Source organism: Solirubrobacter phytolaccae (assembly GCF_027587195.1).
Lineage (GTDB): Bacteria > Actinomycetota > Thermoleophilia > Solirubrobacterales > Solirubrobacteraceae > Solirubrobacter > Solirubrobacter phytolaccae.
Window position 1 is genome coordinate 1 of sequence record NZ_JAPDDP010000072.1, and the last position, 40,871, is coordinate 40,871.

31 protein-coding genes, 3 rRNA genes and 1 pseudogene are annotated in these 40,871 nt (G+C 68.6%); 11 read left to right on the top strand and 24 right to left on the bottom strand.

What is annotated here, in order from left to right:
* Positions 1 to 644 (top strand): annotated as a pseudogene (locus tag OJ997_RS28375) (hypothetical protein); the annotation flags it as partial.
* Here OJ997_RS28375 and OJ997_RS28380 read toward each other — a convergent pair.
* Together OJ997_RS28380 and OJ997_RS28385 are read right to left on the bottom strand one after the other, a co-directional pair.
* Entirely contained in the window at positions 619 to 3,894 is a 3,276-nt protein-coding gene (locus tag OJ997_RS28380; protein ID WP_270028700.1) for a glycosyl hydrolase, read from the bottom strand. The pseudogene OJ997_RS28375 and the gene OJ997_RS28380 sit on opposite strands and share 26 nt — an antisense overlap.
* A gap of 66 nt (positions 3,895 to 3,960) precedes the next feature.
* Complete coding sequence (locus tag OJ997_RS28385; RefSeq protein ID WP_270028701.1) at positions 3,961 to 4,890, bottom strand: tRNA nucleotidyltransferase/poly(A) polymerase family protein; 930 nt, start codon at positions 4,888 to 4,890, stop codon at positions 3,961 to 3,963.
* A gap of 44 nt (positions 4,891 to 4,934) precedes the next feature.
* On the opposite strand from OJ997_RS28385, the gene OJ997_RS28390 reads away from it, so the two are divergent.
* Positions 4,935 to 6,236, top strand: coding sequence for an outer membrane protein assembly factor BamB family protein (locus OJ997_RS28390; protein WP_270028702.1), 1,302 nt, complete (start codon positions 4,935 to 4,937; stop codon positions 6,234 to 6,236).
* Here OJ997_RS28390 and hisF read toward each other — a convergent pair.
* Entirely contained in the window at positions 6,220 to 6,996 is a 777-nt protein-coding gene (gene hisF / locus OJ997_RS28395) for an imidazole glycerol phosphate synthase subunit HisF (RefSeq protein ID WP_270028703.1), read from the bottom strand. The two genes, OJ997_RS28390 and hisF, sit on opposite strands and share 17 nt — an antisense overlap.
* Before the next feature lie 5 nt (positions 6,997 to 7,001).
* Here hisF and OJ997_RS28400 point away from each other — a divergent pair, with 5 nt between their 5' ends.
* Complete coding sequence (locus OJ997_RS28400) at positions 7,002 to 7,283, top strand: hypothetical protein (protein WP_270028704.1); 282 nt, start codon at positions 7,002 to 7,004, stop codon at positions 7,281 to 7,283.
* Between the two features lie 438 nt (positions 7,284 to 7,721).
* On the opposite strand, the gene hisA is transcribed toward OJ997_RS28400, so the two are convergent.
* Genes hisA through murA form a run of 7 tightly spaced genes read right to left on the bottom strand, consistent with a single transcriptional unit; the run spans position 7,722 to position 13,618 of the window.
* The gene (gene hisA, locus OJ997_RS28405; RefSeq protein ID WP_270028706.1) at positions 7,722 to 8,450 is read right to left on the bottom strand and encodes a 1-(5-phosphoribosyl)-5-[(5-phosphoribosylamino)methylideneamino]imidazole-4-carboxamide isomerase; all 729 of its coding nucleotides are present in this window, start codon (positions 8,448 to 8,450) and stop codon (positions 7,722 to 7,724) included.
* The gene (gene hisH / locus OJ997_RS28410; protein ID WP_270028707.1) at positions 8,447 to 9,052 is read right to left on the bottom strand and encodes an imidazole glycerol phosphate synthase subunit HisH; all 606 of its coding nucleotides are present in this window, start codon (positions 9,050 to 9,052) and stop codon (positions 8,447 to 8,449) included. The genes hisA and hisH overlap by 4 nt, the downstream gene beginning before the upstream one ends.
* Complete coding sequence (gene hisB, locus OJ997_RS28415) at positions 9,049 to 9,651, bottom strand: imidazoleglycerol-phosphate dehydratase HisB (RefSeq protein WP_270028709.1); 603 nt, start codon at positions 9,649 to 9,651, stop codon at positions 9,049 to 9,051. The genes hisH and hisB overlap by 4 nt, the downstream gene beginning before the upstream one ends.
* Positions 9,648 to 10,748 (bottom strand): histidinol dehydrogenase, encoded by a 1,101-nt coding sequence (locus tag OJ997_RS28420; RefSeq protein ID WP_270028711.1) that lies wholly within the window; start codon positions 10,746 to 10,748, stop codon positions 9,648 to 9,650. Before OJ997_RS28420 ends, hisB begins: the two co-directional genes overlap by 4 nt.
* Positions 10,749 to 10,794: 46 nt before the next feature.
* Entirely contained in the window at positions 10,795 to 11,412 is a 618-nt protein-coding gene (gene hisG / locus OJ997_RS28425; RefSeq protein ID WP_270028712.1) for an ATP phosphoribosyltransferase, read from the bottom strand.
* Positions 11,409 to 12,329: an ATP phosphoribosyltransferase regulatory subunit gene (locus tag OJ997_RS28430; protein WP_270028714.1), complete on the bottom strand. Its 921-nt coding sequence runs from the start codon at positions 12,327 to 12,329 to the stop codon at positions 11,409 to 11,411. The genes hisG and OJ997_RS28430 overlap by 4 nt, the downstream gene beginning before the upstream one ends.
* Entirely contained in the window at positions 12,326 to 13,618 is a 1,293-nt protein-coding gene (murA, locus tag OJ997_RS28435) for a UDP-N-acetylglucosamine 1-carboxyvinyltransferase (RefSeq protein ID WP_270028715.1), read from the bottom strand. The genes OJ997_RS28430 and murA overlap by 4 nt, the downstream gene beginning before the upstream one ends.
* Positions 13,619 to 13,646: 28 nt before the next feature.
* Between murA and OJ997_RS28440 the strand changes: the two genes are divergently transcribed.
* The 4 genes from OJ997_RS28440 to OJ997_RS28455 all read left to right on the top strand — a co-directional run bounded on the left by OJ997_RS28440 (position 13,647) and on the right by OJ997_RS28455 (position 16,591).
* Positions 13,647 to 14,234 carry an HDIG domain-containing metalloprotein gene (locus tag OJ997_RS28440; RefSeq protein WP_270028716.1) on the top strand — a complete coding sequence of 196 codons (588 nt, stop codon included), beginning with the start codon at positions 13,647 to 13,649 and terminating at the stop codon, positions 14,232 to 14,234.
* Positions 14,235 to 14,596: 362 nt separating this feature from the next.
* Complete coding sequence (locus OJ997_RS28445) at positions 14,597 to 15,688, top strand: isocitrate/isopropylmalate family dehydrogenase (RefSeq protein ID WP_270028717.1); 1,092 nt, start codon at positions 14,597 to 14,599, stop codon at positions 15,686 to 15,688.
* Positions 15,689 to 15,726: 38 nt separating this feature from the next.
* Positions 15,727 to 16,182 (top strand): T3SS (YopN, CesT) and YbjN peptide-binding chaperone 1, encoded by a 456-nt coding sequence (locus OJ997_RS28450; RefSeq protein ID WP_270028718.1) that lies wholly within the window; start codon positions 15,727 to 15,729, stop codon positions 16,180 to 16,182.
* Between the two features lie 148 nt (positions 16,183 to 16,330).
* Positions 16,331 to 16,591, top strand: a complete 261-nt coding sequence (locus OJ997_RS28455) for a hypothetical protein (RefSeq protein WP_270028719.1) — start codon at positions 16,331 to 16,333, stop codon at positions 16,589 to 16,591.
* Between the two features lie 373 nt (positions 16,592 to 16,964).
* On the opposite strand, the gene OJ997_RS28460 is transcribed toward OJ997_RS28455, so the two are convergent.
* Positions 16,965 to 18,731 (bottom strand): hypothetical protein, encoded by a 1,767-nt coding sequence (locus OJ997_RS28460; RefSeq protein ID WP_270028720.1) that lies wholly within the window; start codon positions 18,729 to 18,731, stop codon positions 16,965 to 16,967.
* A 258-nt stretch (positions 18,732 to 18,989) separates the two neighbouring features.
* Between OJ997_RS28460 and OJ997_RS28465 the strand changes: the two genes are divergently transcribed.
* Positions 18,990 to 21,374, top strand: a complete 2,385-nt coding sequence (locus OJ997_RS28465; RefSeq protein ID WP_270028721.1) for an alpha/beta hydrolase — start codon at positions 18,990 to 18,992, stop codon at positions 21,372 to 21,374.
* 60 nt (positions 21,375 to 21,434) lie between these two features.
* On the opposite strand, the gene OJ997_RS28470 is transcribed toward OJ997_RS28465, so the two are convergent.
* The 4 genes from OJ997_RS28470 to OJ997_RS28485 form a co-directional block, all read right to left on the bottom strand.
* Positions 21,435 to 21,929, bottom strand: coding sequence for a GNAT family N-acetyltransferase (locus tag OJ997_RS28470; RefSeq protein WP_270028722.1), 495 nt, complete (start codon positions 21,927 to 21,929; stop codon positions 21,435 to 21,437).
* 86 nt (positions 21,930 to 22,015) lie between these two features.
* Positions 22,016 to 22,132 (bottom strand): 5S ribosomal RNA (gene rrf, locus OJ997_RS28475).
* A gap of 77 nt (positions 22,133 to 22,209) precedes the next feature.
* Positions 22,210 to 25,196 (bottom strand): 23S ribosomal RNA (locus OJ997_RS28480).
* Positions 25,197 to 25,463: 267 nt separating this feature from the next.
* Positions 25,464 to 27,011 (bottom strand): 16S ribosomal RNA (locus OJ997_RS28485).
* Together the 16S, 23S and 5S rRNA genes form the textbook arrangement of a ribosomal RNA operon.
* 900 nt (positions 27,012 to 27,911) lie before the next feature.
* Between OJ997_RS28485 and OJ997_RS28490 the strand changes: the two genes are divergently transcribed.
* Positions 27,912 to 30,338, top strand: coding sequence for a transglycosylase domain-containing protein (locus tag OJ997_RS28490; protein ID WP_270028724.1), 2,427 nt, complete (start codon positions 27,912 to 27,914; stop codon positions 30,336 to 30,338).
* Here OJ997_RS28490 and OJ997_RS28495 read toward each other — a convergent pair.
* Both OJ997_RS28495 and argH read right to left on the bottom strand, forming a co-directional pair.
* On the bottom strand, positions 30,335 to 30,919 hold the full coding sequence (locus OJ997_RS28495) for a DNA-3-methyladenine glycosylase (protein WP_372517944.1): 585 nt from the start codon (positions 30,917 to 30,919) through the stop codon (positions 30,335 to 30,337). The two genes, OJ997_RS28490 and OJ997_RS28495, sit on opposite strands and share 4 nt — an antisense overlap.
* A gap of 53 nt (positions 30,920 to 30,972) precedes the next feature.
* The gene (gene argH / locus OJ997_RS28500; RefSeq protein ID WP_270028727.1) at positions 30,973 to 32,340 is read right to left on the bottom strand and encodes an argininosuccinate lyase; all 1,368 of its coding nucleotides are present in this window, start codon (positions 32,338 to 32,340) and stop codon (positions 30,973 to 30,975) included.
* A 21-nt stretch (positions 32,341 to 32,361) separates the two neighbouring features.
* On the opposite strand from argH, the gene OJ997_RS28505 reads away from it, so the two are divergent.
* Positions 32,362 to 32,982: a GNAT family N-acetyltransferase gene (locus OJ997_RS28505; RefSeq protein WP_270028729.1), complete on the top strand. Its 621-nt coding sequence runs from the start codon at positions 32,362 to 32,364 to the stop codon at positions 32,980 to 32,982.
* Here OJ997_RS28505 and OJ997_RS28510 read toward each other — a convergent pair.
* From OJ997_RS28510 to OJ997_RS28540, 7 genes are read right to left on the bottom strand one after another with little or no spacing between them, the layout of a single operon-like run.
* Complete coding sequence (locus tag OJ997_RS28510) at positions 32,938 to 34,056, bottom strand: DegT/DnrJ/EryC1/StrS family aminotransferase (RefSeq protein ID WP_270028730.1); 1,119 nt, start codon at positions 34,054 to 34,056, stop codon at positions 32,938 to 32,940. The two genes, OJ997_RS28505 and OJ997_RS28510, sit on opposite strands and share 45 nt — an antisense overlap.
* A complete protein-coding gene (cimA, locus tag OJ997_RS28515) occupies positions 34,053 to 35,612 on the bottom strand; it encodes a citramalate synthase (RefSeq protein WP_270028732.1) in 1,560 nt (519 codons plus the stop codon). The genes OJ997_RS28510 and cimA overlap by 4 nt, the downstream gene beginning before the upstream one ends.
* Positions 35,613 to 35,614: 2 nt before the next feature.
* The gene (locus OJ997_RS28520; RefSeq protein ID WP_270028733.1) at positions 35,615 to 36,541 is read right to left on the bottom strand and encodes a branched-chain amino acid transaminase; all 927 of its coding nucleotides are present in this window, start codon (positions 36,539 to 36,541) and stop codon (positions 35,615 to 35,617) included.
* A gap of 1 nt (position 36,542) precedes the next feature.
* A complete protein-coding gene (leuB, locus tag OJ997_RS28525; protein WP_270028734.1) occupies positions 36,543 to 37,568 on the bottom strand; it encodes a 3-isopropylmalate dehydrogenase in 1,026 nt (341 codons plus the stop codon).
* Positions 37,569 to 37,581: 13 nt separating this feature from the next.
* A complete protein-coding gene (gene leuD, locus OJ997_RS28530; protein ID WP_270028736.1) occupies positions 37,582 to 38,142 on the bottom strand; it encodes a 3-isopropylmalate dehydratase small subunit in 561 nt (186 codons plus the stop codon).
* 3 nt (positions 38,143 to 38,145) lie between these two features.
* On the bottom strand, positions 38,146 to 39,516 hold the full coding sequence (leuC, locus tag OJ997_RS28535) for a 3-isopropylmalate dehydratase large subunit (RefSeq protein ID WP_270028737.1): 1,371 nt from the start codon (positions 39,514 to 39,516) through the stop codon (positions 38,146 to 38,148).
* Entirely contained in the window at positions 39,513 to 40,097 is a 585-nt protein-coding gene (locus tag OJ997_RS28540; protein ID WP_270028738.1) for a helix-turn-helix domain-containing protein, read from the bottom strand. The genes leuC and OJ997_RS28540 overlap by 4 nt, the downstream gene beginning before the upstream one ends.
* A 359-nt stretch (positions 40,098 to 40,456) precedes the next feature.
* Here OJ997_RS28540 and OJ997_RS28545 point away from each other — a divergent pair, with 359 nt between their 5' ends.
* Positions 40,457 to 40,858, top strand: coding sequence for a patatin-like phospholipase family protein (locus OJ997_RS28545; protein ID WP_270028739.1), 402 nt, complete (start codon positions 40,457 to 40,459; stop codon positions 40,856 to 40,858).
* The last annotated feature ends 13 nt before the right edge of the window (positions 40,859 to 40,871 follow it).

Consider the following 40,871-nt stretch of genomic DNA (forward strand, 5'->3'; position numbering starts at 1 on the left):
CTGGGCGTCCGCGCACTCCCTCCGCCGCGCCGGCCCCGCCCCCGCCGGCCACCCACGCCGCACCGGCCCCCCGCGCCGCGCGGCGCGCGTCCCCGTTCTCCGCCGGGCTTCTCACCCTCCTCGTCGCCGAGCTCTGCCTGGGCGTCTCGGCGGGCGCGATCGACGTCGCCGCGCCCGCTCTCGCCGACGGGTCACCCGGGCTCGCGGCGCTGGCGCTGTCCGCGATGGCCGTCGGCAGCATCTTCGGCTCGCTGTGGGGCGGCCAGTCGTCGATCGCCGCGGACCGGCGGTTCGTCGCGGGCGTGGCGGGCATGGCCGTCGCGCTCGCGGCCTGCGCGTTCGTGACGTCTTCCTACGCGCTGGCCGGCGTCCTGCTGTTCGCGGGCGTCGGGTACGGCGTGTTCAACGTGGGCGTGTTCGAGCTGCTGGACGTCGTGGTGCCGTCGCAGCGGGCGGTCGAGGCGCTCACGTGGCTCACCACGGCGGGCTCGCTCGGCATGGCGGCCGGCGCGGCGGTCGCGGGGCAGCTCGCCCACGACGACCCGCGCGACGCTCTGATCCTCGTGGCCGTGGCGACGGCGCCCGGAGCGATCTTCGCCTTCGGGCGCCGTCAGACGCTCACGGCGTCGTCGTCGACAGCGTGAACGTCACCGTCGTCGCGTAGCTGCCGGTGCGCAGCGGCTCGGTGCGGCCGATCCGCTGTCGGAAGCCGACGTCGACCGTGTCGTTGCTGACCGGACCGGCGTAGGTCTTCGGCACGCCGAGGACCTCGAGCGGCTGGGCGAGGCTGAACGCCCCGTTCTTCAGCCGGCCGGGATCGGAGACGGTCAGCGCCGCGTCGCCCGCGGTCGACGTCACGGTCGCCTGCGTGGACGCGTCGTACGTCTTGTCGATCCCCGGGGTGAACGCCCCGAAGCTCGCCGGCCCGCTGAGGGAGAGCGCCAGCGTCGCCGGGACGGAGCCGCCGACCGTCCCGCCGGCCTCCGTCTGCGCGTACACCGCCGCCTCGCCGTAGGGCACGAGCCGCGCCGGGCCGACGAGGCCGTAGTTCTGCCGCGTGTTGCTCTTGAACGCGACGTCGACGACGCGCAGGCGGTTGTTGAGCGTCGTCGCCACCTCGACCTTGATCGTGTTCTGGCCCTTGATCAGGTACGGGCCGGCGTCGAGCGTGGTGTTCAGCTGGTCGGACGGCGGCAACGCGCGGCCGTTGATCCACACGCGGTAGGTGTCGAACACCTCGCCGAGCTCCAGGTAGGCGGGAGCGCCATCCCACTCGAACGTCGTCGTGTAGGTGCCGAGACCGGAGACGTCAGCCAGCTCGGGGATCGCCGGCCACGCCTTCAGGCCGTCGAGCTGCAGCGTGTGCGGGACGTGGGCGGTCGTGGTCGGGGTCGTGCCGGGGATCCAGTCGTCGACGTCGAGCGACCACTGCGTGAGCGGCTTCGGCGCGGCGACGGCACCGATCGTGGTCGCGACCGCGCGGCCGTCGTCCAACGTCGTCGTGTACGTGCCGGGCGTCGTGTCGCGGATCACGACGTTCTTCCCGTCGGCGCGGACGAGGTCGGCGTCGCTCGCGGTCGCGTGGACCGGCAGCTTCGCCAGGTCCTTGCCGAGCACGAGGATCGTCGTCTGCCCCGCCTTGAGGTCGATCCGCGTCTTCAGCCGCCCGTTGACCACGCTGTAGTTGGCGACCGGCTTGAGCGTGCCGGTCCAGGCGTCGGCCACGTACGGCACGGCGCTGGGGTCGGTCATCGCGAACGTCGCGTCGAAGCTCGCCGCGGCCGTCGCGTGCGTGTTGGCGAGGAAGTAGTAGTCCTTCGCCCCATCCACGCGGTGGGCGGTCTGAACCGGCTGCACCGAGCCGTACTCGACGTCGCGCTGGACGTTGAGCGCCGCCAGCGCGACCGGGATGCCGGCCCGGTCGGCGACGTTGCGGACGGTCGGCTGCCCGAGCAGGTCGACGACCGCGGCCTTCACCGCGTCCACCTCGCCCGGCTTGGCCAGGCCGCTGACCGTCGGCGCGCTCCAGTTGCCGACCAGCACGATCGGCAGCCCCGCCTTCGCCCACGCGACGAGCTTGGTCGCGGTGCTCGCGCGCAGCCAGATGCCGCGGCTGAACGCGACGTCGCCCTCGATCACGAGCGTCTTGAAGTTCGGCCCGTCCGGCGCGAGGCGACCGTTCCGCACGCTCGCGGTCGGCAGGTCCAGCAGCGACTCGGAGATCGTCTCGTTCGTCCAGCCGATCTGCGTGCCGCCGTCCTTGAGCACCTGCGCGGCCTCACGCGTGTCGGGCGTGAAGAACGGCGCGCCGTAGCCCGCGGCCACGTACCCGGTCTGGGCGAGCACGGCCGCGTCGAGCTGGTTGCGGCCGGTCTGCATCACCTCCTGGTTGCGAGCGAAGTACGCGCTCACATCGCTCACGTGCTTCCAGGTCGGCTGGCGCGGGCCCCACGACTCGCCGTAGCCGGAAGCGCCGTTGTACGGGCTGAACGCGGCGAACCCGGGCCAGCGCGCGGCGGGCGCGGTCAGGTAGCTGAAGCCGTGGAAGACGTTCTGGTTGACGCCCGCCGCGAACATCGGGGCGAGCTTGCGCAGCGTCTGGTCCCACGTGGTCGCGTAGGCGCCGCCGGCGGTCGCGCCCGCCTCGTTGGACAGGATCGTGTTGCCGGCCATGTCGCGTGCGCCGGCCTGGCGCCGGTAGTCGTCGAGGTTCTTGAAGCCGAGCGACTCGCCTTCGGGGATGTCCACGAGCGCGCTCGCCTGCATCGCGTCCGTCTGCAGGCCGTACGGCTGGACGCGCAGCTTCAGGCCGAGCGCGTTCGCCCACGCCTTCAGCGGCTTGACGTGGTTGTCGTTGTAGAGGTTGGTGAGGACCAGGTTGATGTCGCGGCGGACGCGGCCGTTGGTGTCGCTGTCGTAGTTGAAGATCGTCTTCTCGTCCTGCTTGACGATCAGCGGCAGGTACGGGATGAGGCTGTAGCCGAGCTGGGCCTCGAAGGCGTCGGCGAACTCGGGCGTCCAGATCGTCGCGTCGGTCTCGATCTCCAGCGAGTCCTCGAAGAAAGCGCCGCCCGCGTCCTTGATCAGGCTGCGAATCGTCGGCGTGAGGATGTGCCCGTCCCAGAAGTCGGTGATCGCGGCGGTGCCGGCCTTGCTGAAGTGGTCGACGACGTAGGAGTCCGGCGTCGTGTGGTTGCTGCCCTCGGGCTTCTGGCCGGAGCCGCGCTCCCAGTAGGCGATCAGGAGCCAGTTGCCGCTGTCGGGCGGCGTGAACGTGACGTTCTCGCCGTCGGGCGTGAGGTTCACCAGCGACGCCTTGTCGAGCGTGTAGGCGGTGCTCGGCGGGTTGCCGGCGGTCGCGATCTTCAGCGCCTGCACGTACCGGAGCTGCTTCGTGGTCACCCCCGAGGCCGGCGCGATCACCGGCGCCGGGGCCGGGCCGCTGAACGTCTGGCCGCCGGTGATCGTCGCGCGCCCGTACGCGAGCTCCTTGATCGCGGAGCCGCTGTCCGGCGTGATGGACGGGACCGCGGACGGCCAACTCGGCCCGGACGCGAAGTCCATCGTCATCCCGCGGGCCTTGGCGCGCTCCAGCGCGACCTGCATCGCGTCGACCCAGGCCTGCGTGCCCCAGCCGTGGCCGGCGGGGTCGAGGCCGGTGGACGTCGAGTGGTGCACGTCGGAGATCTCGGCGCCGCCGAACCCGGCGTCGGCCATCTGGTCGACCTCGTTGGCGATCTCGGCGTTGTCGACGAGCGCGTTCGGCCACCACCAGCGGAACTTCGGCTGCACCTCACGGGGTGGATTGGCGAAGTCCGACGGGAAGTCCGCCGCCTGCGCGGGCATCGCGACGCCCAGGGACACGCCGACCACCAACAAAGCCAATCTCCGCACCGGTCTCTCCTCCGTGTTGGGAGGGAGAGAATATGTGCGTTTTACGGCCTAGTCAACCTAAAACGATCATGAGAGCGCAGCATCGAGCTGTGAGGCGCGGTCGGGCGCACGGCCCTCGAGCAGCGCGACCGTCGCCTTTTCCAGCCCCTGGCCGATCTGCGCGCCCGTCAGCCCGCGTTCGATCAGGTCGCGGCCGTTGATCTCCAGGGCGAGCCCGCTCACGTGGTCCCGCCAACGCCGCGCGCCTTCGTTGCCCGCCGCGACGAGCAGGTCGATCGTCTCGGGGCGCTCACGGCGCAACAGGCGCCACAGGTCCGCGTCCGGGACGTCTGTACGGGTGTGGAGCTTCGTGGCGGCGGTGATCTCGGGCACGTCCGACAGCGGGCCGTACGTCGGCAGCAGGTGCGGCGCCTCGCCGAGGATGAGCCGGACCTCGCGGTTCACGCGGTCCTGGCTGACGGTCTTGAGGAGGTCGAGGTCGAACAGCGCCGCCGTGCGTGGGTCGGCCGCGAAGCCGAACCGCTCGGCGTAGCGGACCAGCCGCAGCATGCGGGTCGGATCGTCGATGAACGAGCGGTCGTGCAGCACCCGCAGGACGCCGGCCTCGAGATCCTCCCGCGCATTGGGATAGGCGACCTCGCGCCCGTCGAGGCTGCGCGCGATGGCGTTGACGGTGAAGTCGCGGCGGCCGAGGTCCTGCTCGATCGTCGCGCCGAGCTGCACGGTCGGCAGCGCGCCGGGGTGCGCGTACGTCTCGGTGCGAGCGGACGTGAGGTCGAAGCTGTCCGCTTCCGTGCGGATCGTGGCCGTGCCGAAGCGCTCGTGGACGGTCAGCTCGCCGCCGAGGCGCTCGGCGGCGCGGCGCGCCACCGCGATGGCGTCACCTTCGACCACGAAGTCCAGCTCCTTCGGCGTCCGGCCGAGGAGCTCGTCCCGCACCGCGCCGCCGACCAGGTAGACCTGCGGCTCGTCTCTCAGCGCCTCGAACGCGTCCATGGCCCACATGTTCCGTTAAGTGGCCCGACTACCCTGCTTCGCCGATGACGGCCAGGAAGAAGTGGATCCTGGGGGCCGCCACCCTCGTGCTGCTCGTGCTCGTCGCCGGCGGCGCGGTGTTCGCGCTCACGCGACCCCCTGAGGACGTGAACAACGCGGACGTCGCGTTCGAGGAGGAGCCGACGGTCACCGCCGTGCCCACGGCGATCCCGACCGAGCCCCCAGCCGAGTCCAAGAAGGTCGACCCGCTGCGCAACTTCATCTGGGCGGGCTACGGCTACTCCAAGGACCGGCGCCGCTTCCTGCCCGCGTCGAAGCTGCTGCGCCCGCCGTTCCGGCGCGTGTGGACCTACCCGGGCTCGATCCTCATGGAGTTCTCGCCCGCGATGGCCGAGGGCAAGCTGTTCCTGCTGCGCAACAACGGCGCGCTGCATGCGGTCGACAAGCGCACGGGCAAGGCCGTCTGGAAGAAGAAGATCGGCGTGCTGGCCGCCTCCACTCCCGCCTACGGGAACGGTCGGATCTTCGCGACCGTGCTCTCGCGCGGGAAGGGCAAGGCGGGCGCGGTCTTCGCGCTGGACGCCAAGACCGGCAAGATCCTCTGGAAGCGGCTCCTGCCGTCGCGCTCGGAGTCCTCGCCCGTGTTCGACGGCGACCGCATCTACTTCGGCTCCGAGAACGGGACGATCTACAACCTGCGCGCCGGCGACGGCGCCGTCCGCTGGACGTTCAAGGCCTCCGGTGCCGTCAAGGCCGGGCTCGCGCTGGCCAACGGCAAGCTCTTCTTCGGCGACTACAAGGGCCGCGTGTACGCGCTCCGGCAGCCCGACGGCAAGCAGGTCTGGTCCTCCACGACGCGCGGCGCGCGCTTCGGCCTCGGCTCCGGGCAGTTCTACTCGACGCCCGCCGTCGCCTACGGCCGCGTCTACGTCGGGAACACCGACGGCCGCATGTACTCGTTCTCGTCCTCGAACGGCAAGCTCGCGTGGACGAAGGGCACGGGCTCCTACGTGTACTCCTCGCCCGCGGTCGCGCAGGTGCCGGGTGGCAAGCCGACCGTCTTCTTCGGGTCCTACGACGGCTACTTCTACGCCGTCGACGCGCGCAACGGCAAGCAGCTCTGGCGCCACAAGGACGGCGGGAAGATCAGCGGCGCGCCGACCGTGGTCGGCGACATCGTCTACTACTCCAACTGGGGCAAGAAGACGACCACCGGCCTCGGCGTGCGGACCGGCAAGAAGGTCTTCTCGATGGGCCGCGGCGCGTTCAACCCCGTGATCAGCGACGGCCGGACGATCTTCCTGACCGGCTACTCGTCGCTGTACGCCCTCAGGCCAAAGGGTTAGCGGCGATCGGCCGGGTCTCGAACCCGGCCTTGCGCAGCGCGTCCTTGACCTCGGGGATCGTGTGGCTGCCGTAGTGGAAGATCGACGCGCACAGCACGGCGTCCGCCCCGACCGTCAGCGCTTCGACCAGGTCCTGCGGGTGCCCCGCCCCACCTGAGGCGATCACGGGCACGTCCACCACGTTCGCGACCCGGTTCGTGAGCCGGAGCTCGTAGCCGTCGTTGGTGCCGTCGCGGTCCATCGAGGTCAGCAGGATCTCCCCCGCGCCGCGCTCCACACCTTCCCGCGCCCACTCGAGCGCGTCCTTGCCGGTCGGCGTGCGCCCGCCGGCCACGTACGCCTCGTACGACCCGTCTGGCCGCCGCTTGGCGTCGATCGCCAGCACCACGCACTGCGCGCCGAACACCTGCGCGAGCTCGTCGATCAGCTCCGGCCGCGCCAGCGCCGCCGAGTTGATCGCCACCTTGTCCGCGCCCGCCCCCAGCACGTCGTGCGCGTCCTGCACCTGCCGCACCCCGCCGCCGATCGTGAACGGCACGAACACCTGGTCCGCGGCGCGCCGCGCCAGCTCGACCACGGTCGCCCGCTTGTCGCTCGTCGCGGTGATGTCCAGGAAGATCAGCTCGTCGGCGCCCTGCGCGTCGTAGTGCGCGGCCAGCTCCACCGGGTCCCCGGCGTCGCGGATGTCGATGAACTTCGTGCCCTTCACGACACGGCCGTTGTCCACGTCCATGCAGGGGATCACACGCTTGTAGTGCACGCCATATGACCCTAGCCGCCGTTGACGGTGCGTTCCCGCCCGGCGTAGCCTCGACGCGTGCCGTCGGGGTGATCAACCTCCTGCTGTACGAGCTCGAAGCGCCCGAGGCCGTCGGCGTCGGCCTGGTCGTCCTCGTCCTGGGCAGCGTCCTCTGGTCCTTCCTGACCTACGAGCGCGCCGACGCCCTCCGGGGCCTGTTCCCGACCGAGCGGTCATGGCCGTCCGACGGCGACGACCACGGCAGCGGGGACGGCGACGGAGGCGACGCGGGAGGCGGCGGCGAGTAGGAATCGGGCCGCGCGCCACGAACCGCCCCGCGATGGATCACGAGCGGGTGGGAAAGCGTCGTGTTCTCGCTGCCGCGAACCCGATGTAGCGGACACCGTCCATCGCCGCGCGCCTCGAGCGCCTCGAACGAGCGCCAACGCGCCAACACGGTGAACAGGGCTAAAGGTTCTGGCCCGGCCTGCCGATAACAGGATCAGACCGCCCGCCGAGGCGGTCTTTCTCGTTCTAAGGGGCGGCTAACCCGCTCGTAAGACCTTGCGTGGCGGCGTCACCGAAGCGGACCGGCGGGGTCTTGTTTGACATGACCAGATACGAGCTCAAGCAAGTGCAAGCCATCGCCCTCGACGTCGAGCCGGACGAGCGGGGGAACGTCTCCGTGATCGTGCGTCTTGAAGACGAGCGCTCGACCGCGCTCGCCTTCAACGCCAACTGAGACGCTACTTGCCGTCGAGGGCGGCCTGGCCCTCGGCGACAGTGAACTTCTTCTCGTACAGGGACTTGCCCGCGATCACGCCGGACAGGTTGACCTGGCGGAGCTCGGCGAGCGCGCGGAGGTCGTCCAGCGTGCCGATGCCGCCCGAGTAGATGAAGCGGCCGCGGACGGCGTCGGCGACGGTCTTCACGCTCTCCAGGTCGGGGCCGGTGAGCTTGCCGTCGCGGGAGACGTCGGTGTAGATGAAGGAGCGGACGCCGCGGCTCGTCAGGCGCTGGATGGCGTCGACGACGGGCAGCGAGGTGGTCTGGGTCCAGCCCTCGGTGGCGATCATGCCGTCCTTGACGTCCACGGCGATCATGATCCGCGGGCCGTACTGGGCGACGACGTCGTCGAGGAAGTCGATGTCGCGGAAGGCGGCGGTGCCGATGACGGCGCGCTCGGCGCCGGCGCGCAAGGCGTCGCGGACGTTGTCGACCGTGCGCAGGCCGCCGCCGTACTGGATCGGGATGCCGGTCTCGGCCACGATCCGGCGCAGGTGGTCCAGGGACTTCGGGGCGCCGGAGCGGGCGCCGTCGAGGTCCACGACGTGCAGGTAGCGAGCACCGGCCGCGACCCACGACTTGCCGGCTTCGACCGGGTCGTCGTGGTAGGTCGTGGAGTCCTCGAACTTGCCTTCGACCAGGCGGACGGCCTGGCCTTCCATGATGTCGATCGCCGGATAGAGGATCATGCGACCGGCACTGCGGCCAGCGCCGCGAAGTTCTTGAGCATCTTCAAACCGTCGATCGAGGACTTCTCGGGATGGAACTGGGCGGCCATGACGTTGTCGCGCTCGACGACGCTCACGAACCGCTCGCCGTACTCGCTCACGCCGACGACGTCACCGTCATCGGCGGGGCGGCAGGCGAAGGAATGCACGTGGTAGAAGGCCGCGGCGTCGCCGAGCCCTTCCGTCAACGCGGACTCACGACCGAAGCGCACGAGGTTCCAGCCGATGTGCGGCAGCCGCGGCGACTCGAGGCGCGTCACGGTCCCGGGCAGGATCCCCAGGCCGGCGGCGCCCTCGTGCTCGGTGGAGGACTCGAACAGCAGCTGCATGCCGAGGCAGATCCCCAGCAGCGGCACGCCGGCGGCGGCGCGCTCGATCAGCTGCTCGCCCAACCCGGTCCGCTCGATGCTCCGCATCGCCTCCGGGAAGGCACCCACGCCCGGCAGGATGATGGCCGAAGCGTCCCGCACGTCGCTCGTGATGACCGAGGCAGCACCCACGTGCGCCAGGGCCTTCTCGACGCTGCGCCGGTTGCCCATGCCGTAGTCGGCGATCGCGATCATGAGGTCAACGTCCCCTTGGTCGACGGCACGCCGGGCTCGTCCGGATCGATCGCGACGGCGGCGCGCAGCGCCCGCGCGAACGCCTTGAAGCACGCCTCGATCATGTGGTGGGCGTTCGTGCCCGCCTGCAGCTCGATGTGCAGCGTGAGCCGCGCGGCGGAAGCCACAGCGCGGAAGAACTCCTCGGCCTCTTCGTAGTCGAAGCCGTTGATCGACCCGCTCGGCAGGCGATCGAAGCCGGTCACCAACGTGTATGGGCGCCCCGAGATGTCCACGGAGCACTCCGCGCGCGCCTCGTCCATCGGCACGACCGCGTGCCCATAGCGGTAGATCCCCGCACGGTCGCCCAGTGCGCGATCCAGCGCCTGCCCGAACACGATCCCCGTGTCCTCGACCGTGTGGTGCGCGCCCGTATGCAAGTCGCCGGCGACCTTCACGTCGAGCTCCAGCCGCCCGTGGCGGGCGAGGAGGTCGAGCATGTGGTCGAAGAACCCGACGCCGGTGGAACGGGTGCCCTCGCCGTGCCCGCTCAGGGACAGCGAAAGCGAGACGTCCGTCTCACCGGTCTTGCGATCGATGGCAGCGCTTCGAGTACTCACGGGCGGGAATTCTGACGCAACCGCATCGAGGCGGCATGGGCCTCGAACGCCTCGGCCTCCGCGATCGGCACGCCGGCGGCCGCCAGCGACGCCGCCGCGGAGCCCACGCGCACCTCCGCCATCCGCCGCCGGAAGTGGCGCACGTTCAGGCCCGAGGCGAAGCGCGCGGCGCCCTCGGTCGGCAGAACGTGGTTCGAACCCACCACGTAGTCGCCGAACGCGGTGCCGGATTCCGAGCCGACGAACAGGCAGCCAGCGGAGCGAATCCGCGGCGCCAAGGCCTCAGCCGCCTCCCCCGCGAGCTGCAGATGCTCGGGCGCGAGGACCTCCACGAACGCCAGCGCGTCATCCATCGACTCCACGAAGACGCCGTGCTGCGCGTCCAGCGCGTCCAAGATCGTCTGATCGTCCGACACCGCCACCGTCAAGGAACCCTCGCCGTGCTCGGCCTGCCCCGCCAGGTCGGCGCGCAACGCCTCCATGTCGGCGCCGTCGGTGGCGATCACGGTCAGGTCCGAAGGCCCCGCGAAGCCGTCGATGCCGACCACGCCGGACACCTGCCGCTTGGCCTCCTGCACCCACAGCGAGCCGGGCCCGACGATCACGTCCACGCGCGGGATCGAGTCCGTGCCGTACGCCAGCGCCGCGACCGCCTGCGCGCCCGTCACGGCGAAGTAGCCGTCGGCGCCGCACAGCTCCGCCGCGCCGACCATCACCGGATGCGGCGCGCCGACCACGTAGACCTCGTCCACGCCCGCGGCCTGCGCCGTCACGACGCCCATCACGACCGTGGACGGATACGGATTTCGACCACCGGGGGCGTACACCGCCGCGCGCCGCACCGGCACCTCACGCAGCTTGATGCTCTGCCCCTCGGGGAACTTGACCTCGCGGTCGCGGTCGAGGCCGGACGTGGCCACGGCGCCGACGTTGCGGATCGCGACCTCCAAACCGGCCCGCACGTCGTCCGGGAGCGAACCCGGTCCCGGCGCGAACGGCGGACGCGCCCCGCTGCCGAACTGCGACTCGAAGTGCTCAACCGCCGCGTCGCCCTCCGCCCGCACCGCGGCGATGATCTTCGCGACGTCCTCAGCCACGGACGCGCCCGGAGGCACCGATGCGCGGATGCGAGCGGCGAGCACCTCAGGCCCCACGCAGCTTCTCCACCACCGCGTCGATCTCCGCCGCCTTCACCCGGTACGACACCGGGTTGGCGATGAGCCGCGCGGTCGCGACCGAGATCTCCTCGCGGATCACGAGCCCGTTCTCGCGCAGGGTCGTGCCCGTCGCGGTCAGATCGACGATGCCGTGGACCATGCCGGTGAGCGGTGCGAGCTCGACGGAGCCCTTGACCTCGACGATCTCGACCTGGCGCCCCGTCTTCTCGAAGTAGGCCGAAGCCATGTTCGGGTACTTGGTGGCGATCCGCATGCTGCCCAGGCGGCGCAGCGCCTCGGCCGCGGGGTCCTCCCCGTCGACCGTCGCGAACACCATCCGGCAGCGGCCGAACCCGAGGTCGAGCAGCTCGTAGACGTCGCGCTCGGGATGCTCGGCGAGCACGTCCTTGCCCGTGATGCCGATGTCCGCGGCGCCCGACTCCACGTAGGTCGGGACGTCGGACGGGCGCATCGTGATCAGGCCGGACTCCTCGAACAGGAGCTTGCGGTCGTTCGAGCGCACCTCGGCCGTGTCGATCCCGAGCACGTCGAGCAGGTCGAGCGCCTCGCGCATCAGCGCGCCGCGCGGGACAGCGATCCTCATCGTCCCTCTCCCAATGCCGCGGCGTGGACGCGTTCGACGTCCAACGCCCAGCCGCAGGCCGGCAGAGAGCGCCCGAAGCGGCCGAGAAGGTCGTCGTAGCGCCCGCCGCCACCCAGCGGCGCGCCGAAGGCGGCGTCGTAGACCTCGAACACCGGGCCCGTGTAGTAGCCGAGCGTCCGGACCAGGCCGAGGTCGAAGATCACGCGGTCGGCGACGTCCGGCGTGAGCAGCTCGAACACCTCGCGCAGCGGCTCGCCCTCGGGCACGATCTCCACCCCGCCGCGGGCTCGCGCGACGTCGAGGAGCGCCGCGGCGCCGACACCGGAGAGCTCGCGCTCGAGCCCGACCATGTCGCCGGAGCCCAGCTCGCGCAGGATCGCGGCGCGCGCGCCCTCGGGCACGCCCTCGCGCTCCAGCACGCGCCCGAACAGGGACGCGTCGCCGAGGCCGACCTTGTAGGACTTCAGCCCGGCGGCGTCCAGCGCGGCGCACAGGACGGTGACCGCCTCGGCGGTACCGCTCGGCCCCGGCGCACCCACGAGCTCGATCCCGGCCTGCAGGATCTCGCGCGACTGCAGCCGGTGCTGGCGCACGGCCCGGTAGGCGTGCGCGACGTACGAGAAGCGCAGCGGGATCGGCGCGCTGGGGTAGCGGGTGGCCACCACGCGCGCGATCGGGATCGTCATGTCCGAGCGCAGGACGAGCACGTTGCCGTGCTCGTCGAACAGCCGGTAGGCGGGGTCCGCGGCCGCGGAGTCACCGCGCGTGAGCACGGCCTCGTACTCCAGCGCGGGGGTCGAGACCTCGCCGTACTCGAAGCGGTCGAAGACCTCGCGCATGGCGTCGGTGATGACGCGCAACTCGCGAAGCTCGTCCGGGAGCACATCCCGGGTGCCGCTCGGAATCGGGTGGATCACGTCACCGGCACGCGCTCGATGTTCGCGCCGAGCGCACGGAGGCGCTCGTCGATCCGCTCGTAGCCGCGATCGATGTCGCGCACGTTGTGGATCTCGCTCGTGCCCTGGGCGCAGACGGCGGCGATCAGCATCGCCATGCCGGCGCGGATGTCCGGGGACGAGACGCGGGCGCCGCGCAGCTGCCGCGGGCCGATCACGATCGCCCGGTGCGGGTCGCAGATCGTGATCTCCGCGCCCATCGAGATCAGCTTGTCCACGAAGAACAGGCGGTTCTCGAACATCTTCTCGAAGATCAGGACGCTGCCCTCGGCCTGGGTGGCCAGGGCGACGGCGATCGACGTGAGGTCGGCCGGGAACGCGGGCCACGGGCCGTCTTCGATCTTGGACTGGTAGTTGCCGGCGTCGCGCTGGACGACCAGCTTCTGGTTGCCCGGGATGTGGCAGGTGCCGTCCTCGCGCATCTCGGACTCCAGCCCGAGGCGCCGGAACGCCAGCCGGACCATGCGCAGGTCGTCGGCGACGCAGCCCGTGATGTCCAGCTCACCGCCGGTCACGCCCGCGAGGGCCATGAACGAGCCGATCTCGATGTGGTCGGGCGAGACGGCGTGGTCGCAGCCGCCGAGCTTGGCGACGCCGTGCACGGTCATCACGTTCGAGCCGATGCCCTCGATCGCGGCGCCCATCTTGTTGAGCATGCGCGCGACGTCCTGCACGTGCGGCTCGCACGCGGCGTTGCGGATGATCGTGGTGCCGGCGACGCCCGCGGCGGCCATCAGCGCGTTCTCCGTACCCATCACGGACGGCTCGTCCATGAAGAAGTCACAGGGCGTGAGGCCGCTGTCGGGGGCGGTGATGACGATGTCCTTCCCGTGCTCGACCGTGGCGCCGAGCGCCCGGAAGGCATCGAGATGCGGATCCAGCCGGCGACGGCCGATCACGTCCCCACCGGGCGGCGGCATCGTCGCGCTCCCGAAGCGCGCGAGCAACGGGCCCGCGGCCAGGAAGGACGCACGAATGCGCTCCGCCAAGTCGGCGTCCACGTGCGTCTTGCTCACGTTGGCCGCGTTCATCTTGACCGTGTTGAGGTCGATCCGCTCGACGGTCACGCCGAGGTCCACGAGCAGCTCCAGCAGCGCCTCTGTATCGCGGATCGCGGGAACGTTACGTAGCGTGACGTCCTCGTCCGTGAGCAGGGCGCAGGCCAGCAGCGGCAGCGCGGCGTTCTTGTTGCCTGCGGGGGTGACGGTGCCAGACAGCGGCACCCCGCCTTCGATGACGAACTTCTCCATGGGGGCGGCGGCTAGGCTACCGAGTCCCATGACCCTGCCCATGACGCGCGACGAAGCCTGGACGCTGTTCTGCGAGTGGACGGAGTCCGAGAGCCTGCGCCGTCACGTGCTTGCGGTCGAGGCCTGCATGCGCGCGTACGCGCGCAAGTTCGGCGAGGACGAGGAGCGCTGGGGCATCGTCGGCATGCTCCACGACCTCGACTACGAGCGCTATCCGGACCTCCACACCGGCCACCCCCGCTACGCGCTCGCCGAGCTCGAGCGGTTGGGCTTCCCGGAGGACATGGTCCGCGCGGTCGCCTCCCATGCGGATTACTTGGAAGTCTCGCGAGACACGCCGATGGAGAAGACCCTCTTCGCCGTCGACGAGCTCTCCGGCTTCGTGATGGCCTGCGCCTACGTGCGCCCCGCCGGCATCAACGGCATGACGCCCAAGTCGGTCAAGAAGAAGATGAAGACGCCGGCGTTCGCCGCCGCCGTGGACCGCGAGGGCATGCGCGAGGGCGCCGAGCTCCTCGGCATCGACTTCGACGAGCACCTGGAGTTCGTGATCGCGGCGCTAGAGCCGCACGCGGACGAGCTGGGCCTGGCCGGCACGCCGGCCGAGAACGGCTAACGGCGAGCCGATTCGCGGGGGTGTGTCCCGAAACCGTCCTCACAGGACGGTTTGGGGACACACCCCCAAACGAACACCCCTGCGGAGGGGGTGTGTCCGGAAACGTTCGCTGAGCGGAACTTCCGGGACACACCCCCCGCCCCGCACGATCGCGCTTGGTCCTTCGTGATCGAATCGCGGTGAACGCCTGAGCGTTCACTCAGTGAGGGGAACCCTCCTCACCCGCACACAGCGCGCCGGCCGCGTCGGGTCAAGCGGCTCACCGCGAAGCGCGAGTTGCTTGACGCGGCGCCCGACGGTGTGCTCAGCCGTTGACGTTCCCGTAGCGGCACGCGCACGCGATCGGGCTAACCTGCGAGCCAATGCTGAAGATCATCGTCCTCGAGGGCGACGAGACGGGCCAAGAGCTGCTCGAGCAGTCGGTCCGCGTCCTTGACGCCGAGCTGCTCGGGCTCGAGCTGGAGCTGGTCCGCTACGACCTGTCGCTCGAGAAGCGGCGCGAGACGAACAACGAGATCGTCCATGAGGCCGCCCGCGCGATGCGTGAAGCGGGCTTCGGCCTGAAGGCCGCGACGATCACGCCGGAGGGCCGCAACGACGTCGGCTCCCCCAACCGGATCCTCCGCGAGGAGGTCGACGGCAAGGTGATCGTGCGCACCGGGCGGCGGATTCCCGGCGTCGTCGGGCCCGTGTCGGGCGTCTACCACCCCATCTCCGTCGTGCGCATGGCCGTCGACGACGCCTATGGCGCCAAGCAGTGGCGCGAGGGCGAAGACGACGAAGAGTCCGCGTTCATGACGATGAAGATCTCGCGCTCGACCTGCCGCGCGGTCTCCGAGTACTCGTTCATGTTCGCCGAGCGGATCGGCGCGAAGGTCTACGGCGGGCCCAAGTGGACCGTCTCCCCGACCTACGACGGGCTCCTGAAGGAGGAGATGGACGCCGCGGCGGCCAAGTACCCGGACGTCGTCTACCAGCCGGTGCTGATCGACGCCCTGTACGCCGGCCTCATCTCGGGCGCCGCGGACTCACCGCTCGTGATCCCCGCGCTGAATCGAGACGGTGACTGCTTGAGCGACCTCGTGATGCCGATGTTCGGCTCGATCGCGGGCGCCGAGTCGGTGCTCCTGGGCTTCGACGCCGACTACAACGTCGAGGTCGCGATGGCCGAGGCGCCGCACGGCACCGCGCCGTCGCTGTACGGCAAGAACCTCGCGAACCCGATGGCGATGCTGCTGGCCTGCGGCTCCGTGCTCTCCTACGCGGCCGCGAAGGGCCACGACGGCGCCGACCGCGCCTCGCGCGCCGTCTACGAGTCCGTGCTGGAGGCCACCGCCTCCGGGGTCAAGACGATCGACCTGGGCGGCCACGCGACGACGTCGGAGTTCACCGACGACGTGCTGGAGCGGATCAAGACCAAGATGGAGGTCTGGTCCTCGCTCGGCTCGAGGTGACGTCTTCCCACCCGCTCCATCCGGCATGATTGGGGCGGGTGGACGTCGAGGCGAGCATCGAGCAGGTGGCGGGGATCCTCGTGCGCGAGGGACTCCGCTACCACGTGTCCGGCGACGGGCGCACCTACCGGCTGCGGTTCGACTCCGCCGCCGTCTTCATCGACTTCCGTGAGTGGCAGGACGACTCCGTCGTCATCATCGTCCACTCCCCGATCCTCCAGGACATCGATCCCGGCAGCCCGGGCGCGGCGCAGGCCCTGAACCTGCTCAACGACCTCAACCGGAGCTTCTTCTTCGTGAAGTTCACGTTCCGGGACGGCGTGCTGATCGCCCGCTACGACCTCCTCGGCGAGTCGCTCCAGACGGGCGAGCTGGTCAACGCGGTCTACGAGATCGCGGGCGCTGCCGACCGCCTGGACGACGAGCTCGCGGGCGCTCTCGGCGGCAAGCCGTACGAGGCCAAGCTCAACGAGTGGTCCCAGAACGGCGACTGAAATCGCCGTCTGCAAGATCGCTTGCAGCATGGGAACCTCTGTTCGGCTCTAGACCGCGGAATCCGCATTTTCCGGGATGACCATCCCGCACGTTGGGCTTTTTTCCGTCCGACCGGATCCGTAGCCTTGCGAACACATGTTCCCTTCGATGACCGAACAGCGCGCGAACAAGCGCTCGCTCCGAGCACTGGTGCGCGGGGCCATGGATACGGCCCTGGAGCTCGTCACGCTGGGCGAGGCCAATACGTCGGCAAAGACCACGCCGCCGTCCGCCCCCACCGTCGTGCACCCGCATCGCCGCACGCTGGATCATCGTCGTAACCGCCGGAAGCGCCAAGGCATGGTGCCGCCCCGGCCACAGGTGTGCACGTCACCGGTTCATCGCCCGGTGGCTGAACGCAGCGCCTGACACCTCCGCGCCCGCCGGCGATCTGGTCTGGGAGGACTGATCGTTCCGGCCGGGCCGCGGATGGAACATTCCGTGTCCCCAAAGAAATTTGCGAAAAGGGCTAAAGGTCTCGGGGAGACCTGCCGATAGAAGGGGTAACGCGGGTGACGGGCGGGCTTTGCCGATCCTTTGCCGAGCCTTTTCTCGTGCTGCCGAAGATGCGCGGCATGAAGAACATCAAGATCGTCCTCACCGCTGCAGTCCTCACCGTCCCGGTGCTCCTCCCGACCATCGCCGAGGCCCGCGCCACCTGGACCTAGTCCGAAACGGGCACGCAACGCAGAGAAGGCCGCCCGATGGGCGGCCTTCTGCGTTTAAGCGCGCTGCGCGACGGCTACGGGTTCAGCGTCGACAGCGTGTAGGTCAGCGTCTTGGTGTAGGTGCCGGTGCGGAGCGCGTCGGTCTTGGTGATCGGCTGCTTGAACTCGACCGTCACCTTGTCGCTGGTGACGGGCGCGCCGTACGTGAGCAGCGTGAGCGCGGCGCCGGAGACCGTGCCGAACGGGCTGCCGGTGTTCGCGGCGTTGGTCGCGCGGGCGCTGAGCGGCTGCGGGAGCGTGAACGCCCCGTTCACCAGGTGCCCGGGCGCCGTCGGGCTCGGGTCGACCACGGTGAGGGTCGCGTCGCCGGCCGTGGAGGTCACGGTGGCCTCGGTGGTGGCCGTGTAGTCCTTGTCGATGCCCGGCGTGAAGGCGCCGAACGTCGGCGGCGTGCCGAGGGTGAGCGCGAGCGTCGCCGGCACGGTGCCGGTGACCGGCGCGGTCGTGGAGGTCGTGACCACGGGCACGTCGAGCTCGGTCGAGACGATGCTCGTCTGGCCGGAGGAGTCCGTGATCGTCGCGGTCAGCACGACGCGCTTGCCGATGTCCCCGTACGCGGGCCGGTACTCGAACTCGTACGGCACGGTGCTCTTGCTCGCGACCGGCACGCCGTTCGCGCTCAACGCGACCGACTTCACGCCGAAGTCGTCGGCGGCGACCACGACCGGGTAGATCGTCTCGTCCCAGGCCACCTTGGTCGGGCCGTACGGGTCCACGATCGCGCCGGTCGGCGGGGCGTCGACGGTGACCGCGGGCACGCTGAGCGGCGCGGGCGCCTCCGACAGCGTCGTGCCGAGCTCGACCGGGCCGGTCGTCGTGGACGTCCCCCAGAAGTTCCCGCCCACGAGCGCGGCGGTGCTGCCCGTGTTCGTCAAGCCGCCGAGCAGGCTCGAGCCGGTTGCGCTGAACGCGCGCACGACCGGGTTGCTCGGGTCAGGGCCGGTCTCGGCGTCGGTGAGGACGACCTGGCCGGTGATCTCGCTGCCGCTGATCGTGCCGCGCTGGCCGTACGTGTAGCCGACCGAGCCCGCGATCCGCGAGCCGACGACGTTGCCGTAGGCCTTGATGCCGGAGCGCGTCGTGGTCGTGGCCGCGCCGTCGGCGCCGCGGGCGTCGTCGAACAACACGGTGCCGTTGACGAGGCTCTTCTCGATCGTGACCTCGCGGCGGATGCCGGCTTCGGCGCCCTGCAGCGAGTTGGTCATCACCAGGCCGTAGCTGTACGGCCCGCCGTCGGACTTGATCGTGCCGATGCGGCTGTTGGCGATGCGCCCGCTCGTGTTGAAGAACGCGACCGCGGCCTCGGCGTAGGCGTCCGGCGACTCGATCGTTACGCCGGAGAGATCCAGGAAGTTCTCGTTGTCGTCGGACGAGCCGCCGGACTGGCGCGAGATCGTGACGACGTTGCCGCCGCCGTCGCGCAGGTACGGGGCGGTGCCGGCGAGCGAGGCCCCGAGCGCCGCGGCGGGCCGGATCGTCACCTTGTTCGCCCCGGCGCCCTTGATCGTCAGCGGCTTCGTGATCGTGAGGCCGTTGCGAGAGCCCGTCTGGCTCGGCGAGTTGTTGCCCGAAGCCGGCACGGACTGCTCGTAGTAGGTGCCGGCGCAGATCACGACGGTGTCCCACGGCGCCGCCTGATTGACCGCCGACTGGATCGAGGTGAAGGCGGCGTTCGGGCAATCGGCCTTGTCGTCGTCGACCGTCCAGGTCGACGCGTAGGCGCTGGTCGGGGCGAGCGCCGCGATGATCGCGGCGGCCACCACGGCAGAGACTCGGTTCATGTGAACAGTGGGACCTTTGTCGTGAGGGAGTTGGCCGCGCAGCCGTCAGTGGCGCGCAGATGCAGCGGCCGCAATCTACGTGGACCACCGGGCCGGTTGTTATGTGAAATCGGTCGGTCGTTGCCTGGTCACCTTTCTACCGATGGTCCACACACTGACACCCGGGCTGGAACGTACGATCTCGCCGCTTCGCCGCGTACGGCACGTCGTTGTCGTGCGAGCACGGATGCACTCATGAATCGACCGCACGGAGAACTGGTGACCCCTGCCCTGAAGGCCCTCGCGCTTGCGCTCTTCTTGGCGGTGCTCGCGCCGGCGACATCGCTGGCCGCACCGCCCGACCCCATGGATCGCGGCCCGTATACGCCCGTGACGCTCGACCCGCTGAAGATCGGCACCGTCGATCTGCAGGAGCCGAACGCCGCCGGTGGTGGCCTCACGGGCGGCGCGGCCGCGGCGACCGTGCAGCTGCGCGGCTCGATCTACTACCCGGGCAACCGCGCGACGGGCTCGCCGGTCATCGTGCTCGTGCACGGCAACCACTCGAGCTGCGACAGCGGCTCGGCACCGAACTGCACCGCGTTCAAGCGCAACGACCGCGGCTACGCGTACCTGGGTGAGAACCTCGCGAGCTGGGGCTACACGGTCGCGTCGATCGACCAGGACCAGCTCATGTACTACCAGGACGGCACCGCGCGCGGCATGCACCAGCGCCGGATCATCATCGCCGCCATGCTCGACAAGCTGTGGGACGCGAACACCGCGCCGATCCCCGCCGGCGACAACGCCAACATCGGCGGCGCGCTGGTCGGCAAGCTCGACTTCTCGCGCGTGGGCCTGATGGGTCACTCCCGCGGCGGCGACGCGGTCTCCAGCTTCATCGACTACAACCGCACGCGCCCCGCGCCGGGCCGCAAGTACAACCTGCGCGGCGTGATCGCGCTCGCGCCGGTCGACTATGAGCGCCGTGCGCCGTACGGCGTGCCGTTTATGACGATGTTCGGCTATTGCGAGGGCGACGTGACGAACCTGCAGGGCGCGCGTCTGTTCGAGCGCAGCCAGTACATCGTCGACGGCGACCCGTTCCCGCGCATCCAGGTGTCGATGCTCGGCGTCAACCACAACTGGTTCAACTCGGTCTGGTTCGCCGACGGCGACGACGCGACCGGCACCGACACCGCCTGTGGCACGTCGCAGCCGAACAACATCCGCTTGAGCGGCGGCACCTACAACGCGCAGACGCGCGGCTCCGGCGATCCGGCGCTGATGGGTGACCAGGAGAAGGCCGGCCTGGCGCTCATGAGCTCGTTCTTCCGCCGCTACGTCGGCGGCGACGCAGCCTTCGACCCGTACATGACGGGTGAGCTCGGCGAGGACGGCGTCTCGCCCCAGATCCCGGTCACGGCCTGCCCGACGTCGACGGCCGGCACGCGGATCCCGTGCGTCGAGCGCAACCTGGTCAGCTACTTCGCCGAGCCCGCCGCCCGCCGCGACGTGCTCCGGCCGGAGACGGACAACCCGCTCACCGTCAGCGCGCTCGGCACCGCCATCACCGGCAGCGGGTTCGCGAACCCGTACATCGCGAGCGGCGGCGTGAGCCCCCTGCCCGCGACGACCGCGGGCGGCTTCGACTGGTGCAACCCGGAGCCGATCTACTTCACGCCTTCCTCGCTCGGCTTCAGCGGCCTCCCGACCGCGACGAAGGGCTGCCCGCTGCCCGCCGCGAGCGCGCTCGGCGGCCAGAGCGGCACGCGTGAGAACGCCCCGGTCAACCACTCCTACGGCATGCAGCTCGCGCTGGCGTGGGAGCAGAAGGCCTCGATCAGCACCCGGGTTCCGGCGGCATCGGGCGACGTCACCGGCTTCAAGACGCTCACCATGGGCGCGGGGGTCAACTTCTTCGACCCGCGCAACCCGCCCCGCTCCGGGGACGCGATCTGGAACCCGACGCTGACGACCCAGGACTTCGAGATCGTCCTCGTCGACAAGGCCGGCACGAGGGGCACCGTCTCGGCCGGCTCGCCGCGTTACGGCAACGCGCTGCACCAGACCACGGGCTCCACCACCGCCCGCACGCACATCGTGCTCAACGCGATCCGCGTGCCGCTGGGCGACTTCAAGGCCCAGGGCGTCGATCTCACGAGCATCCGCAAGGTCGAGCTGATCTTCGGCGAGAACGGCAAGCCGCCGACGGGTTCGATCCAGCTGTCTGACGTGCGCTTCCAGGAAGCGGTCGGGGGCTCGGCCGTCTACACCGACAAGCTCGCTGACGTGCCGCCGACGACCGCTCCGGTCCCGGCGCCGGAGGCCAAGACCGTCGTCACCGCCGCGGCGCCGGCCGCCACCGTCCTCGAGACGGGTGCCGCGACGACCGTTGCGCCCGCGACCGAAGCGACGAAGGCAGCGACCTGCGCGGTCACGCTGACCTCGGCGAAGGTCAAGGCGCGCATCCTCGCGCTCAAGGGCGCCACGGGCTGCGGGTCCTCGCTCCGGGTCACGATCGCGCGCGTCGGCAAGGCCAGCACGAGCAAGGCCGTGCGCGCCACGGTGAAGGGCCAGCGCTGGACGGCGAGCGCGAAGCTCGCCGCCGGCCGCTACAAGGTCACCGTGGCTGGGGCGAGCAAGCTCGTGACCGTGCGGTAGCCCTGCGGCACATACTGCGGTCCTAATGAAGGGGCGGCCATCTGGCCGCCCCTTCGTCGTTTAACGGCGGCGCTGCTCGTAGATGACGAGCTCGCCGGGCCCCTCCGGGTCTGGGGCACGCTCCGCGGGCGTCATCCCCAGCCGCTCAGCGACGGCGATCGACGCCACGTTGCCCGGGTCGATCACAGCGATGACCCGACGGACGGCGAGGTGCTCGAGCGCCGCGTCCACGGCCGCACGCCCGGCCTCGGTCGCATAGCCCTTCCCCCAGGCCGACGGATGCAGTCGCCAGCCGACCTCGACCTCGTGCACGTAAGCCGGGAAGTAGATCGGATGGCCGACGCCGACGAACCCGACGAGCGTTCCGGCAGCCTCAACCGCCCAGAAGCCGAAGCCGAACTGGTCCCAGTGTTGGGCGAACCGCTCGGACTGCTCGCGGGACGCCGCTTCGCTGTACGGGACGCCGGCATTGAGGAAGGTCATGACCTCGGGCTCGGCGTTCACGGCCGTCAGCGCCGCCGTGTGGGCCAGCGCATCCCAACGGTGCAGGACCAAACGCTGCGTGATGACTCGCGCGGGATAGGCCATAGAACGACAAAGAGCCGCCTCAAAGGGCGGCTCTAGCGTACTGCTTATTTAAGAACTGGCGGCGACCTACTCTCCCAGGCCCTTTCAGGCCAAGTACCATCGGCGCTACGGGGCTTGACTGCTCTGTTCGGAATGGGAAGAGGTATTTCCCCCGCGCAATGGCCACCAGAAATTTGTCAAGACCTCGCCTCAAGCGGGCCTTCAAAGCTGCACAATCCTGCCAACGACGGGCATCACGGAAAATATATCCGTCAAGCCCTCGATCCATTAGTACCGGTCTCCTACGAGCGTTACCGCTCTTCCAGATCCGGCCTATCAACCTGGTGGTCTACCAGGGATCTTACCCTCTCAAGGAGGTGGGAGAATTCATCTCGAGGTCAGCTTCCCGCTTAGATGCCTTCAGCGGTTATCTGGTCCGCACGTAGCTAACCTGCGGTGCCCTTGGCAGGACAACAGATACACCAGAGGTGCGTTCATCCCGGTCCTCTCGTACTAGGGACGAATCCTCTCAATTCTCCAACGCCCACGGCAGATAGGGACCGAACTGTCTCACGACGTTCTGAACCCAGCTCGCGTACCGCTTTAATGGGCGAACAGCCCAACCCTTGGGACCTACTACAGCCCCAGGATGCGACGAGCCGACATCGAGGTGCCAAACCGAGTCGTCGATGTGGACTCTTGGACTCGATAAGCCTGTTATCCCCGGAGTACCTTTTATCCGTTGAGCGACAGCACTTCCACTTGCTACTGCCGGATCACTAAAGCCTGCTTTCGCACCTGCTCGACCTGTCGGTCTCACAGTCAAGCTCCCTTACTGCTTTTGCACTCTACGTACGATTTCCAACCGTACTGAGGGAACCTTTGCGCGCCTCCGTTACATTTTGGGAGGCGACCGCCCCAGTCAAACTACCCGCCTGGCACTGTTCACTGCCCGGATAACGGCGCAGTGTTAGAAGCACAATACATCAAGGGAGGTATCTCAAGGTTGTCTCCACACCAGCCGCAGCCGATGCTTCAAAGACTCCCTCCTATCCTGAGCGAGATGCACCGCACTCCAATACCAGGTTGTAGTAAAGGTTCACGGGGTCTTTCCGTCTAGCCGCGGGTACTCGGCATCTTCACCGAGACTGCAATTTCACCGAGCCCATCGTTGAGACAGCGTTCAACTCGTTACGCCATTCGTGCAGGTCGGAACTTACCCGACAAGGAATTTCGCTACCTTAGGACGGTTATAGTTACCGCCGCCGTTTACCGGGGCTTAGTTTCAGTGCTTCGGCTTGCGCCTAACACCTCCACGTAACCTTCCGGCACCGGGCAGGCGTCAGCCCCTATACGTCGTCTTACGACTTAGCAGAGACCTGTGTTTTTGGTAAACAGTCGGTTGAACCTATTCACTGCGGCCCTCTCAGGCTCCACGCGTAAAGCGCTTCACCTTACTAGGGCGCTCCTTATCCCGAAGTTACGGAGCGATTTTGCCGAGTTCCTTAACGATGGTTATCTCGATCACCTTAGTATTCTCTACTTTCCCACCTGTGTCGGTTTTGGTACGGGCACGTGCAATCTCCCTAGAGGCTTTTCTCGGAGGCATGGCGTCCGGGACTCGCCGGCTTAGAGCCAGCTGTCATCGCACCTCAGGTTATGGAGCTCCGCATTTATCATGAGCTCCCCCTACATGCTTGACCCAGGACTACCGTCGCCTGGGTTCCCATAGCCTTCCCCGTCCCCCCATCGGTCAAATGATTGCGACGTGGTACAGGAATATCAACCTGTTGTCCATCGACTACGCCTTTCGGCCTCGCCTTAGGTCCCGACTAACCCTAAGCAGACGAACTTTACTTAGGAATCCTTAGGAAATCGGTGGAGGAGATTCTCACTCCTCTTTCGTTACTCATGCCGGCATTCTCACTTCCCATGGCTCCACGGCTGGGTTCCCCCGCCGCTTCACTGCCATGGGAACGCTCTCCTACCGCTCGACTTACGTCGAACCCGAAGCTTCGGTGTCTAGCTTGAGCCCCGTTACATTATCCGCGCCCGGACACTTGACCAGTGAGCTGTTACGCACTCTTTCAAGGATGGCTGCCTCTAAGCCAACCTCCTGGTTGTCTATGCACCCGGACATCGTTTGCCACTTAGCTAGAACTTAGGGACCTTAGCTGTCGGTCTGGGCTGTTTCCCTCTTGACGCTGAAGTTTATCCCCCAGCAACTGACTCCCGGAGTAGCCGTGACGGTCTTCGGAGTTTGCCTGATTTCGGTAAGCTGGTGGGCCCCCTAGACCAAACAGTGCTCTACGGCCGCCACGGAATTGATCCGAGGCTATACCTAAATATATTTCGGAGAGAACCAGATATCTCTGAGCTTGATTAGCCTTTCACTCCGACCCACAGGTCATCCGCCCAGTTTTCAACCTAGGTCGGTTCGGTCCTCCACGCGGTCTTACCCGCGCTTCAACCTGCCCATGGGTAGCTCGCTCAGTTTCGGGTCTACCGCCTACGACTAAATCGCCCTATTCGGACTCGCTTTCGCTTCGGCTCCGCTCATCGCTTAACCTTGCCGCAGACGAGTAACTCGCCGGCTCGTTATGCAAAAAGCACGCCGTCACAGAACAAGTCTGCTCCGACCGCTTGTAGGCACGCGGTTTCAGGTACTATTTCACTCCCCTTCCGGGGTACTTTTCACCTTTCCCTCACGGTACTTGTCCGCTATCGGTCACCAGGGAGTACTTAGCCTTGGAGGGTGGTCCCCCCAGATTCAGTCCGCGTTTCACGGGTGCGGACCTACTCAGGTACCTCATCGGGAGATCAGATCGATTTCGCTTACGGGACGATTGCCCTCTGTGGTGCGCGGTTCCACGCGCTTCAGCTATCGACTGATTTGGTAACTCCCGCCGAGACACGCACGTCTCGGACAAAGGCCCTACAACCCCGAACTGGCAACGCGTGCGCGCTTACACCAGCCCGGTTTGGGCTATTCCCCTTTCGCTCGCCACTACTCGGGGAGTCTCGGTTGATTTCCTTTCCTCCGGGTACTGAGATGTTTCAGTTCCCCGGCTTGCCCCCATCCCGCCTATATATTCAGCGGGTGGTAACGCCGTACTAACAGCGTTGGGTTTCCCCATTCGGAGATCCGCGGGTCACTGGCTATTCAGCGCCTCACCGCGGCTTATCGCAGCCGTTCACGTCCTTCATCGACTCCTGGTGCCAAGGCATCCACCACGTGCCCTTCCTATCTTGACGGTGATCCGCAATTACTTGCGTAATTGCAGGTGATACCCGTTCACACCGCCGTTGAAGGCGGTGTTTCGTTGGCATGATTGTGCAGTTTTCAAGGTCCGCTTCGAGGCGTCGCCCGGATTGGGCAAGACGGTCTCTCAAAACTCAACAGCATGCCCGTACTTGATGTACGAGCCAGGTCCGGTCGACGTTAGGTACCGAGTCAAACTCGAGGTGGACGGAATGCCCACCTGGTTGTCGCCGGCGCTCCAAGTCCTGGAGCTTCCCTAGAAAGGAGGTGATCCAGCCGCACCTTCCGGTACGGCTACCTTGTTACGACTTCACCCCAGTCACGAGCCCCACCTTCGACGGCTCCCTCCCACAAGGGGTTAGGCCACCGGCTTCGGGTGTTGCTTGCTTCCATGGTGTGACGGGCGGTGTGTACAAGGCCCGGGAACGTATTCACCGCGGCAATGCTGATCCGCGATTACTAGCAACTCCGCCTTCATGTAGGCGGGTTTCAGCCTACAATCCGAACCGAGACGCGCTTTAAGGGATTCGCTCCACCTCACGGTATCGCAGCCCTCTGTACGCGCCAATGTAGCACGTGTGTAGCCCTGGACATAAGGGGCATGATGACTTGACGTCATCCCCACCTTCCTCCGGTTTGTCACCGGCAGTCTCGCATGAGTCCCCAACTAAATGCTGGCAACATGCGACGGGGGTTGCGCTCGTTGCGGGACTTAACCCAACATCTCACGACACGAGCTGACGACAGCCATGCACCACCTGTGATCCTGCCCCGAAGGGAAGCCCTGTTTCCAGGGAGGTCAGGAACATGTCAAGCCCAGGTAAGGTTCTTCGCGTTGCGTCGAATTAAACCACATGCTCCGCTGCTTGTGCGGGCCCCCGTCAATTCCTTTGAGTTTTAGCCTTGCGGCCGTACTCCCCAGGCGGGGCACTTAATGCGTTAGCTTCGGCACGGAGGGAGTCGACACCCCCCACACCTAGTGCCCATCGTTTACAGCGTGGACTACCAGGGTATCTAATCCTGTTTGCTCCCCACGCTTTCGCGTCTCAGCGTCAGTAACGTCCCAGCGAGCTGCCTTCGCAATTGGTGTTCCTCCTGATATCTGCGCATTTCACCGCTACACCAGGAATTCCACTCGCCTCTTCCGTACTCAAGCCCGACAGTATCCACCGGCATCCGAGGGTTGAGCCCCCGACTTTCACAGCGGACTTACCGGACCGCCTACACGCGCTTTACGCCCAATGATTCCGGACAACGCTTGCCCCCTACGTATTACCGCGGCTGCTGGCACGTAGTTAGCCGGGGCTTCTTCTGAAGGTACCGTCACTCCACAGCGCTATTAACACTGGAAGCTTCGTCCCAACTGAAAGGGGTTTACAACCCGAAGGCCTTCTTCCCCCACGCGGCGTTGCTGCGTCACGCTTTCGCGCATTGCGCAAGATTCCCCACTGCTGCCTCCCGTAGGAGTCTGGGCCGTGTCTCAGTCCCAGTGTGGCTGATCGTCCTCTCAGACCAGCTACCCATCGCAGCCTTGGTGAGCCGTTACCTCACCAACAAGCTAATGGGCCGCGGGCCCATCCCAATGCGAAGGCCGAAGCTATCTTTGCTGAACTCCCTTACGAGAGTGCAGAACATCCGGTATTAGCCCGAGTTTCCTCGGGTTGTCCCGGTCATTGGGGTAGGTTACCCACGTGTTACTCACCCGTTCGCGGCTCTGCCACGGACCGAAGTCCGCTTCGTCGCTCCACTTGCATGTGTTAAGCACGCCGCCAGCGTTCGTCCTGAGCCAGGATCAAACTCTCCGTGAAGAATCACAAAGAGCGTCTTTCGCTACTCGAGAGCCGACCAGTACACATGAGGCCGGCTGAGCGATTGACAGGGTTACTGCTCAGTACTGCTGGTACTACTTTCCTACTTGATTCCTTATTCCGTCCACCTTGTGGTTACAAGGCGTCGGAGTAACGAAACCTGGACACATTCGACGGCTAAGGAAGCCATCGATGTGCATGCTGTTGAGTTTTCAAAGACCGCTGCGCCTCGCGTCTGGCGGGGTTTCCGCCGTGTGCTGCGCTATGTTGGAGCCTAGCAGCTCCGTGTCCGGCGCCTCTCGGCTCCAGGCCCTGAAGCTTAGCGCTCCCGGCCCAGTGCCTCGTTGGCCCCGGGCCGAGAAGCTTAGCGCGTCTCGCCCGGCGCCTTTCGGCTCCGGCCCTATGAAGCTTAGCGCTTCAGAGGGGCAGTGGAGTTTAGCGTACCCGCCTCCCGGACCACAGTCCTGTCGGCCGGAGGGCGTTGCTTCACCCCGCTGCGGCGCAGAAGAGTAGCAGCGGCTCTCCGGCCTACAAGGGGTCTCCGAAGAAATTTTCCACGGACCCCATTCCGAGCTCCTCCCAGCCCCCTCCACGTCGGTCTGCGCCCCCACGTGTGCGCGCCCCCGCGTATGCGCGTGCGCCGCGCGGGCCGCCCGCCCCGCACCCGCCGGTGCCCGCCACGCCTCTCTCCCCCTCTCCCTCAAGTGCGTGCCGCTCCCCGCCGATCTACCCGGGAACCGCGTCTGAGTTCGGCCTGAGCGCTGGGCTCCGAAGGCGGACGGTTCCGTCCGTCCCGATGCTAGAGTCGAACGACCTGGCCGGGCTTGGTCCGCCCGCCACCCGCCTCGGCACGATCCGTGGCAGAGTCCCCGTCCTAGGTCGGGGACCGCGCACCCTGTCATGAGCGATCACGAGCGAACCACCACCATCCCCGGCGAGGCAGACGGCCTCAACGGGAGCGGCTCGGTGGTTGACTTCCCGCGCGAGCGCGCGCGTGCGCGTAGCGGGAGTCGTGGACGGATCCGCCTCTGGCCCCGCCGCAGGCGGAAGAAGCGCTTCAAGGTCCGCAAGCTGCGGGTGCTGATCGTCCTGTTCTTCCTGGGCATCCTCGCGGCGATCTCGACCGCGTTCGGCATGTTCATGGCGCTCGCCGCGGACCTCCCGCAGCTCGAGCCGCTCGACGCGCCGGCCCAGCCTTCGGTCCTCCTCGACAAGCGTGGCGAGCAGATCGGGACGCTCACGGGCAACGACCGGCGCATCTACCTGTCGGAGAAGCAGATCGCGCCCGCGATGAAGCAGGCGATGGTCGCGATCGAGGACCGCCGCTTCTGGACCAACTCCGGCGTCGACGTCCGCGGCATCCTGCGCGCCGCCTTCCAGAACACGACCGAGGGCCGTGCGGTCCAGGGCGCGTCGACCATCCCACAGCAGTACGTGAAGATCCAGCTCGCCGCCGAGAACGAGCGCACCGTGTTCCAGAAGCTGCGCGAGGCGGCGCTCGCCTACCAGCTCACCCGCCGGTGGTCGAAGGACCGGATCCTCCGCAACTACCTGAACACGATCTACTTCGGCAACGGCGCCTACGGCGTCGAATCCGCCGCGCGCACGTACTTCGCCTACAACCACGACGAGTGCGAGCCGAACTGCGCGGCCGTGCTGCTGCCGCACGAGGCCGCGCTGATCGCGGGCATCGTCGCCTCGCCGAGCGCGTACGACCCGGTCCAGCACCCGGTCGCCGCGCAGAAGCGCCGCGACCTCGTGCTCCTGCGCATGTACGAGCTCGGCAACATCCCGCGCGACGTGTACGAGGACGGCAAGCGCCAGCCGATCCCGACGCGCTTCGACCTGACCTTCCCCAGGGAGGACACGGAGTTCCCGTACTTCACGTCCTGGGTCAAGCAGCAGGTCGTCGACCAGCTCGGCGGCGGCCAGCAGGGCGCGGCCAAGGCCTTCGACGGCGGTCTGCGGGTCACGACGACGATCGACTCCAAGCTCCAGCGCGCCGCCGAGAAGGCGATCAAGGACTGGCTTCCCAACGAGGACGGGCCCCGCGCCTCCCTGGTCGCCATCTCCAACAAGGACGGCATGGTCCGGGCGATGGTCGGTGGCGACCGGTACGAGGAGAAGCCGTTCAACCTCGCGACCCAGGGCCAGCGCCAGCCGGGCTCGGCCTTCAAGCCGTTCGTGCTCGCCGAGGCGCTGGACCGTGGCATCAGCCCCGGTTCCACCTGGGAGTCCAAGAAGCTGACTTACATCCTCAAGGGTGGTGAGCGCTTCACTGTCAACAATTACGACGACGCGTACTCGGGTGTGACCACGCTCGCGAACGCCACCACCTTCTCCGACAACGCCGTCTTCGTGCAGGTGGCCAAGAAGGTGGGGATGAAGAAGGTCGCCCGGCTCGCGCGCGACATGGGCGTTCGCACCCCGGTGTCCACGAACCTGGCGAGCGCGCTCGGTGGCCTGAACCGCGGCGTGACCCCGCTCGATATGGCGCACGCGTACGAGACCTTCGCCACGGGCGGTCTGCTCGTCACCGGCACGCTGTCGCCGGGCCAGAGCGACAAGCGCCTTCCCGTCCCGGGCCCGGTCGGCATCGAGCGGATCGAGCAGGGCAAGGGCAAGAAGGCCAAGATCGTCAAGAACGAGAACGGCAAGCGGATGGTCAACAAGCGCGAGCGCACGCGCGTGCTCAAGCCCCACGTCGCTTCTCAGGTCTCGCAGATCCTCCAGACCGTCGTCAAGAACGGCACGGCCGAGCGTGCGCAGATCCCGGGCGTGATGGTCGCCGGCAAGACCGGCACCACCGAGGCCTACGGCGACGCCTGGTTCGTCGGCTGGACCAAGGAGTACACGGTCGCCGTCTGGGTCGGCTACCCGGACAAGTTCAAGCCCATGGAGACCGAGTTCCAGGGCGAGCCGGTCGCCGGCGGCACGTTCCCGACCGGCATCTGGAAGACCTTCATGATGTCGCTGCTCAAGGTCGACCCGCTGCCCAAGGCCGACGGCGGCGACGGCCGCGCGAAGCCCACCCCGACGCCCAGTGGCGTCGTCCCCGGCACCGCGACTCCGCCGCCGGCCACGTCCACGCCGCCCCCGTCGTCAACCGACGGCACGGGCGGTGGCACCGAGGCGCCGCCGGAGAACAACACGCCGCCGACGAACGAAGAGCCGCCGCCGACGACCGAGGAACCGCCGCCGACAACGCAGGAACCCGCGCCGACGGCACCGCCGACGGACGGCGGAACCGGTGGAACGGGCGGCGCCGGCGGCACCGCGCCGCAGACTGGCGGTGCCGGGACGACCGGCACCACTGGCACCGGCTAGCGCAGCGACGCGCGAAAGCCCGGCGGCCAGGGCCGCGACACCTCGCGGAACCCCAGGGCGCAGAAGCGCCACGGCAGCTCGGCCGCCTTGGTGATGCCGATGCGCGGTCCGGTCACGTACTCGAGCGGTTCGCCGTGGCGAATGACGATCGGGCCGTCCACCAGCGACGTGTCGTTCTCCGTCAAGCCGATGCCCATCGCCTGGGTGAGCTTGCCCGGGCCGTTGGTGAGCTCACCCGCGCCGCGGCGCTCACGCATCGCCGCCAGCCCTTCCAGCGGCTCCAGCGCGCGGATGAGCACCGCCGCGCCGACGTCCTCGGGCTCGCACACGGCGTTCAAGAGCGCGTGGATCCCGTAGGAGCGGTACACGTAGGCCGTGCCCGGCGCGCCATAGAGCACCGAGGTCCGCGCCGTCAACCCCACATAGGCGTGGCAGGCCGGCTCGGTGTGGTGATAGGCCTCGGTCTCCACGATCCGGCCGGCGCAGCCCTCGAACTCGACGATGCAGCCGAGCAGGGCCGGTGCCACCTCGAGCACCGGCCGGTCGTAGAAATCAGCGTCTAGGGAGATCCGCGAAGCGATCTCCCCAGCCGAGGTCGACTGCCCCGGCGAAGCCGGCGGCGTCGACGAAGCGCCTAGGTCGTCTGATCCAGCGCCGCTTTGGCGTGCGCCAGCTGCTCGCGCACGCGGGCGAGCGACGTCCCGCCCTCGCTCTCCTTGGACTCCAGCCACGTCCCTTGGGATAGCACCGCGTAGAAGTCGTCGTCGAGCACGTCGGAGTGCTCGGCGAGCTCCTCGCGCGTCAGCTGGGAGAGCACGCGGCCCGATTCGACCGCCGTGCGCACCAGCCCGGCGACGATGCCGTGCGACTGGCGGAAGGGGACGCCGCGCTTGACGAGCATGTCCGCGACGTCCACGGCGGCGAGCATCTCGTCCGTCGCGGCGGCGGCCAGGCGCTCGCGCTTGAACGTCATCGACTCGAGCATCCCGCGCGCGGCGGCCAGGGTGAGCTCCAGCGTGTCGACGGTGTCGAAGAGGTGCTCCTTGTCCTCCTGCATGTCCTTGTTGTAGGTCAGCGGGAGCGCGTGCATGACGCCGTGGAGGCCGGCCAGGTGGGACACGATCCGCGGCGCCTTCGCGCGCAGCAGCTCGGCCGCGTCCGGGTTCTTCTTCTGCGGCATGATCGAGGACGAGGACGCCCAGTCGTCGCGCACCTCGCAGAAGCCGAACTCCTCCGAGCTCCACAGCACGATCTCCGCGCCGAGCCGCGACAGGTGCGTCGCGCAGGTGGCGGCGGCGTTCAGGTAGTCCAGCACGAAGTCGCGGTTGGAGACCGCGTCGATCGAGTTCGGCACCACGCCCGCGAACCCGAGCTCAGACGCCACCAGGCGCCGGTCCGTCGGGAAGTTCACGCCCGCCAGCGCGCCCGCGCCCAGCGGCAGCTCGCTCGTCCCGCCCAGCACCAGCGCGAACCGGGACGCGTCGCGGCGGAACATCCAGAAGTAGGCGAGCAGGTGGTGGGAGAGATACACGGGCTGCGCGCGCTGCAGGTGCGTGTAGCCGGGCATCGGCCAGTCCAGGTGCGCCTCGGCGACCCGCACGATCACGGTCTGCAGGTCCTGCAGCGCCTCGATCGCCCGCAACGCGTGCGCACGCGTGAACATCGCCATGTCCGTCGCGACCTGGTCGTTGCGCGACCGCGCCGTGTGCAGCTTGCCGCCGACCGGGCCGACGATCTCGGTCAGCCGCCGCTCGACGGCCATGTGGATGTCCTCGTCGTCGTCGAGGAACTTGAACTCGTTGGCGTCGAGCTCGGCCCGCACCCGGTCGAGCCCGTTGAGCAGCTCGTCGAGGTCGGCGTCGGTGATGATCCCGGTCGCCGCGAGCATCTTCGCGTGCGCCCGCGACTGCTCCACGTCGTAGGGATACAGGCGCCAGTCGAAGCCGATCGAGGCGTTCAGCGTGACGAAGACGGGATCAGGTGGCAGCGAGAAGCGCGACATCGCCCGCCATCATGACCCAAGATGGATTTGCTCGTCCGCCCAGCGCGCCCGATGGATGCGTGCGTCCCGCTGCTGTTCGAGTCGGCGAAGCCGTACTACACCGCCTACGCGGGCAGCGCGCGGCGCGCGCTGAAGCTCCTGCACCGCGCCTTCGTGCAGCCTGGCCACGCCGCAAGCTACGAATGCACGCAGGTGCTGGCCACGCCCGACGACTTCATCGTCGGCGTGCTCACCGCGTTCCCGGTGCGCGACGGCGACCGCCTCTCGCGCCGCTTCATCCGGCTCACGCTCACCCGCGTGCCGCCGTGGGGCCTCGCCGGCACCTTCAAGCACCTGTACGCGGCGGGCGGCGTTGCGCCGCGACCGCCGCTGGACGCCTACTACGTGGACGCGCTCGCAGTGCACGAGAGCTACCGGCGGCTCGGCCTCGCGCAGCGCCTGCTCCGCATCGCCGAGGACGACGCCCGGCGCGCCGGCTGCCGGCGGCTCGCGCTCGACACCGGCCTGCACAACCGGCCGGCCCGCGCGCTCTATGACGCGTACGGCTTCCAGGAGCGCGAGATCCGCCGCGCTCCCAACGACCGCACCGCGAAAGCGCTAGGCGGCCCCGGCTTTGTGGGCTACCTGAAGGACGTCACCTAGCGCCTCGGCGACCTCGGCGACCTGCCCCTCGGACAGCTCCGGGAAGAACGGCAGGGCGATCGACCGCGCCGCGATGTCCTCGCACACCGGGAACATGCCCTCGCGGTACCCGAACTGCTCGCGGTAGAAGGACATCAGGTGGATCGCCGGCAGGTAGGGCTTGGACTGCACGCCGCGCGCGAGCAGCGCCCGGATCGTCTCGTCACGGTCCACGTCGCGCGGGAGCTGGACCACGAACACGAACCAGCCGCGCACGTCGCCGCCGAAGTCCTCGCACGGAAGCTCGAGGCCCTCGACCCCGCTCAACGCCTCCCGGTACCACGAGGCCACGCGGGCACGGTCGGCGAGCATGCCGTCGAGCCGCTCGAGCTGGACCAACCCCAGCGCACAGGCGAGATCCGTGAGCCGGTAGTTGAAGCCGAGCCGGTCGTGGTCGAGCCAGTCCATGTTCGGCGCGCGGCCCTGGTTGCGCTCGGAGTCCACGCGCTCCTTCATGGCCGCCGACCCCATCGTCAGCATCCCGCCCTCGCCCGTGGTGAGCTGCTTGTTGGCGTAAAAGCCGAACGCGGCGGGATGGCCGCGCCCGCCCACCTTCACCCCGTCCGCGTGCACGGCGCCGAGCGCCTCGCACGCGTCCTCGACGATCGGCAGCCCGTGCTGCTCCAGCGCCGGCGTGTCAGCGGGGTAGCCGAAGATGTGCACCGGCAGCAGCGCGGTGGTGCGGTCCGTGATCGCCGCGGCCGCCGCTTCGACGTCCAGGTTCAACGTCACCGGGTCGATGTCGACGAACACGGGCTTCGCGCGCTCATACAGGATCGAGTTCGCCGAGGCCACGAACGAGAACGGCGAGGTGACGACCTCGTCGCCCTCGGACACACCCACCGCCCGCAGGGCCAGGTGCAGCGCCGCCGTGCCGGAGGAGATCGCGGACGCGTGCGGCGCGCCCACCCGCGCCGCGAACCCGGCCTCGAAGGCCGGGACGCGCGGCCCCAGCGAGAGGTGCCGCGAGCGCAGCACCTCGATCACCGCGGCTTCTTCTTCAACGCCCAGGACGGGGCGCGCGACCGGGATCACGAGGCGGTCTTGACCGACGCCTGCGAGCGCAGCATGCCCGCCTCGATCGAGTCCACCAGCGCGTCCCACGAAGCCTCGATGACGTTCTCGTGCACGCCGATCGCACCCCACGTCGACTCGCCGTCGCTCGCGTCGAGCAGCACGCGGGTGGTCGCGCCCGTCGCCTTCCACTCGTCCAGGATGCGGACCTTGAAGTTGACGAGCTTGATGTCGCGCAGGTGCGGGTGCAGCTCGCCGATCGCGGCGCGCAGCGCCTGATCGAGCGCATGCACCGGGCCGTTGCCCTCGGCGGTGCGCACGAAGCGCTGGTTGCCGACCCACAGCTTCACGGTGGCCTCGGTCTCGACCCGGCCGTCGGCGCGCTTCTCGGCGATCACCCGCCAGGACTCGAGCCGGAACAACGGCTCGTAGTCACCCGTCTCACGCTTGATCAGCAGCTCGAAGGAGCCGTCGGCGGCCTCGAACTGGAAGCCGCGGTGCTCGAGCTCCTTCACGCGCTCGACCACGCGCGTCGCGGTCGCGTCGTCCAAGGCCCCACCCGCGTGCGCGATGACCGTGCCCTTGCCGGCCAGCTCGCTGACCAGCACCTCGCGCGAGTTGCCGACCTCGGCGGGATCGATGTGCTCGAACGTCGACGGGTCCGCGTTCACGCCCGCGACGTGCATGCCGCCCTTGTGCGCGAACGCGTTCTTGCCCACGTAGGCCTGGTTGGCGTCGGGCTGCAGGTTGAGCATCTCCGCGACCAGGTGCGAGGCCTCGGTCAGCCCCTCCAGCGACGGGAGGCAGGTGCGCCCCATCTTCAGCTGCAGGTTCGGGATGATCGAGATGAGGTTCGCGTTGCCGCAGCGCTCGCCGTAGCCGTTCATGGTCCCCTGGACCAGCACGGCGCCCTCGGCGACGGCCGCGAGCGAGTTCGCGACCGCGCACTCGGCGTCGTTGTGCGTGTGGATGCCCAGCGCGGCGGTCGGGAGGGCAAGTCGCACCGTTCGCACGGCCTCCGCCACCTGGTGCGGCAGCGTCGCGCCGTTGGTGTCGCACATCGTCAGGTTCTCGGCGCCCGCTTCCAAAGCGGCCGTAAGGCACGCGATGGCGTAGCCCGAGTCGTCGAAGAACCCGTCGAAGAAGTGCTCGGCGTCGTAGATGACGCGCTTCCCGCTCGCGACCAGGAAGGCCACCGACTCCGCGATCATGCGGAGGTTCTCCTCGCGGTCGACCTTGACGACCTTCTCCAGGTGCAGGCCCCACGTCTTGCCGACGATCGTCGACACCGGCGTCCACGACTCCGCGAGCACCTTCAGAGCGGCGTCCTCGGCGGCGTCCACGCCGCGGCGGCGCGTCATCCCGAACGCGCACACGTCGGCACGCAGCCCGGCCTCGGACAGCCGCTCGAAGAGCTCGAGCTCCTTCGGGTTCGAGGTCGGGAAGCCCGCCTCGATCATCGGCACGCCGAGCTCGTCGAGGATGCGCGCCACGCGCACCTTCTCCTCAACCGAGAGCGACATGCCCTCGCCCTGCATCCCGTCCCGCAGGGTGGTGTCGTAGACGACGACGTCCATGCCTATGAGACCGCCGCGGGAACCTTGTCGAGCCAGTCCGCGTAGCGCTCGGAGCGGCCGTGCAGCGCGTCCTCGAAGATCGCCTGGATCTCGGTCGTGATCGGGCCGCGCGTGCCGTCGCCGACCGGCAGGTCGTCGACCTCGCGGATCGGCGTCAGCTCGGCCGCGGTGCCGGTCATGAAGATCTCGTCGGCGCGGTAGAGCTCACCGCGCGCGATGTTGCGCTCGATCACCTCGTAGCCCTGGTCGCGCAGGATGTCGATCGCGGCCGCGCGGTTGATGCCCTCGAGGATGTCGTTCGCGAAGCCCGGCGTGTGCACGACGCCGCCCTTGACCAGGAACAGGTTCTCGCCCGTGCCCTCGCAGACGTAGCCGTTGGAGTCGAGCAGGATCGCCTCTTCGTAGCCGGCCTTGTCGGCCTCGATCTTCGCGAGGATCGAGTTCAGGTACTGGCCTCCGGCCTTGGCCGTCGGGATCAGCGCGTCGGCGGAGATCCGCCGCCACGAAGACACGCGCGCGCGGACGCCGTTGACCTTGCCCTCGTCGCCCAGGTACGCGCCCCACGCCCACACGGCGATGATCACGTCCACCGGGCAATCCAGCGGGTAAAGGCCCATCGGGCCCGCACCGCGGAACACGAGCGGGCGGATGTAGCAGGACTTGAGCCCGCTCGCCGTGATCGTGTCGAACGTCGCCTGGCGGATCTCGTCCTTCGAGAACGGGATCTCCATGTGGTAGAGCGCGGCCGACCGGAACAGCCGGTCGACGTGGTCCTGGTGGCGGAACACGGCCGAGCCGCCGTCCGGCGTCTCGTACGCGCGCACACCCTCGAAGACGCTCGTCCCGTAGTGCAGCGCGTGCGTGAGCACGTGGACCTTGGCGTCCTCGTGGTTGACGAGTTCGCCGTTCATCCAGATCTGATGGCTCACGTCACAGCTCCTCCAGCACCGCCTTGGTCACCTCGGCGGTGGTCGCGGTCCCGCCCAGGTCACCCGTGCGGATGCCCTTCTCCAGGGCCTTGTCCACCGCCGATTCTACGGCAGCGGCCTGCTCTTCCCGCCCGAGTCCGTGGCGCAGGAGCAGCGCGCCGGAGAGGATCATGCCGATCGGGTTGGCGATGCCCTGGCCGGCGATGTCCGGCGCCGAGCCGTGGACGGGCTCGAACAGGGACGGCCCGTTGCCGCCCAGCGAAGCCGTCGGAAGCATGCCGAGCGAGCCCGTGAGCATCGACGCCTCGTCGCTGAGGATGTCGCCGAACATGTTCTCGGTGACGATCACCTCGAAGTGGCGCGGCGCGGCGACGAGCTTCATCGCGGCGGCGTCGACGAGGATGTGCTCGAGCTCGATGTTCGGGAACTCCTCGTCGTGGATGCGGGTGACGACCTTGCGCCACAGCCGCGACGTGTCCAGCACGTTCGCCTTGTCGACGGAGGTCACGCGCGACTTGGCGGCGTTGAACGCCGCGCGCGCGATCCGCTCGATCTCCTCGACGGTGTAGACCATCGTGTCGAACGCGCGGCCGTTCTCGGTCCCGCGCTCGCCGTAGTACAGGCCGCCGGTGAGCTCGCGGACGATCAGCATGTCCACGTTCTCGATCAGCTCGCGCTTGAGCGGCGACGCATCGTACAGCGCCCGCAGCGGCCGGACGGGACGCAGGTTGGCGTACAGCCCGAGGTCCGCGCGCAGGCGGAACAGGCCCTGCTCGGGCCGGACGGCGCCGGGCTCGTTCGTGTCCCACTTGGGGCCGCCGAGCGCGCCGAGCAGCACGGCGTCCGACGCCGTGACGGCCGCCATCGCCTCGTCGGTGATCGCGACGCCGTGCAGGTCGATCGCGGCACCGCCCGCGGGGTGCTCGTCGAACGACAGGTCGCCGGCGACGGCGTTGAGGACCTCGACCGCGGACGCGGCGACTTCGGGACCGATCCCGTCACCGGGAAGGAGGGCAATGTTCGGCATAAGTTGCGGGACCCTACAGATTCAGAGTGACGGGACCGGGGCGTTCGCGCGAGGACTCGTAGGCGGAGATCTCCTCGGCGTTCTGGAGCGTGAGCGCGATGTCGTCGAGCCCGTTCAGCAGGCGGTGGCGGCGATCGGCGTCGAGCTCGAACGGCACGGCGCGACCGGCGAAGCGCACTTCGAGCGCCTCGAGGTCCACCTCGGCCTCGCCGGCCGCCATCAGCGCCTGGACCTCCTCCTCGGGCAGCACGACCGGCAGCAGGCCGATCTTCGTGCAGTTCGAGAAGAAGATGTCGGCGAAGGACGAGGCGACGATGGCCTGGAAGCCGTAGTCCTGCAGCGCCCACGGCGCGTGCTCACGGCTCGACCCGCAGCCGAAGTTCGCGCCTGTCGCCAGGATCGGGTTCTTGGGCAGGCTCCAGCCCGGCTCCTGCGCCCAGTCGTAGAACAGGAACTCGCCGAAGCCCGTGCGCTCGATGCGCTTGAGGAACTGCTTCGGGATGATCTGGTCCGTGTCGACGTCGGCGCGCTTGAGTGACGTGACGGGACCCGAGACGATCTTGACGGCGTCCATCTTTCAGCTCCACTCCCGGATGTCGACGAAGCGGCCCTCGATCGCAGCGGCCGCGGCCATCGCCGGCGAGACGAGGTGCGTGCGCCCGCCGCGGCCCTGGCGGCCCTCGAAGTTGCGGTTGGAGGTCGAGGCGCAGCGCTCGCCCGGGTCCAGCGTGTCCGGGTTCATGCCCAGGCACATCGAGCAGCCCGCGGTGCGCCAGTCGAAGCCGGCCTCGCGGAAGATCACGTCCAGGCCCTCGGACTCCGCCTGCTTGGCCACCTGGACCGAGCCCGGGACGACCATCGCGTTCTTGACGGTGGACGCGACCTTGCGGCCCTTGATCATCTCGGCGGCGGCACGCAGATCGCCGATCCGGCCGTTGGTGCAGGAGCCGATGAAGATGCGGTCCAGCTTGAGCTCGGTGATCGGCGTGCCCGCCTCCAGGCCCATGTAGACCAGGGAGCGCTCGTCCGTCTCGCCGTGCGGCTCGGGCACCTCGCCCGCCACGCCGACGACCTGCCCGGGCGTGGTGCCCCAGGTGACCAGCGGCGAGATCGTGCTCGCGTCGACGGTGATCTCGCGGTCGAACGCAGCGCCCTCGTCCGTCTTGAGGGTCTTCCAGTACGCGACGGCCTCGTCGAAGTCCTCGGGCGCCGCGACGCGACCGCGCACCCACTCGAACGTGGTCTCGTCCGGCGCGATCATGCCCGCGCGGCCGCCGCCCTCGATCGTCATGTTGCAGATCGTCATCCGCTCCTCCATCGAGAGGGAGCGGATCACGTCGCCCGCGAACTCGACGACGTGGCCGGCGGCGCCGTTGGTGCCCATCTGGCCGATCGTGCCGAGGATCAGGTCCTTCGCGGTGACGCCGTGGCCGAGCTCGCCGACGTAGTTGATCCGCATCGACTTCGGCTTGGGCTGGGAGAGCGTCTGCGTGGCCAGCACGTGCTCGACCTCGGACGTGCCGATGCCGAACGCGAGCGCGCCGAACGCGCCGTGCGTGGCCGTGTGCGAGTCGCCGCAGACGATCGTCATGCCAGGCTGCGTGACGCCGAGCTCCGGGCCGATGATGTGCACGATCCCCTGGCGGTCGGACCCGAGCGAGTAGACCGGGATGCCGAACTCGTCGCAGTTGGACTCGAGCGCCTCCACCTGGCGACGGCTGAGGGCGTCACGGATCTGCGCGCTGACCGGCGTGCCGTCCGTCGGCACGTTGTGGTCGGCGGTGGCGAGCGTGCGGTCGGGGCGGCGCACCTCACGACCGGCGAGCCGGAGGCCCTCGAAGGCCTGCGGGCTCGTCACCTCGTGCACGAGGTGGAGGTCGATGAAGATGAGTCCCGGCGCGACCTCGTGCGCGGACCAGATCTTGTCGAACAGCGTGGTGGGGGTCATGACCGGCGCAGGCCCGCTGACACGATCGCCAGCAAGACGGCCTCCTCCTTCCCGAGGTTGGCGAAGTGATGGGGCAAATCGGCGTCGAAGGTCACGCAGTCACCCGCGTGGAGCTGGTGCTCGGCGTCTTCGACGTGCAGGACAAGGGACCCGCGCTCGATCAGCGCGGTCTCGCGGGCGCCCGGCTCGTGGCGAGGCGGGTCGCCGGGGCCGCCGGTGACGGCGCCGGGAGCGAGCGTGTGGCGCGTGACCTCGGCGCGTAGGCCGGGGAGCGGCGGGGTGAGGAGCTCGTAGGCGTGGCCGGCCGTCCCGCCGCGGCGGCCGTCGCCGGCGCGCACGATCGACACGGTGCCCTCCTCGTCCAGGCGCAGGAGCTGCGACAGGCGCAGCTCGAGGCCGGAGGCGATGCGGCTGGCGACCTGCAGCGTCGGGCTCGTCTCTCCGCGCTCGACCTGGCTGAGCATCGGGGCGGAGACGCCGGAGCGCTCGGCCAGGTCGCGGAGCGAGAGGTCCATCGCCTCCCGCAGCGCCTTGACGCGCGGACCGACGGCCGCGATGGTGGGATCAACAGCCGTCGCCATTACGCCTGTACGTTATCGCATACAGGCGCGCTTTCAACATTTCAGGTGCGGGAACATCAGTTGCGCCAGTGACACGGCATCTCGCGGCTCCTCTAAGTGGGCCGCGCGCGTTCCCCGAACGCACGGTACGTCATCCAAACTTGACAATTGACGCTTCTCACCCCGTCAAATGCCTAAGGTCTGGTTTTCCGGACCAACGCGCCCACAAACACGTGTCGAGTCCGGATGCGCCTACTCATTCGACCTTTCACGGCCGCCGTTGCGTATGCGCAGGGAAGGCCGCGGTGCCGGTCGGTCAGTGTTCCCCCTGGCCGCTTTTCACCCCGGCGACCGCGGCCTTCCCGACTACCGTCTTGTCGGTGATCGACGAGCTTCCGGACGCACTGGTCCTCGGTGGTGGCGGCACGCTGGGTGAAGCGTGGCTGCGCGGCGTGCTCAGTGGGATCGAGGCCGGCTCCGGCCTGGACTTCCGCGAGTGCGAGTACCTCGTCGGCACCTCCGCGGGCTCGATCGTGGCCGCGACGCTCGCCGCGGGCCGGCGCCCGGACGCCGGTGAGCAGGCCGCACGCGAGTGGGCGCGCGCGGTGCCGGACGTGATCGACGAGACGAGCGGCCCGCGCTTCGCCGCCGTCGGAAAGGTGACCCGCGCGGCGGCCGCGCCGTTCGCCAACGTCGCGCTGTCGGTCACCGCGCCCGCCGGCCGGCTCGTCCGCGCCGCCGAGGACGAGCTCAGCGAGCGGCGCTCGTCGGAGGAGACGTAGCGCGCGCGCAGCG

What these genes read in the sequence shown, in the direction of transcription:
- OJ997_RS28385 (WP_270028701.1), bottom strand. Translation starts at nt 4,890, where the DNA reads ATGGACGCGTTCGAGGCGCTGAGAGACGAGCCGCAGGTCTACCTGGTC.
- OJ997_RS28390 (WP_270028702.1), top strand. Translation starts at nt 4,935, where the DNA reads ATGACGGCCAGGAAGAAGTGGATCCTGGGGGCCGCCACCCTCGTGCTG.
- OJ997_RS28400 (WP_270028704.1), top strand. Translation starts at nt 7,002, where the DNA reads ATGACCCTAGCCGCCGTTGACGGTGCGTTCCCGCCCGGCGTAGCCTCG.
- hisA (WP_270028706.1), bottom strand. Translation starts at nt 8,450, where the DNA reads ATGATCCTCTATCCGGCGATCGACATCATGGAAGGCCAGGCCGTCCGC.
- hisH (WP_270028707.1), bottom strand. Translation starts at nt 9,052, where the DNA reads ATGATCGCGATCGCCGACTACGGCATGGGCAACCGGCGCAGCGTCGAG.
- hisG (WP_270028712.1), bottom strand. Translation starts at nt 11,412, where the DNA reads ATGAGGATCGCTGTCCCGCGCGGCGCGCTGATGCGCGAGGCGCTCGAC.
- murA (WP_270028715.1), bottom strand. Translation starts at nt 13,618, where the DNA reads ATGGAGAAGTTCGTCATCGAAGGCGGGGTGCCGCTGTCTGGCACCGTC.
- OJ997_RS28440 (WP_270028716.1), top strand. Translation starts at nt 13,647, where the DNA reads ATGACCCTGCCCATGACGCGCGACGAAGCCTGGACGCTGTTCTGCGAG.
- OJ997_RS28445 (WP_270028717.1), top strand. Translation starts at nt 14,597, where the DNA reads ATGCTGAAGATCATCGTCCTCGAGGGCGACGAGACGGGCCAAGAGCTG.
- OJ997_RS28455 (WP_270028719.1), top strand. Translation starts at nt 16,331, where the DNA reads ATGACCGAACAGCGCGCGAACAAGCGCTCGCTCCGAGCACTGGTGCGC.
- OJ997_RS28460 (WP_270028720.1), bottom strand. Translation starts at nt 18,731, where the DNA reads ATGAACCGAGTCTCTGCCGTGGTGGCCGCCGCGATCATCGCGGCGCTC.
- OJ997_RS28490 (WP_270028724.1), top strand. Translation starts at nt 27,912, where the DNA reads ATGAGCGATCACGAGCGAACCACCACCATCCCCGGCGAGGCAGACGGC.
- argH (WP_270028727.1), bottom strand. Translation starts at nt 32,340, where the DNA reads ATGTCGCGCTTCTCGCTGCCACCTGATCCCGTCTTCGTCACGCTGAAC.
- OJ997_RS28505 (WP_270028729.1), top strand. Translation starts at nt 32,362, where the DNA reads ATGGATTTGCTCGTCCGCCCAGCGCGCCCGATGGATGCGTGCGTCCCG.
- cimA (WP_270028732.1), bottom strand. Translation starts at nt 35,612, where the DNA reads ATGGACGTCGTCGTCTACGACACCACCCTGCGGGACGGGATGCAGGGC.
- leuB (WP_270028734.1), bottom strand. Translation starts at nt 37,568, where the DNA reads ATGCCGAACATTGCCCTCCTTCCCGGTGACGGGATCGGTCCCGAAGTC.
- leuD (WP_270028736.1), bottom strand. Translation starts at nt 38,142, where the DNA reads ATGGACGCCGTCAAGATCGTCTCGGGTCCCGTCACGTCACTCAAGCGC.
- leuC (WP_270028737.1), bottom strand. Translation starts at nt 39,516, where the DNA reads ATGACCCCCACCACGCTGTTCGACAAGATCTGGTCCGCGCACGAGGTC.
- OJ997_RS28540 (WP_270028738.1), bottom strand. Translation starts at nt 40,097, where the DNA reads ATGGCGACGGCTGTTGATCCCACCATCGCGGCCGTCGGTCCGCGCGTC.